A 57671-nucleotide genomic window follows, 5' to 3' on the forward strand; every position below is an offset into this window, starting at 1 on the left:
AACAACTCGCACAATTGGGCAAGTGCCGCTTCATGGAGCGCGAGGAATTTGCATATGGCACGCAGGCGTTGCAGGGCAAGAGAATCGTGATCATCGGCTGCGGCGCACAAGGCCTCAACCAGGGCCTGAACCTGCGCGACAGCGGTCTCGACGTGAGCTATGCACTGCGCGAGAGCGCGATCGCCGAAAGGCGCGCCTCGTGGAAGAATGCCACCGAAAACGGTTTTCGCGTCGGCACCTACGAAGAGCTGATTCCGTCAGCGGATCTGGTCAGCAACCTGACTCCCGACAAGCAGCACACCGCCGTGATCAAGGAAATCATGCCTCTGATGAAGCAGGGCGCGTGTCTGTCGTACTCGCACGGATTCAATATCGTCGAGGAAGGCACGCAGATCCGCCCCGACATCACGGTGATCATGATCGCGCCGAAGTGCCCTGGTACCGAGGTGCGCGAGGAGTACAAGCGCGGCTTCGGCGTGCCCACACTGATTGCAGTGCACCCGGAAAACGATCCACGCGGCGAAGGCCTCGAACTCGCCAAAGCCTACGCTGCCGGTACCGGCGGCCATCGCGCCGGCGTGCTCGAGTCTTCGTTCATCGCCGAGGTCAAGTCGGACCTGATGGGCGAGCAGACGATTCTCTGCGGCATGCTGCAGGCGGGTTCGATCCTGTGCTTCGATCGCATGGTGGAAAAGGGCATCCCGACAGACGAGGCGTGCAAGCTCGTGCAGTATGGATGGGAAACCGTCACCGAAGCGCTGAAGCACGGTGGCATCACGAACATGATGGATCGCCTCTCGAACCCGGCGAAGATCACGGCCTTCGAACTCGCCGAGGAACTGAAGACGATCCTGCGCCCACTGTTCTGCAAGCACATGGACGACATCATGAGCGGCGAGTTCTCGCACACCATGATGATCGACTGGGACAACGCCGATCGCCAACTGCTCGGCTGGCGCGAAGAAACCGCGCAGACGGCCTTCGAACGTGCAAGTGCGGATAGTGCCGTGACGATCAGCGAACAGCAGTACTTCGACCGCGGCATCCTGATGGTCGCGATGATCAAGGCCGGCGTGGAACTCGCATTCGAGACGATGGCTGCATCGGGAATCATCGAGGAGTCGGCGTACTACGAGTCGCTGCATGAGACGCCGCTGATCGCAAACCTGATCGCTCGCAAGAAGCTCTACGAGATGAACAAGGTGATCTCGGACACTGCGGAGTACGGCTGCTATCTGTTCGCACACGAGGCGGTGCCAATGCTCGCAGGCTTCATGCGCGAGACCGACACCGATGTGATCGGGCGTGGCCTCTCCGGGGACAACGGTGTGGACAACCAGGAACTGATCCGTGTCAACGCCGCGATCCGCAACCATCCGGTCGAGGTCGTCGGTCGCAAGTTGCGTGGCTACATGACCGCGATGAAGAAGATCGTGTAGATCCAATCGGACTGAAGTCCGACCTGCGGGTGCACACACTGCCCCGTAGGTCGGCGTGTTCATGCCGACGGGTACGCGCGCCGCAGATCTACCCCCCCCTCGTCGGGTTGAAACCCGACCTACGTACAGGTCGGCATGCATGCCGACGGGTACGCGCGCCGCAGATCTACCCCCCCTCTCGTCGGGTTGAAACCCGACCTACGTACACGTCGGCATGCATGCCGACAGGCACACGCGCCGCAGATCTACCCCCCCCGTCGGGTTCAAACCCGACCTACCCGTAGGTCGGCATTCATGCCGACAGGCACGCGCACGCTGCGGATCCGACTCCCGGTCGGGCCGAAACCCGACCTACAGTGACAGCACGCGATCGCCACGTGCGATTCCGGCCACCCCGCTGCGCACTACTTCCAGGATCATTGCGTCACCAACCGCACGGATGAACGCATCGAGCTTCTGTTGCGTTCCGGTCAGCAGCACCGTGTAGACCGCGCTACCAACATCGACGATCTGACCACGGAAAATATCGGTGCAGCGCTTGATCTCCTCGCGCTGGGCACCGGTGGCGCGCAGCTTGATCAGCATCAGTTCGCGCTCGATATGCGGCCCCTCGGTGAGATCGGTGAGCTTCACCACGTCGATCAGCTTGTTCAGCTGCTTCGTGACCTGCTCGATCACCCGATCGTCACCCTCCGTGGTCAGCGTGAGCCGCGACAGCGTGGGGTCTTCCGTAGGCGCCACGGTCAACGTCTCGATATTGAACCCGCGCTGCGAGAACAGCCCGATCACCCGCGACAGCGCGCCGACCTCGTTTTCCATCAACAATGAAATGATCCGGCGCATCTCAGGTTCTCTCCGTCTTGCTGAGCCACATGTCGCGCATCGATCCGGGCGCGATGTGCATCGGGTAAACGTGCTCGTGCGGATCGACGACGATGTCGAGAAACACCACACGATCCTTCATCGCGAAGGCCCGTTCCATTGCCGGGCGCAGGTCCTCCTTCGCCTCGATGCGCATGCCGACATGACCGTAGGCCTCCGCAAGCTTCACGAAATCCGGCAGCGAGTCCTTGTAGCTGCTGTGCGAGTGACGGCCCGCGTACTGCATGTCCTGCCACTGCTTGACCATGCCCAGATAGCCGTTGTTCATGTTGATGATCTTCACCGGCAACCCGTAGTGCGTGCAGGTCGACATCTCCTGGATGTTCATCTGGATACTGCCCTCGCCGGTCACACAGGCCACGTCGGCATCCGGATGCGCGATCTTGACGCCCATCGCGGCCGGGAGCCCGAAGCCCATCGTTCCGAGACCACCGGAGTTGATCCAGTGTCGCGGCTCGTCGAACAGGTAGTACTGTGCGGCAAACATCTGGTGCTGCCCCACGTCCGATGTCACGAAGGCCTTGCCGCCAGTCACGGCATGCAACGTGCGGATCACGTCTTGCGGCATGATCAGCGGACCGCTCGAGTCGTAGCGCGGCCGGCGGTAGATTCCCCACGCGTCGCGCCAGCGATCGATCTCGTTCCACCACGCATCGAGGGCTGCGCGATCGGGAAGCGTGGCGTCCTTGTCCTGCGCCTCTCCAATCTGGGCGAGTATCTCATCGAGCACCGCACCGACCGGCCCGGTGATCGGAATGTCGGCCGGCACCGTCTTCGAGATAGACGTCGGATCGATGTCGACGTGGATGATTTTCGCAGCCGGACAGAAACGCCCCGGCGTGTTCGTCACACGGTCGTCGAAACGCGCCCCGATCGCGATGATCACATCGGCATGATGCATCGCCATGTTGGCCTCGTAGGTGCCGTGCATGCCGAGCATCCCGAGGAAGCGACGATCGCTTCCCGGGTACGCACCAAGGCCCATCAGTGTGTTGGTCACCGGGTAATCGAGCAGATCCGCGAGCCGGCGCAACTGCGCCGATGCGTTGCCGAGGATCACGCCACCGCCGGCGTAGATCACCGGGCATCGCGCAGAGAGCAGCAACTGCACCGCCTTGCGAATCTGGCCAGAATGCCCTCGCGTGACGGGGTTGTACGAACGCAGCCGCACCCGCTCCGGGTAGACGTACTCGAACTTCTCTGCCGGGCTGGTCACGTCCTTCGGAATATCGATGACGACTGGACCGGGACGACCCGAGGTCGCGATATGGAAAGCCTTCTTGATCGTCTCCGGAATCCGGGCAGCATCACGAACCATGAAGCTGTGCTTCACGACCGGGCGCGACACGCCCAACATATCGGTTTCCTGGAACGCATCCTCACCGATCTTCTCGCGCGGAACCTGTCCCGAGATCACGACCATCGGGATCGAGTCCATGTATGCGGTCGCGATGCCGGTGATCGCATTCGTCGCACCTGGCCCCGAAGTCACCAACACCACCCCGGGACGGCCGGTGCTGCGCGCATAGCCGTCGGCGGCGTGCGCTGCAGCCTGTTCGTGGCGCACCAGCACGTGCGTGAGATTTCCGTCGTGCTTGAACAGCGCGTCGTAGATATGAAGAACGGCGCCCCCCGGATAGCCGAAGACGTACTCGACGCCTTCGTCCTCGAGCGCCTGGATGACCATTTCACCACCAGACAACATTTTCACGCGATACACCTCCGTGACCTGGACCAGTCTGGCGCGTTGCCACGCATGAAGCGCGAACGCGCACGCTCACGGCACGTCATGCGGTGCCGTCATCAGCCGGGAGTCCAAAATCGGAGCCCGGGACCGTCAGCATGCATCGATGCCTTGGACCCCGGAGCAGAGCGGTAGGTAATGCGCCTGTGCCTGGATGCCGGGGGCGGAAGCGCGCTGTTATCGCGTCTCCTGGCCAGGACGTTCACCGGTAAGTCAACGTCTGGCCCCGGGGGTTGAGGTCATTCTTTCCGCTTGCGCACCAACACGTCAACCACAATTTTGCTCCTGTGCCCGAACACGGCAGGCGTGCGTACCTGTCAGTTGCCGTATAGCGGCTATAATCCGTCCAGTTCCTGGCACTTCGCGGAAGATCGTCCATGCGTCGACAACACCGGATCCGGACCACCCTGCTGGCCGCGCTGATCACGTTCGCCTCGATGGTTGCTGACGCGGCCGAGCGCGTGTACAAGTGGACCGACTCCGAAGGAGTGGTGCATTTCGGTCAACAGCCCCCTACCGAAGCGGATGCGGAAGCCATCAAGGTCCAGAAGGGCTTCTCGACCGTAGACCCCGAAGCCACTGCAGAGCCTACCGACGAGGAGAAGAAAGCGGCAGCGAACGCCGAGACCTGCCGGGTCGCCACCGAAAATTTCAAGATGCTGTCCGGCGATGACGAGGTAAGGCGCGCGGACGACTATGGCGAAACGCACGTTCTCACACCGGAAGAAAAGGCCAGCGAGCGTGCGCGCGCAGAAGCCGCAATGAAGCGGTTCTGCCCGTAGGCCGGCATCCTGCCGACGGGCGTAGGTCGGCATTCATGCCGACAGGCCTGGCACCACACCAATCCCCGTCGGGTTGAAACCCGACCCACGTGCAGGTCGGCATTCGTGCCGACGGGGTGGGTACCGCATCAATTCCCTAACCCCCTGCGAACACCAACGCCTCGCCGTCCGCATCCACCACGATCGTATCGCCCGCCAAGAACTCGCCGGCAAGGATCTTCTGCGCCAGCGGGTTCTCTATGCGCTGCTGGATCGCACGCTTCAGCGGCCGGGCACCGAACACAGGGTCGAAGCCCGCACGCGCCAGCACATCGACGGCCGCAGCGCTGACTTCCAGCCCCAACTCGCGCTCGGCAAGGCGCCGGCGCAGCAGATCGAGCTGAATCCCCGCGATGCCGTGGATCTGTTCCGCCCCCAGCGGATGGAACACCACCGTGTCGTCGATGCGGTTGATGAACTCGGGCCGGAAATAACGCCCGACGAGCTCCATCACTGCCGCCTTCATGCGCGGGTAATCGTCCTCGGTCGCCATTTCCTGGATCACCTCCGATCCGAGGTTCGACGTCATCACGATCACGGTGTTGCGAAAATCCACCGTGCGCCCCTGGCCGTCGGTCAGACGTCCATCATCGAGCACCTGCAGCAACACGTTGAACACATCCGGGTGTGCCTTCTCGACCTCGTCGAGCAACAGCAACGAATACGGACGCCGGCGTACCGCTTCGGTCAGGTAGCCGCCTTCCTCGTAGCCGACGTAACCCGGCGGAGCTCCGATGAGGCGCGCCACCGAATGCTTCTCCATGAACTCGGACATGTCGATCCGCACCATCGCATCCTGGCTGTCGAACAGGAACTCGGCGAGCGCCTTGCACAGTTCGGTCTTGCCGACACCGGTCGGCCCCAGGAACAGGAAGGAACCGTTCGGGCGTGCGGCGTCCGCAAGTCCCGCGCGCGAGCGGCGCACCGCGTCGGACACCACCCGGATCGCCTCGTCCTGCCCGATCACGCGCCGGTGCAGCGCCCCCTCCATGTGCAGCAGCTTCTCGCGCTCGCCTTCGAGCATCTTCGATACCGGAATCCCGGTCCATTTCGAGACGACCTCCGCGATCTCCTCCTCGCCGACCTTGTTGCGCAGCAACTGCATCCTGCCGCCCGCTTCCAGATCGGCTGCTGCAGCCAGGCGCTTCTCCAGGGCCGGAATGATCCCGTACTGCAACTCCGACATGCGCGCCAGATCGCCTGCACGCCGCGCCGCCTCCATGTCCACGCGCGCCTGCTCGAGTTCGCTCTTGATCTGCTGCGAACCGTGAACCGTGGCCTTCTCGGCCTTCCAGATCTCCTCGAGCTGTGCGTAGTCGGCTTCGAGTTCGGCGATCTCGGCCTCGATCTTCTCGAGCCGTTGCCGCGCCGACTGATCCTCGTCCTTGCGCACCGCCTCGCGTTCGATCTTGAGCTGGATCAGCCGTCGATCGAGCCGATCGAGCTGCTCCGGCTTCGAGTCGATCTCCATGCGGATACGACTTGCGGCCTCGTCGACGAGGTCGATCGCCTTGTCCGGCAGTTGCCGGTCCGTGATGTAGCGTTGCGACAGCCTGGTCGCCGCGATGATCGCCGAATCGCTGATCGTGACCCCGTGGTGCACCTCATAACGCTCGCGCAGCCCGCGCAGGATCGCGATCGTATCTTCCTCGTTCGGTTCGTCGACCAGCACCTTCTGGAACCGGCGCTCGAGCGCCGCATCCTTTTCCACGTACTCACGGTACTCGTTCAGCGTGGTAGCCCCCACGCAGTGCAGCTCACCACGCGCAAGCGCAGGCTTCAGCATGTTGCCCGCATCCAGCGCTCCCTCGGCCTTGCCGGCACCGACCATCGTGTGCAGTTCGTCGATGAACAGGATCACACGCCCTTCCTCGCGGGAGATCTCCTTCAGCACCGCCTTCAGGCGCTCTTCGAAATCGCCGCGATACTTGGCACCGGCCAGCAACGCACCCAGATCGAGCGCGAGCAGACGCCGGTTCTTCAGTCCTTCCGGCACCTCGCCGTTCACGATGCGCTGCGCGAGGCCCTCGGCGATCGCGGTCTTGCCCACTCCGGGCTCGCCGATCAGCACCGGATTGTTCTTGGTGCGCCGCTGCAGCACCTGGATGGTGCGACGGATCTCGTCGTCGCGTCCGATCACCGGATCGAGCTTGCCTTGCGCGGCACGCTCGGTCATGTCGATGGTGTATTTCTCGAGTGCCTGGCGCGTACCCTCGGCCTCCGGGTCGTCGACCGACTCGCCACCGCGTACCAGGTCGATCGACTGCTCGAGCGTCTTGCGTTCCAGCCCCGACTGCTTCAGTGCCTCGCCGACCCCGCTGCGATCCTCGAGTGCGGCCAGCAGCACCAGTTCGCTGGAAATGAACCGGTCCTTGCGCTGCTGTGCCAGCTTGTCGCCGAGGTTCAGCAGTCGCGTCAGTTCATTCGAGACGTGTACATCGCCACCCGTGCCTTCGACGCAGGGCAGGCGTTCGAGCAACTCGCCGATGCGCTTGCGCAGTCCCCTGATATCCACGCCGCACTGCAGCAGCAACGGGCGCACGGTCCCGCCCTGCTGCTCGAGCAGCACCTCGATCAGGTGCGCCGGCATGATGAAGTTGTGATCGCGCCCGAGCGCGAGCGACTGCGCATCCGCCAGGGCGGCCTGCAACTGGTTGGTCAGTCGATCCATTCGCATGAAATGTCACCTGTGGCTTGCGAGCCGGACGGCCCCCGTTGCACATCTATCTGGGGGCAGGACCACACAATTCAAGCGCAGGGCTTCAGCGTGCGATCCAGATCAGGCTCGCCATGCGGCCGCAAACGCCGTCACGGCGATAGGAAAAGAACGACTCCGGCTCACTGTACGTGCACCAGCCACCACCGTGAACCTGTGGCACGCCAAGCCGTACAAACTCTGCACGCGCCAGCGCGTACAGGTCGGCGTTATAACGCAGGGCACCGTCGTGCAACGGCACGAAGGCAGCACGCACGACCATATCGTCGCAGCGCGCAAGGAACGCCGCGCGCACCTCGGCACCGACCTCGAAGGCCAGCGGGCCGATCGCCGGTCCCAGCCACGCCAGCAATTCGTCGCAAGGCGCTGAAAAGCGCCGTACTGCAGCCTCGAGGACGCCTGCCGCAAGCCCGCGCCAACCGCAGTGCACCGCCGCCACTTCGGTGCCTGCACGATCGGTCAGCAATACCGGCAGGCAGTCAGCCGTGAGAACGGTACAGACCACGCGCGGCGTCGCCGTCCAGGACGCATCGGCAGTCTGCAGGGTTCCATCGTTGCGCGCCTCGACCACCGTACAACCATGCACCTGGTCGAGCCACTGCGGCGCGCAGGGCAGCGCCAGCGCCGCAGCAAGCAGTGTGCGGTTGCGCGCCACCGCCTGCGGGTCATCACCCACGTGCGCGCCCAGATTGAACGAAGTCCACGGCCCCGTGCTCCAGCCACCGCGACGTGTGCTGACGCCGGCGTGTACGCCCGCAGGTGCAGGCCAGTCGGCGGCGATGAATCCGGGGGGGTCAGCCATCACCGTGCTCGCGCAGATCGGCGTCCAGCGCCTCGATCAGGGTGCGCAGATCGGCCGGCAACGGTGCCTCGAAGCGCATCGCCTCACCGCTCACCGGGTGCACGAAGTCCAGTCGGAACGCGTGCAGAGCCTGGCGTCGCAAACCCTGCAGACAATCGATCAGCGCCGACGAAGCACCGCGCGGCAGTCGTGCCCGGCCACCATAGACGGGGTCGCCGACAATCGGGAAACCGGCTGCCGCCATGTGCACACGGATCTGGTGGGTACGACCGGTTTCGAGCAGCACTGCGAGCAACGTGTGGGCACGGTAGCGCGCCAGCACGCGGTAATGCGTCACGGCACGCCGACCGCCGGAGTTCAGCACCGCCATGCGCTGACGATCGCGCGGATGGCGACCTATGGGCCGGTCGATGGTCGCACCGCTGACAAGCACCCCATTGACTATCGCGCGGTACTCGCGCCGGACCTCCCGCGCCTGGATCGCCGCGCTGAGTGCAGTCTGCGCAGCCAGCGTCTTCGCCACCACCAGCACCCCGCTGGTATCGCGATCGAGCCGATGCACGATGCCCGCGCGCGGCAGATCGGCGAGCGACGGGCAATGCACCAGCAACCCGTTCAGCAGGGTGTCGTCGGCGTGCCCGGCTGCGGGATGCACGACCAGCCCGACCGGCTTGTCGAGCACCAGGATCGACTCGTCCTCGTAGAGGATCGCCAACGCCATCGGCGTGGCGCTCCAGGTCGATTCGCTGCTCGTTTCGGCGTCCAGCCCCAGCGTGTCACCGGCGAGCACCGCGCTGCGTACGGACCTGGTCTCGCCGTTGACACGCAACCGACCCTCGCGGATCCACTGCTGCAGGCGTGTGCGCGAAAATTCCGGCAACAGCGTGGCTGCCGCCTGGTCGAGACGCACACCTGCTGCACTCGCAGGCACGATAGCAGTGCGTGAGATGTGTTCCATGGTCACCCGGACAACGATGCCGGCCCCTGCCGGCCAGGCGCGAGTCTAACAACCTGCACCGATGCTGTCCGCCCATACCCCATTGCTGCCTTGCGCTGCCCTTCCGTCGGCATGAATGCCGACCTACGTGGGTCGGGCTTCAGCCCGACAGTGCGTGGCGGCAATTCCGTCGGCATGAATGCCAACCCACGTGGGTCGGGCTCCAGCCCGACAGTGCATGGCCGCAATTCCGTCGGCATGAATGCCAACCCACGTGGGTCGGGCTTCAGCCCGACAGTGCATGGCGGCAATTCCGTCGGCATGAATGCCGACCTGCGTAGGTCGGGCTTCAGCCCGACTGCGCTGCTTTGGCCGTCTGGCGGTCGGTGTGCTTAAATGGGCGCCCGCAACACCCCCTCCCGCGAGTCGAATACCCGATGCGATTGATTCAGTCCCTGCTCATCGTGATGCTGCTTGCCGCCGTGGCAGGATGCTCCTGGTTCAAGAGTGATGACGAAGTGCCCCCGGACCAGGGCGAACGCCAGCTCTACGAGGCCGCGCGCAAGAACCTCGACGCCAACAATTACGACCTTGCAATCAAGAACCTGCAGCTTCTCGAAGCGCGCTATCCCTTCGGCCCCTACGCCGAACAGGCACAGCTCGAACTGATCTACGCGCACTTCCGCAACTACGACCACGAAGAAGCCGTGGCAGCGGCAGACCGCTTCGTCCGCCTGCATCCGCAGCACCCGAACGTCGACTATGCGTACTACATGAAAGGCCTGTCGTCGTTCACCGAAGGCCAGGGCTTGCTCGAGCGCTTCCTGCCCACCGACATGACGCAGCGCGACCCCGGACCGGCACGGCAGTCCTTCGCGGATTTCTCGCAACTGCTGTCGCGTTTCCCGAATTCCGAGTACGCGGCGGATGCGCGCGTGCGCATGGTGCATCTGCGCAATCTGCTGGCCCGCTACGAAATCAACGTCGCGAACTACTACTTCAAACGCAAGGCTTACGTCGCCGCACTCAACCGTGGGCGCTACGTGGTGGAGAACTTCCAGGAAACGCCGGCGGTCCCGGACGGGCTCGCCGTGATGGCCCAGGCGTACCTGCTGCTGGAGATGCCGGAAGAGGCGGAGACGGCGATTGCCGCACTGCGCACGAACTACCCGCAGCATCCCTCGCTGGACAAGTCGGGCAATTTCATTGTCCAGCTTTATCCGGATCAGGCCGAGCGTTCGTGGTCGAACCGGCTGAGTTTCGGGCTGATCGATCGCGCCACGCCCCCGCGTTTCGACAACCGCGATCTGTTCCCGTAGGTCGGCATTCATGCCGACACGTGATGGCTGCACCCGTCGGATTGAAATCCGACCTACACGTGGGTCGGCATTCATGCCGACGGGAATGTCGGGTTGAAACCCGACCCACATCGCGCAACGTTCAATGCCGTAGGTCGGCATTCATGCCGACGGGAATGTCGGGTTGAAACCCGACCTACGCGGATCAATCGCCGGGCTGCCAGCCTGACGTGATCGGATAACGCCGGTCACGGCCGAAGGCCTTGCACGTGATGCGCGCCCCGATCGGCGCCTGACGGCGCTTGTACTCGTTCATGTCGACCATGCGCACCACGCGGTACACGGTATCGGGGTCGAAGCCTTCGTCGATGATCGCGTTCGCGCTCATCTCGCGCTCCACATAACGTTCCAGAATCCGATCGAGCAGTGCATACGACGGCAGCGAATCCTCGTCCTTCTGGCCAGGCGCCAGCTCGGCCGACGGTGGACGGTCGATGACGCGCTGCGGAATGGCTGCCGAAATGCTGTTTCGATGGCGCGCCAGCTCGAACACCAGCGTCTTCGATACATCCTTCAGCACGTCGAAGCCGCCTGCCATGTCGCCGTACAGCGTGGAATAGCCCACCGCCAGTTCGCTCTTGTTGCCGGTCGTCAGCACGAGGCTGCCCTTCGTGTTCGAGATCGCCATCAGCAGCACGCCGCGACAGCGCGCCTGGATGTTCTGCGCAGTCACGTCGGTCGCACTGCCAGTGGTTTCCCCGTCCAGCACAGCCATGCACGCATCGACCATCGCCGCGATCGGCAGCACACGAAAGCGCACACCCAGCGTTGCGGCCTGGGCAGTCGCATCCTCGATGCTCATCCCGGAGGTGTAGTGGAACGGCATCATCACGGCCTCCACGCGCTCGGGGCCGAGTGCATCGACTGCGATCGCGAGCACGAGCGCCGAATCGATGCCGCCCGACAAGCCCAGCACCACGCCCTTGAAGCGGTTCCCGTCCACGTAGTCGCGCACGGCGGTCACCAGTGCGGCATAAACAGCCGCGTGGCGTTCGAGCAGAGGCTCCACACGGCCGGGCGCAAACTCCGCACGCCCGGCGGCATCACGCAGCACACGTACCGGAGACAGTCCCGCCTCGAAGCTCGGTGCCAGCACCGCCAGCGTGCCGTCCGCTCCGATCGCCATCGACGCACCGGCGAACACCAGCTCGTCGTGTCCACCGACCTGGTTCACGCAGATCACGCCCAAACCAGCGGCCGCGGCCCGGCGCTCGACGATCGCACGATGCCCAAGGTACTTCTCGAACTGAAACGGTGCCGCACTGATGTTCAGCACCAGTTCTGCGCCCGCCTGCCGCGCCAGTTCCATGGGCCTGTCGAACAACGCGTCCTCGCCGACCGACAGCACGACGCGAAAGCCCTCGATCGCCACCACGCACGGCGTTTCACCTGCGCTGAAATAACGCCTCTCATCGAAGATCGGATCGTGCGAGAGCTCGATCTTCGCGTACTCGGCAACGATCTTGCCCCCATGCAGCAGGCCAGCGACGTTGCGCAGACCGTTCGCACCATCGCGCGGATAGCCAAGCATCACCCACAGTTGCGGTGGCAGCTCACGGCACAAGCGATCCAGCGCCCGTTCGATGCGCAATGCCATGCCGGGGCGAAGCAGCAAATCTTCGGGCGGGCAGCCCGTGAGCACCAGCTCGGGAAAAAGCAGCAGCTGCACGGCGTGAGCCTGCAACGCAAGACGACTCTGCTCGATCACCGCCGTGACGTTGCCGTCGATATCGCCGACCTGCGCGTTCATCTGCACCATCACCACGTCGAGTCGATCCATGGCGAGCACACTCCTGCTTCAAGGACGCAAATTGTCCTGCAATCCGACCATGGCCGGCAAAGCCATCCGGCGCTGCGTCGATTCGATGCCGTTGCGATGGCGTCGAAGCGTCCCGGAACACAGCAGCGGGCTAGAATGGACCATGGTCTGCGAACCCCAGTGTGAGGATCACCGCGCATGTTGCTGTTTCGACTGTTGCTGCTGTTCGCGATGGCATTCATCGCCTGGCGCATCTACCGCCTGCTGACGATGCCGCGCGTGCCTGGCAAGGAGCGCACACAGCGCCTGCGCGGCGCCGAAGACATGGTCGAATGCACCCGATGCGCATTGCGCGTGCCGCGCTCGCAGGCCATCGCTACCGGCGATCGCTGGTACTGCTGCGAAGACCACTGGCGCGAAGGCGAACGCAGCCGTGGAAGCAGCGACGCGTGAACACACGCTCGTCCGCCGCTGTCGACGCCGGCGACCCTCTGTTCAGGATCTACGCGTGGTACCGCTTTGCGCTGTCGATCCTGTTGCTCGCGGGCTACTTCGCGTTTCGCATCGGACACTCCGATGTGCCCTTCCTGCCGTTGCTCTACCTCGGCACCGCCGTTCCCTACGCAGCCCTGAACCTGCTGACGCTGATCGCGGTGATTGCGCGCCCCCGTCATCCGCGCACCCGTCACATCTTCCTGATCCTGGTGATCGACATCGTCGCGCTGGTACTGATCACACACGCGAGTGGCGGCATGGACAGCGGCTTCGCGATCCTGCTGATGGTCACCGTCGCGGCTGCCGCGATCTTCGTTTCCCGACAGATCGCGACCCTGGTGGCTGCGGTCGCCAGTCTTGCGGTGCTCGCCGACACGCTGGCACTGATCGTCGCACACGGCGGAGGCAGCAACTCGCTGCTGCCGGCAGGATTGCTGGGGATATTGTTGTTCGCGAGCTCGCTGCTGATGCAGCGTCTGGTGACGCGTCTGCGTCACAGCCAGGAGCTCGCGGACGAAAAAGGCCGGGAAGTTGCCGAACTCGAGCATCTCAACCGCCTGATCGTGCAACGCATGCGCACCGGACTGCTGTTCCTGGACGCCGACGACCGCATGCGCATCGCCAACGAGGCCGCACTGCAACTGCTCGGCATTGCGGAGCACGACATCAGCGCCGATGGCGTAGTGCGTCGTCTGCGGCTACCGCCGCTTGCACGCGAGGCGCTGGAGCGCTGGCGCGAGGACCCACAGCACACCAACGCTCCGCTGCGCCTGCGCGAGAACGGGCCACTGGTGCTGCTGTCGTTCACCTCACTGCAGGGACCAGGCGGCACCGGTACGCTCGCGTTCGTCGAGGACTTCTCTCAGATCTCGCAGCAGGCGCAGCAGCTCAAGCTCGCATCGCTCGGACGCCTCACCGCAAGCATCGCTCACGAGATACGCAACCCGCTGGGATCGATCAGCCACGCCGCACAACTGCTGCGCGAATCGCCGCAGTTGCCGTCCGAGGATGCGCGCCTGGTCGAGATCGTGCTTGGCAACGCGGAGCGCACCAACAAGGTGATCGAAAGCGTGCTTTCGCTCTCGCGCGGGCAGCAGCCGTGCCCGGAGCTGATCGTGCTGAACGCATGGCTGCGACACTTCATCCACGAGTTTCTCCAGCACGACGCCAATGCTTCGATTCGCTTCGAACCCGCCGCGCCTGTCAGTGGCAGCGAGGTACGTGTGGACCCGACGCATCTTCGCCAGGTCATGACGAATCTATGCGAAAACGGGCTGCGTTACAGCGAACGCGCGACCGGCAAGGCCACACTGCATATCGGGCTGCAGACCGACCCGCACAGCGGGCTGGTACGCGTCGACGTGATCGACCAGGGGAGTGGCGTTGCACCCGGGATGATTGCCAACATCTTCGAGCCGTTCTTCACCACCGAGCATGGCGGCACCGGCCTTGGCCTATACCTCGCGCGTGAACTTTGCGAAGCTAACCAGATACGGCTGGAATACCTGAACACGGCAGATACCGGAAGCTGCTTCCGGCTGAACTTCGGCCACCCGCAACGGCGCAGCGTCACGCAGATCGAGGCGCCACAGGAATCCGGCAAGGGCAGCGGACAGGGAACATGAGCAGCGCAGCGATCCTGATCGTCGACGACGAACCCGATATCCGCGAACTGCTGGCGATGACGATACGTCGCATGGGCTTCGATGCGTTCTGCGCAGAAAGCCTCGACAGTGCACGACGCATGCTCGAGCGCAGACGCTTCGACTTCTGCCTCACCGACATGAAGCTGCCCGATGGCAGCGGGCTGCAGTTCATCGAACACGTGCAACAGCACCACGAAGGGCTACCGGTTGCCGTGATCACCGCTTTCGGCAGCATCGACCTCGCGATCGAATCGATGAAGGCAGGAGCATTCGATTTCCTGTCGAAACCCATCGACCTGGAACGGTTGCGCGTACTGGTGGGCAACGCGCTGCGCGTTGGCAGCGCGGGCACGGCACTCAAGCATCCGGCAGATGTGCAATTGCTGGGCGACACCGAACCGATGCAGTCGCTGCGCGCCCAGATCGCGCGGCTCGCGCGCAGCCAGGCACCGGTCTACATCACCGGCGAATCCGGCACCGGCAAGGAGATGGTGGCACGCCTGATCCACGCCAACGGACCACGCGCGAGTGCGCCGTTCGTGCCCGTGAACTGCGGCGCCATTCCCGGCGAGCTGATGGAGAGCGAGTTCTTCGGCCACCGCAAGGGCAGCTTCACCGGCGCGATCAACGACAAGCCGGGCCTGTTCCAGGCCGCACACGGCGGCACGCTGTTCCTCGACGAGGTGGCGGACCTGCCGCTGCCGATGCAGGTGAAGCTGCTGCGGGCGATCCAGGAAAAGGCCGTACGCGCGATCGGCGCAGAACAGGAGGTGCGTGTCGACGTGCGCATCCTCAGCGCAACCCACAAGAACCTCGCCGAGGAAATCAACCACGGACGCTTTCGTCGCGACTTGTTCTATCGCATCAACGTGATCGAGTTGCGGGTGCCGAGCCTGCGTGAGCGCCGCGCAGATATTCCGCCGCTCGCCGAAGCGTGCATTCACCGTCTCGCAAGCGAATACGGCCTGGCGGTACCGCGCCTGCAGCCCGACGCACTGCGCGCACTCGACGCGTACGCGTTTCCGGGCAACGTACGCGAGCTGGAAAACATCCTCGAGCGCGCGTTCACGCTGTGTGACGGACGCACGATCCACGCCGGCGATCTGTGCCTCGACACACCAGCGCAGGATATTTCGCGAACCCGGGAACCAGCACCTGCAGACATCGGCTTGCCCGACATTCCCCTGGAGGAATACCTGGAGAATCTGGAACGCCACATCATCGTGCGTGCGCTCGAACTCGAGCGCTGGAACCGCACCGCGGCAGCGAAGCGGCTGGGGATGTCGTTCCGCTCACTGCGCTACAGGCTGCAGAAGCTGGGTATCGATTGAGATATTTCGTCGGCATGAATGCCGACCTACATGTGGGTCGGGTTTCAACCCGACAGGTGCCGAGCCGATATCCCCGTCGGCATGAATGCCGACCTACACGTGGGTCGGGTTTCAACCCGACAGGTGCCGAGCCGACATTCCCGTCGGCATGAATGCCGACCTACACGTGGGTCGGGTTTCAACCCGACATTCCCGTCGGCATGAATGCCGACCTACGGATTATGACAGCCAGAGATCTGCTACAGACGCGCCACACCCACTGCGCTACCGTCGCATCACGGTGCACGAAGACGCATCGCTCCACGGACGGAGAACCACGGCATGAATACGCAGCGCCCAAGGACGGGCCTGTCTTCGCTGACGTATCGCGGCACCACACTCATCGAACTGATGACAGCACTTGCGGTGCTCGCGATCCTGATCGGTGTCGGCATGCCGAGCCTGACCAGCCTCGTTGCGTCGAACCGGGCCAGCGGCAGCATGATGCAGTTGCGTGCGCTGCTCGGCTTTGCACGGCAGAACGCAATCACCCTGCATCGGGAAGTCACGCTGTGCGGAACCTCGGACGGCAGTTCCTGCGCTCGTGACTGGCGCGGACATCCCACGCTGGTGTTCCTCGACAGCAACCTGAACCGCAAGGCCGACACCGGTGAGCGCATCCTGATGGTGTCGGAACTGACGCGCGCCGGAAGAATCCGCTGGAGCGCGTCGGGGACGCGCGCGTTCCTGCGCTACCGACCCGACGGCAGCGTGGCCGAGTACGGAAACTTCACCTACTGCCCGCCGAACAACGACGCGCGTCACGCGCGGCAGCTGATTCTCTCGATGAGCGGCAGGCCACGCGCCGCACTGGATACAAACGGCGACGGTATCGTCGAAGACGCCAACGACAAGCCGCTACGCTGTGATTGAGGCGCGGAATCAGACGTGGCAACCGATCGTCTTGCGGGCGTTCCTGCCCGCAAATCCCGCCGCGATCAACCCGACCGCCAGCAACGCCAATCCGCCTGGTTCCGGTACGGTGATGCTCAGCTTCACGTAGTCGAGCACCCAGCCGTCCCGGTCATTCACCAGGTCGAACATCAACTGATTACTGCCACCCGACTGCCGGATCAGGTCGGGACTGACCTCAAAGAGGTCCAGAAACGCGTAATTACCCTGCCCATTGTCGTTTCCGTTGCGGAGCTTGCCGAGCAATTGCCCATCGAGCAGCACCGATGCCTTGCCGTTCAGCCCCACGCCACCAGCAAAGACCTCCAGCGTGGCAGACTTGATGGGCAGCCATCCCAGATCGTAGGCAAGCGTGAAACCCCGATCACCATAAACCCAGGTGTCCGTACCGTCACCGTCACCCGTGCCGTTGTCACAGACCGTCGACCACTCGAACTTGGAACCGGAACCAAACGTGGCGCACTGGCCAAAACCATCCACATCACCAACCTGCGCGACGATCGTGGCGGCAGAAGCGACACCGGATCCAAGGGCAAGCAGTACGGCGCCCAGCAACTGTTTCATCTCATCGACTCCGAAACCAGAAAAATGCATGATCGAATTCGAATGTAATCATGCAATGTAAATGCCATATTTAATATTTATAAAAAACAACAAGTTAAATCACTCAGATCATTCGCCTGTAAATAACCCTGACACAATTTGCCAGTTCACGCAGACAACGAGACCAAAACCGTCAACCGATCAGAGCGGAAGCTGCTCGAAGCGCTGCTGCACTTCACGGTCACGGAAACGCTCGTGGTGACGATCGATGCACTCGTGCACTTCGATCACCGGTGACTCGACGCCGTTCGCAGGGCGTGCCTTGACTCGGGCAGCAACCTGACGCGCCGTGTCACGGCTGTCGGTCTCCACCAGAACGAAGGCCGGCAGCCCGCTCTTCACGGTCACATCGCAGGCATAGTCGGCAACGTCACCCCCCTGCGCCAGCCCAGAAACCACCATCGCGCCAAACAGCAGCGACAATTTATGCACCAAGACCCTGTTCATGGCGTGCTCTCCCTCAGTCCTACCAACATTCGTTGCCCAGGCTCCCCTCGGCGGTACGCACCCCGGTCGACGTAACCGAGAACTCGGTGCACTTCTCGTCCGCTGCCTGCGGCTTCGCCGCAACCGGGGTAGCCGTCAGCGTATAGGTACGGCAGCGAACTCCAGCCGCGACGCAGTCATCCGTTTCCGCTGCAATCGAGTAGTAGCCCTCCTCGGATGGCGCAGGGTCCGCACTGTATCCCAGGTCCGTCATGTCGTCCGTGTAGCCGTTGTGATCGAGTACGTACTGCTCCTGGCGATTGACGGCGTCCATCAGAGCGTTCTTCGCATCGCTGCGGCGCGACTTGCGCATCTGATCCTGGTACGAAGGGTAGGCAATCGTCGCCAGGATCCCCACGATCATCACGACGATCGCGATCTCGATCAGCGTGAATCCACGCGCCCGGTTGCGTCCCGCAGCGTTCAGCCCGGCACCTCGCATTCTCAGAACTCCTCGTTGTACCAGTAGGTGCCGAACGGTGCGCGCAGCTGAGCCCCGGTTTCAAGCGGATTCCCCGCGCCCTGCAAGCCACCACCGGACGGGAACAGCAGGCGGATCTTCTTGTCGCTGCCGAAGTGCGGCGACGGGGTATCCGGGATCAGCGTTCCCAGCTTCGCGAAACGATCCAGTTGGCTATCCGCGTTGAAGTCGATCACCGCACGCCCGTCCAGCAGACGCATCGCGTACAGGCGCCCCGTTCCCGGTGCCGGTACGCACAGGTTCTGCGTGTCGTCGCCGGGGGAGAAGGTCGTGAAGTAGACGGTGCCGGCTATGGTCAACGCGCGCGCCAGCGCCTTTTCGCCGTCCGCCGCCTCGAGGTCGATATACCAGCCGGCTGCCGCCTTCAAGCCCGCTTCGGCAGCCGATTTCTGGGCAGCGTCCCCGGTCTGGATCAGGTTGTCGCTGATATCGTACAGATCGGTGTCCTCGATCGGCAGCTTGCAGCGGAAATCCTGGCTGGTCGCGCATTCACTGGTCGTCGGCGCCCTGGTGGTATAGATACCGGTGTTGTAGTCACGGATCATGTAGAAACGATCGTCGTTGTCGGTCGCGTTCGGATTCTCCCGATCGCCGCTTCCCACCAGCACGGCGTCGAACACACCGTCGCGTTGCGACATCGTGCGCACCAGATCCACGGGATAGAAGAATCTTCTGTCGCCCGCGTGGTTGGCGGGACTGGTAGATCCTGCGGTGTTCAGCGCCGCCAGCCTGGTGAGGAACCACTTGTCCTGTGCCGAAGTCGGAAGCGAATTGCCCGGCAGGTCGAGGCGCCAGATATTGCCTCCCGTGTCAGTGGCGTAAATGCGGTCGGTCAGCCCGTCTCCGTTGCTGTCCAGCACCGTGAGCTGCGCCGGAATCGAATACTTGAGGGCTGCCGATTTCATGTTGGTGCCGGAATTGTTGGCAGGCGTCACGCTCCACACCAAGGCGCCGCTTGCGGCATCGACGATGAATATGCCGCGTCCTTCGCCGTCGTCACCGGCCGCAGCCGTCGTGCTGTCCTTGCCCACATCGTAGCCACCGCCGAAGACCAGCACCGGTTTTGGTTTGCCGTCGCCATCGACATGGCCCGGAACGTAGGTAATCACCGGTGTGGACCAGGTCTGGCCAAGCTCGCCGAAACCCGGCGCGTCCTTGTCTTTCTTCCACAGCAGCACCGGGCTGTCGGGGTCCGACAGATCGAGCGCGTAATACGCCTTGCCGCCACGCCGCAGGCCGAAGTACAGATAGAGCTTGTCACCGTCAGCCGAATCGATGGTGCCGTCGTTGTTGAGATCCTTGCTGTAGAACACGGCGGAACCGTCCACGCCCCAGACGACGTCTGCACCCTTTATGTCATCCTGCCTCTTCTTCAATACGGCGGCGAGCTCCTTCGGGAAAAACGCCCAGTTCTCCTTGCCGTCGGCGTTGTCGAACATGTGCAGGAACCCCGCGTTGGTGCCGACCACGATACGGATATCCGGGTCCGTCTTGGTATGGCTGCCGCGCGCCCCGTAGTTCAGCACCAGCGGTCGGCTGTGCAGCATATCGCCGAGAATCCACGCCCGCTTGCTGCTCGTGCTGCTGTCTTCCCAGCCACGCGCCCAGTCGAGCAGCGCATCGAGTTCGGTGCGACTGCCCACGTCGAACTCCGCGAGCAAGGCTGCCTCGTCCGCAAGTCCGAACTTCGCCGCCGTTACGTTGCTTGCCTGGAAGTTCTCAAGCGCTCCCGCCGTGCCGGTATTGATCCAGATATCGCGTGTATCCGGATCCCGGTTTGCCAGCACGCCTCCAACACCCCCCTTCTTCACGGTGGAACCGTCAGTCTCACTGCTCCAGTAGGTACGTGCGCCATCGGAAATCTTGCCGCTGCCGTCCATTGCATCGGCGTCGTTCGCATCCTTCAGTACGGCATTGCCGTTCGTGATATCGATACGCAGCTTCTTGATATTGCCCGGCCAATCGGTTCCTTCCTGCGGCTCGAACATCGCGAAGAACACTTCGTTGCGACTTTCGGTACGGGTGAAGGTATCGACTGCCACCGACGGCGCCGTGAACGAACCCGCCGTGGCCAAGATGGCGGTAATCGCTCCCTGGAAGGCAGCCGCCAGGTCTTCAGCCGAATTCGCCGTGTAGTAGAGCCCCCCTCCGCGACGGGCCGCATCACTCAGGAGCGCCTGATTGGTCTGGAACCCGATCGTATAGCTGATCGCGCGTTGCACACCGTTGCTGGAGTCCCCATCGAGATCGTGGGTATACATGTACTCGGTCAGCTCGGGCAGACAGTTTTTCTGATTTCCCTGATCGTCCGTAGCGTACGTGTTACATGTTTTCCCGGTCAGGTCTTCAACCAACTTATTCGCACTTCTGTCCCGGGTCGGCATACCGTCGGTCATCAGGATGACGTACGTGAACTGGCATGCTCCTGCCGGTGATTTGTAGGTCCCCTCCGGATCTTCAGCCGACTTGTCACGGTTTCCAGGTCCATTTCCTGCTGCCTTCGCAGCGTATGCAACGCTCTTTCCGGCCAGGTACAGGTACGCTTCGTAAGTCGATTCACAGAGCGGGGTCCACGTGGACGGAGTCAGACCGTTGATTTTTGCGAGCAGATCGCTTCGGTCCGTATCCCTTTCCGCGTCGGTCTGATCCTTGCCGTCGATGATTCGACGATAGATGTATCCACCGCCATCGGTATCGCCGGGATACCCCGTATTCGTGTTCGTGTTCGGGTTGAAGATCTCCAGCCCGAAGTCGATGCCGGGATTCGCGGACACCAGATCCGTGATCGCCCGTTGCGCGACTTCGAGCTTGCTCATGAAAACCTTGGAGTTCGTTCCGTAGTACCAGTTCATGTAATTGGCGGTATACACGCGGTACGGCTTCCAGCCACTTGCATCGACCGCGCTCGTCTTCGAGGCAACGTACGGTCCGGACGATCCAGTTGCCGGGTAGCCGGTGGTATGTCCCGGATTGCTCGTGTTGGAGCTGGTTATATCATCGAGACAGTCGAAATGCGGTGGAGTCCTGTCGCTGCCGCTGGTCGCCAAATCCATCCATTTTGATTTGCTCGTTGGGGACGCCGTCTTCCAGCGCGCCAACTTGCCGATATAGAACCCCTGATTCGCGAGCGGGCCAGACGATCCAGACGACGATGCGCAACGATTCTTTGATTTGCTGACCCAGTTACCCGTACTCTTTGCCGGAGGTCCTCCATCCAGACCCTCAGCCCAATAAAGGTTATTCGAATCGATACCACCGGCATTGCTGTACGTGACCGACGCGTCATAGGGTTTCTTTTCTTCCGTAAGCCCGCTCATACTGCCGGAGTTGTCGAAGACGATCAGCACCTTCGGTCGGCCGGCGTCATCGTTTGTCGCATCGAAAGTCGACCGGAAGATCTCGGTATCGTCCGCGAGCGACACATTGACCGCGCCGAGAACGAGGCTTGTCGCCAGCAGACACGCTGAAACCAGGCGTTGATGAAACGGCGTTCCGGCGTGACTCGGGGGATGATCGAGGTTCGAGGCCATAAAGGATTTCATGTCGGGATTTCCTCTGAATCTCAGAATTTCGATTCACCGATGACGGGTTTGACAATGCCTTGAGCCACGCGCGAACGCGCGCGATCGTTGCTGTGCTCGGCATCGACACGAAAGTGGTCACAGGCAATCAGGTCCGCACTGCTGGCGAGTTCCATCCGCGGGCACACGTTGGCACGAAGGTTCATCGTGATGGTCATGTCGAGCGTCCCGCCGTCAGCGTTCAGTTCGTCGAGCAGATCCGTATGGTCTTTCAGCGGTTCGATATTCGGCGAACTGACGATAGCGCTGTTGAACGGACTCGAACTGATGCCACCCAGGCTGACCACCGCCGCTACGCCGGCCTCTGCCTTCTGGAACGAATCGAAGGCATCCTGCATGTTCTTCGCCATGTGCAACCCCAGCGCACCGCTGGATGCCGCGTAGATGCTGATCAGCGTGACCACCGTCAGCAGGATCAGCGCCGTCGCCAGCGCCACACCGCGTTCGCGGGAATGCTGCGTACGCATCAAATGTTCCCTCGTATCAGCAGCTTGGGATTGCGAATCGACACCGCGGTATCCAGCACGGTGCGATGGAATTTCCCGCCCGGCGTCACGGTGGTTCCGGCAAGGTCGTAGCTGCGCTTATCGGTATAAGCGGGGTCCTGGTCGGTGCTGCGTACCAGCATGTGGACTTCCATCGCCATCACCCGGCCCCACTCGATCGCCGCGTCGTCGGCGCTGCGGTAGCGGTCGACCTCACCGTTGTCATCGCCGTCGGTCCCGACGCGAACGCGAAGGTTCTCGACTCCGTCGACGATATCCTCGGTCACCACGCCCATGCGGGTGCCGTTCCAGCGCAGCACCTTGCGACTGAGCCGCGGCACGTCTCCGGCACGCACGTAATAAACGAGAAAGCGGTACTCCCAGGTATTGCCGCCGGGTACGTCTCCACCAACCGATTTGGTCGGAGGCGTATCGGCACCGTCGAACAGCAGGCCCTGGATCGCGTTCGCCATCACATACGGCTGCTCGTCGTCGAGCGCGCCGCTGACCAGGTGCGGCCGCACCCCCTTGATCACGATCACGTCCGAACCCGGCACCGCATCGGTGATGCAACCCACCGCCTTGCCGGATGCGTCCACACGTGCAACGGAAATGTAGTCATCGACCTTGTAGGCTTCGGCGCGGCCGCTGCAGTCCCCGGTCACGGTACGATCCAGACCGTCAGCCAGACTGATGCCTGGCGGTGCCGCTTCGCCGTAGAAACCGGCATGGCGCAGGTCCATCTCCAGCGTCTGCAGTGCAAAACGCGCGTTCTCGATCATGCGCCCGGAGCGCTCCACCTCGGTATACGAGCGCTTGGTCGCAATGAATATCGACGCGGCACCGCCGATCAGGAAGATGCCGATCACCATCGCGACCAGCAACTCGACCATCGTGACGCCACGGGAATGCCTGTTACCGGGGATCTTCACGGGTTCAACTCCCCTTCATTGACGACATAGGAACTCGCGACCACCTGGCGACGCGTCGCCTGCGAGTCTGCGTCGTCGGGGCCACATACGAGGTTGGCGTCCTGCACGGCGTCGGTGGTTTCGGTCAACCCTTGCCAGGTAACGAATACGCGAATCTTGCCGGTGTTCGGCGTCGAGGCGCCCGCCTCCTCGAACACGATGCAGCCGTGCGGATCGATCAGTCCACCCGCCTTCTTGTTGTCGGGATCGACTGCAGCCGCGCCGTCCAGCCTCTGCTCCCACTGCCACAGATCCCAGGTCACGACTTTGTCTGCATCGCAGGCATTCGTCCGGCAATTGGTCGAAGGCGTACCTTTCTTGCCTCCGCCGAGCGCCGACGCTCCGAGCCCGGTGGCGTAGCTGGCGGCCTGCGAGGGATTGATCCGGATGCGCTCGATGATGCTGTCGGCCAGGTTGACCGCGAGGCTGCGCTGCCACGCCTGGTGCGTGGAACGCTTCGCGGTCGCCTGCAACGAGACGATCGCCAGCATGCCGACCGACAGCACCAGTACGGTGATCATCACCTCGATCATCGTGAAGCCGCGCCCACGCCGCATGGCGGCAGCATGACGCGGAATGGATATCCGTCTGTTCAGGAACATGAGACGTTGACTCCTCCCCCGCCGTTGACGATGCCATCGGACGGGGAATTGGTGTCGGTGGCAACACTGACCCGCCCCGTCGCCGTCACGATCACGGCCTTGGCGTGGTTCGCACCACGGCTGTCACAGAACACGAAATCACCGGCCGAGTTCGGCAAGACGAAACCCTGGCTGTTGTAGCGCACCTTCGAGGCGCCGACGAAACGCAGCGAGACCTCCACGGCCGGCTGCGTCCAGCGCAGCACCGTGTCACCCGCGTCGACCGTACCGTTGGCATCGACGTCGATGAAGGTGATCCACCCATCCGACCAGGTGCCATCGCATGCGCTCCCGTTCGCGCTGGAACAGACGATCACCATTTGCTGCTGCGTGATCGCCTCGGTGCGCGCGGCATTCAGACTGCCGGCAATACTGTTCGAAGCCGCCACGAGCCGGTTGTTCAGGATCAGGTCACGGAACGCCGGCCCCGCAACCGTGAGCAGGATTGCGGCGATGATCAGCGTCACCATCATTTCGATCAGCGTGAAGCCGGCAGCCGTGCGGCGGACCGCAGTACGCCGCGTTTGCGTGCACTGCCTGTGCCTGCACGTACTGTGCTGCGGGATACGCAGATTCATCGCATACACCCTTTGATGCCCCGGTCGGCATACAGAGATTCTCGATTCCAAGCCTAGCAAGGGATCGTCAAGCTGCAATGACTGTCGGACGAACGGCAGGATTTGGGGAATGGCCGGTGAATCCATCGTCGGCATGCATGCCGCCCCACGACAGGATGTAGGTCGGGTTTCAACCCGACATGTGAATGCCGCATGGGTCGGGTTTCAACCCGACGGGGCGTGGCGGCAACGCCGTGGCCATCGTCGGCATGAATGCCGACCTACGTAGGTCGGGTTTCAACCCGACGGGGATGTGGCGGGCAACGTCGTTGCCATCGTCGGCATGAATGCCGACCCACGCAGATCGGGTGTCAGTCCGTGTGGGTCGGGTTTCAACCCGACGGGGATGTGGCAGCAACGCCGTGGTCATCGTCGGCATGAATGCCGACCTACGGGCGCAGCTCGCGTGGCATCGAGAACGTGATCGTCTCGACCCGACCCGCCATCTCTTCGGGCGGACTTGCGCCGAGTTCCTGCAGACGATCGATCACGCGCCGCACCAGGGTCTCCGGTGCCGAGGCACCCGCCGTGACGCCGATCACGGACTTGTCTGCAAGCCACGCCGGGTCGATGTCGGCGGCGGAGTCGATCAGGTGCGCCTCGGCGCCCATGCGTCGCGCGAGTTCGGCCAGGCGGTTCGAGTTGGAGCTGTTCGGTGAACCGACGACCAGCACCAGATCACAGTCCGCAGCGAGCTCCTTCACCGCGTCCTGGCGGTTCTGGGTCGCGTAGCAGATGTCATCGCGTCGCGGCCCACGGATCTCCGGGAAGCGCGCACGCAGCGCGTCGATCACGGCGCGCGTGTCGTCGACCGACAGCGTGGTCTGCGTCACGTACGACAGCGCGGCGGGGTTGCGCACCGCGAGTGCAGCCACCTGCTCGGCACTTTCCACCAGGTAGATGGCGCCGCCGTTCGCGGTGTCGTACTGGCCCATCGTGCCCTCTACCTCGGGGTGCCCCGCGTGCCCGATCAGGATGCATTCGCGACCCTGGCGGCTGTAGCGCGTGACCTCCATATGCACCTTGGTGACCAACGGGCAGGTGGCGTCGAAGACCTTCAGGCCGCGCCCTGCCGCCTCGTGTCGCACCGCCTGCGAGACACCGTGCGCGCTGAAAATCACGATCGCGCCATCGGGCACTTCCTGCAGCTCGTCGACGAACACCGCACCACGCGAGCGCAGATCATCGACGACGAAGCGGTTGTGCACCACCTCGTGGCGCACGTAGATCGGGGCGCCGAACACTTCGAGCGCACGGTTCACGATTTCGATCGCACGATCCACTCCGGCGCAGAAACCACGCGGATTAGCCAGCCGGATGCGCATCGCGACCCTCCCGGTCCAGGAACAGTATCTCGATCACCATCATGATCGCCCCGAGCGTGATCGCCGAATCGGCAACGTTGAACGCCGGGAAATAGCTGCTCTTCCAGTGAAAGAAGATGAAATCGACCACGTGCCCCAGCAGCACGCGGTCGATCAGGTTGCCGAGTGCGCCACCGAGGATCAGCGCAAGGCTCGCCGCCAGCCAGCGCTTGCCCGCCGGCAGGCGCTGCAGCCAGAACGCGATCCAGGCGCTGGCACCGACCGCGATCGCCGCGAAGAACCAGCGCTGCCAGCCGCCGGCGTCGCTCAGGAAGCTGAACGCGGCGCCACGGTTGTGCAGCAGCGTGAGGTCGAGCACGGGCAGCAGCGTCACGAGTTCGCCGTATTCCAGGTGCGCGCTCGCAAGGTACTTGGTGATGTGGTCGAGCACGATCACGGCGAGCGAGAGCAGGTACCACCAGCGCGGATTCATGTGCTTGGCCTTGTGGGCAGGGCTGCGCCTCGGATGCGGGGGCCCTGTCGGGCTGAAGCCCGACCTACGCCTTGTCGGGCTGAAGCCCGACCTACGTCATGTCGGGGTGAGGCCGGACGTACGGTGCGGCGGGGTGACGCCGGGCGTACGGCGTGGCGGGGTGACGCCGGACATGCACGACTGCTTTCAGGCATAGCGGCGTGTCTCGCCGGGGCCGTCGACGTTCTCCACGCAACGCGCGCAGAGCTCCGGGTGCCCGGCATGCGTACCCACATCGGGGCGATGGTGCCAGCAGCGCACGCACTTCGGCGCCGCCGACGGCTCCACGCGCAGCCTCAGCCCCGCAATCGCCGTTTCCACCGCATCGGCCGGGGCGTCGCCGCTCGACACGACACGCGCCTGCGAGGTGATGAACACGAAGCGCAACTCCTCACCCAGGCGTTCGAGCTGGCGTGCCAGCGCCGGATCGCACCACACGGTCACTTCTGCGCTCAGCCCGCTGCCGACCACGCCTTCGTTGCGACGGCGTTCCAGCTCGCGGTTGACCTCGTCCTTCACCTGCATCAGCAACTGCCAGAAATCGCGCCCGAGCTCCGCCTCGGCAGGCAGCTCGACGAGCGCGTCGTACCACCGCACCGTGAACACCGACGCCGTGCGATCTCCCGGCATGCAGCGCCAGATCTCGTCGGCCGTGAAGCTCAGGATCGGTGCGATCCAGCGCACCAGCGCCTCCAGCACATGGTACAGCGCCGTCTGCGCCGAACGGCGCGCACGGCTGTCGGTCTGCGTGGTGTACTGGCGATCCTTGATCACGTCGAGATAGAAGCCGCCGAGGTCGTTCACGCAGAAGTTGTGCAGCTTCTGGTAGATCAGGTGGAACTGATACGTGTCGTAGGCCGCGATGATCTCGCGCTGCAGCCGCGCCGAGCGATCCACCATCCAGCGATCGAGTGCGAGCAGCCCGTCGGCAGCGAGCAAATGCGAAGCCGGATCGAAACCGGCCAGGTTCGAGAGCAGAAAGCGCGCGGTGTTGCGGATGCGCCGGTAGGAATCGGCGGTACGTTTGAAGATCTCGTCGGAGACGGTCATCTCGGCGCGGTAATCGGTCGCTGCAACCCACAGACGCAGGATGTCGGCACCGAGCGTCTTCATCACCTGCTGCGGTGCGATCACGTTGCCGCGCGACTTCGACATCTTGTGCCCGGTCGCATCGACCGTGAAGCCGTGCGTGAGCACCGCCTTGTACGGCGCGCAACCGTGGATGCCGGCGGAAGTGAGCAGCGAGGACTGGAACCAGCCGCGGTGCTGATCCGAACCCTCGAGGTAGAGATCGGCAGGGAACGCGAGCTCGGGGCGGCGCGTCAGCACGCAGGCGTGCGTGACGCCGGAGTCGAACCACACGTCGAGGGTGTCGGTGATCTTCTCGTACTGCGCAGCTTCGTCACCGAGCAGCTCGGCGGGATCGGCCGCAAACCACGCGTCGATACCGCCCTGCTCGATGCGCAGCGCCACTTCCTCGATCAAATCGGCCGTGCGCGGATGCAGCACACCGCTCTGCCGGTGCACGAACAGTGCGATCGGCACGCCCCAGGTGCGCTGGCGCGAGATGCACCAGTCGGGGCGGCTCTCCAGCATGCCCTCCATGCGCGCCCTGCCCCACGCGGGTACGAATTCCACGCCGGTGATCGCATCGCGCGCGGTCACGAGCAGCGCGTTGGCGTCCATGCCGATGAACCACTGCGGCGTCGCGCGGAAGATCACCGGGGACTTGTGGCGCCAGCAGTGCGGGTAACTGTGCTGGTACGGCACGTCATGCAGCAGCGCGCCGCGCTCACGCAGCAATTCGACGATCGTCGCGTTGGCCTTGAACACGTACTGGCCGGCCACGAACGGCGTGCCCTCGACGAACACACCCTGACCGTCGACCGGGTTCAGCGCTTCGATGCCGTAACCCTGGCAGACCAGGAAGTCGTCCATACCATGCGCGGGTGCCGTGTGCACGGCGCCGGTTCCCGCTTCGGTGGTCACGTGCAGCCCGAGGATCACCGGCACCTGGCGCTCGAGGAACGGGTGCTGCAGCAACTGGTGTTCGAGCGCACCGCCGGCACACTCACCGAAGCATTCGAAGGCATCGATGCCGCAGCGCGCGAGCACCTGGCGCGCCAGCGCCTCGGCCAGCACCAGGTATTCACCATTCGCCCCATCGCCCGTACGCACCAGCACATACGGCAGCGCCGGGTGCAGCGCAACCGCGAGGTTGGCCGGCAGCGTCCACGGCGTGGTGGTCCAGATCGGGATCGAAACGCGCGCACCGGCGTCGAGCTCGACGCCGAACGCACGCCCGACGCCGACCGGGTCGAGCGCGCGAAAACGCACATCGACCGCTGGCGACGTCTTCTCCTGGTACTCGACCTCGGCCTCCGCGAGCGCCGATCCGCAGTCCATGCACCAGTGCACGGGCTTCACGCCCTTCAGCAGGTGGCCGTTGGCGACGATGCGCCCCAGCGCGCGCACGATGTCGGCCTCGAATGCGAAATCCATCGTGAGATAAGGGCGGTCCCATTCACCGAGCACGCCGAGACGGATGAAGTCCTCGCGCTGGCGCTGCACCTGGCTGCGGGCGTAGTCGCGGCAATGGGTGCGGAACTCGTGGTGGCTGATCTTCACGCCGGCCTTGCCGACCTTCTTCTCGACGTTCAGCTCGATCGGCAGGCCGTGGCAATCCCAGCCCGGAACGTAGGGGGCGTCGAAGCCATCCAGCGTGCGCGCCTTGACGATGATGTCCTTCAGGATCTTGTTCACCGCGTGCCCGATGTGGATCTCGCCGTTCGCGTACGGCGGTCCGTCGTGCAGGATGAACTTCGGCCGACCCGCGCGCGCTGCACGAATCTGCCCGTAGACGTCCTCGGCCTGCCAGCGTGCGAGCGTCTCCGGTTCCCGCGTCGCGAGGTTCGCCTTCATCGCGAATTCGGTCTGCGGAAGGTTCAGTGTGTGCTTGTAATCGCTCATGGTTTCCGTTGCTTCCGTTAGGGGCTGCACGCAGCGAAATACGCGCGCGCCACCCCGATGTCGTCCGCGATGTTGTCGCGCAGCTCGTCCAGCGAGCCGAACTTGCGCTCCTCGCGCACCAGACGTCGAAAGATCACCTCGATCGTGCGTCCGTACAGGTTGCCGCTGAAATCGAGCAGGTGGGTCTCGAGATTCGCCCTGATACCGTCGCTGACCGTGGGTCGAGTGCCCACATTGGCCACGGCGGGCAGCAGTCGCCCGTCCATCCGGACCTCGACCACGTAGACCCCCGACAGCGGTGAGCGCAGGCGCCGCAACTCGATATTGGCGGTGGGCACACCGATGCTGCGTCCGATCTGCTGCCCGTAGACCACCTTGCCGAGCATGCTGTACGGGCGCCCCAGCATGCGTTCGGCGCTGGCGAAATCGCCCGCTGCAAGCACCGCACGCAGGCGTGTGCTGCTGATCCGCTCGCCCTGCACCGCGACGGTACCGGTCGCCTCGACCTCGAAGCCGGCGTGCTCGCCCTCGCGGCGCAGCAGTTCGACATTGCCTTCGCGAGCGTGCCCGAAGCGCAGATCGTCACCGACCACCACGTGGCGCGCGCCAAGCCCGTGCACCAGCACGGTGTCGATGAACTCGTGTGCGGACAGCGTACTGAAGTCCCGGTCGAAGCGGATTCGCAGCAGGCGATGCACACCGAGCCCGGCGAGCACCCCGAACTTCTCGCGGAAGCTCATCAGGCGCGGCGGCGCCTGCAGCGGCGCAAAATACTCGCGTGGCAGCGGCTCGAACACGATCACGGTCGCGGGCAGCCCCCGCGTGCGCGAGCGTACCAGCAGATCGGCGATCACGGCCTGGTGACCCCGGTGTACGCCGTCGAAGGCACCGATCGTCACTACACTGCCACGATGGCGGTCGCGCAGGTTGTGCAACCCCCTGATCAGTTCCAATGCGCCGCTCCCGCCCCGGGCTGGTGAATCGAGCGCGCGATTATAGCGCGGCATCCCGCCGCGCACGGCGCCTCTTCCTCAGTCGTGCTCGCGTCCCGCGCGGCTGATCTCGATCAACGCATTCAGTGCATCGGTCACGGTGAAGATGCCGAGGAACTCACCGTCGTCCTCGTTCACGATCACGCTGCCGATCTTGCGGTCCGACATCGTGAACGCCACCCGATCGAGGGGCATCGAAGCCGGTACCATCACCGGGTCGGTGGCCATGATGTCTGCCGCGCGCACCTGGAAGCGATGTTCGGTACCCAGGCCCTGCGCCACGCGCACGTCGCGGTCACTGACCACACCCACCACCTTGCCGTCGCGCACGACCGGCAGATGGCGTACGCCACAGTCATGCATCATCTGGCGCAACTCGTCGATCGACTGTTCCTCCGTCGCCGTAACCGGGTTGGGCGTCGTGAACTCATCGACCGGCAGGTTCCATTTCATCTCGTGATCTCTCCATGGCTGTACCTGCCTTGATCCGGCCGGCATGGGGTTTCAATTCACGACGATTATCGGTGCCCAACCGCGCCACTACAAGGCAAGCGCCCCAGAACGCCTGTCGGGTTGAAACCCGACCCACGTAGGTCGGCATTCATGCCGACTGTTGATGCACCCACCTGTCGGGTTGAAACCCGACCCACGTAGGTCGGCATTCATGCCGACAGGGTTGCCGCCACGACCGTCGGGTTGAAACCCGACCTACGTGGGTCGGCATTCATGCCGACGGGGTTGCCGCCACGGCCGTCGGGCTGAAGCCCGACCTACGTGGGTCGGCATTCATGCCGACGGAATTGCCACCACGACCGTCGGGTTGAAACCCGACCTACGTAGGTCGGCATTCATGCCGACAGGGTTGCCGCCACGACCGTCGGGTTGAAACCCGACCTACGTGGGTCGGCATTCATGCCGACGGAGTTGCTGCCACGGCCGTCGGGTTGAAACCCGACCTACGTGGGTCGGCATTCATGCCGACGGGGTTGCCGCCACGGCCGTCGGGCTGAAGCCCGACCTACGTGGGTCGGCATTCATGCCGACGGAATTGCCACCATACCCGTCGGGCTGAAGCCCGACCTACGTGGGTCGGCATTCATGCCGACGGGGTTGCCGCCACGACCGTCGGGCTGAAACCCGACCTGCGTAGGTCGGCATTCGTGCCGACGGGGTTGCCGCCACGGCCGTCGGGCTGAAGCCCGGCCTACGGTCTTTGCAGCAACGAACGGATCCGCCCGCGTTCGGCCGGAAAAAGCAGCGCCAACGCAGCGAAGTAAACCACTACCCCGGCCGTACAGGCCGCGGTGAGGCGCAGCACACGCACTGGCCAGCCAAAGGCTGCAAGCTGCGACAGCCACGGAAATGTCGCGACCAGAAGCGCACCCATCAGCGTTACCGCCACCAGCATCTTCGCCATATCGCGTCGCAAGCCAGGCTCGGGACGATACACCTCGCGCCGCAGCAGCCCGAGCAACAACAGCCCGGCGTTCAGATACGCCGCAAGCGTGGTCGCCAGCGACAGTCCCACGTGCCCTACCTGCCACAGATGGTGCAACGGAATCACCAACAGCAGGTTCAACCCCATGTTCGCCACCATCGCCTTGATGCCGATGATGACCGGAGTGCGTGTGTCCTGACGCGAGTAATACGCGGTTGCCAGCACCTTGATCAGCATGAATGCAGGCAAACCCAGCGCCATCGCTGCAAGGCTCAGCGAAGCCATCGAAACATCGCGCTGGCTCATCGCGCCGTAGCCGAACAACGTATCCAGGATCGGCGCAGCAAGCAGCACCAGCGCAAGCGTGGCGGGAAGCGCGATCAGCAGGATCATCTTGATCGCCCAGTCGAGAGTGTGGCGGAACTCCTCGGGCGAGCGTGTCGAATACTCGCGCGACAGACCCGGCAGGATCACCGTTGCGATCGCGATGCCGAACACCCCGAGCGGAAGCTCCGTCAGGCGCTCGGCGTAGTACAGCCACGACACGCTGCCGGTAGGCAGGAACGAGGCCAACACGGTATCGATGAGCAGGTTGATCTGGCTCACCGACACGCCGAACAGCGCCGGCAGCATCAGCTTCAGGATACGGCGCACGCCCGGATGACCGACCTCCAGACGCGGGCGCGGCAGCATCTGCAGCCGGGCAAGAAACGGCAACTGGAACAGCAACTGGATCAGGCCGGCCATGAACACCGCCCAGGCAAGCGCAAACACCGGCTCCGCAAACCAGCGTGAAGCAACCAGCGCACCGGCTATCAGCGTCAGATTCAGGAACACCGGCGTCAACGCCGGCACCGCGAAGCGCGAATAGCTGTTCAGTACCGCACCGGCAAAGCCGGTCATCGAGATGAAGAACAGGTACGGGAACGTGATACGGATCATGCCCGCCGTGAGCGCCATCTTCTCGGGCATCTGCGTGAAGCCCGGCGCGAACACCAACGTCACTACCGGAGCGCCCACCACCGCGAGCGCAATCACCGCCAGCAACGCTGCACCCAGCACACCGGATACGGCGTCGACCAGCCCCTTCACCTCCGCGACCGTGCGGGTGGCACGGTATTCCGACAGCACCGGCACGAAGGCCTGCGAGAACGCACCCTCGGCGAACAGCCGGCGCAGGAACTGCGGGATGCGGAACGCGATGAAGAAGGCATCGGCATTGGCAGCGGCGCCGAACATCGACGCGATCACCACGTCGCGCACCAGCCCGGCGACGCGCGAGATCATCGTCATCGCGCCGACCACGAGACTCGAGCGAAACAGTCGTCGTCCGGTGTTGGCACGCACGGCGGATTCATTCACTGCGAAGCCCTCGCCCACAGCGCTCGCGGAACAGGGGCCAGTAATGCCCGCCACGGCTCTCGTACAGCGTGACCGCCCGCGCCTCGCCGTCGAGCTCGAGCGCAAGGTCCGCAGGTTGCGTATCAGCCGGTCGGCCCTTCCAGCGCGCGAGGCTGAGGTGAGGACGGTAGGCACGGTGCTCGATCGCGAACCCCGCCTGCGCCAGCGTGAAGGCCAGCGGCGCATGCCAGCGCAGCAAAGGCTGCGGATCGTCAGGCAGAGCAGCCAGCACCCGCGGCTTGTGCGCATCCGGGAACGCACGCGCCGCCACCAACCGGTAACGCAGCGGCACCAACGTCGGCGTGACCGCCGCGACGCATTCGCGAATGCGCACGACCTCGTCGACGCGCACCTGCCCGAGGAACACCAGCGTCAGGTGGTAATCCTCGGGCGCGATCCAGCGCAGCGCAGGCGATGGAAAATGGGCCGCCAGCGCCGCGTGCAGCGCCACCAGCCGTGCCCGCAGCGCTGCGCCGGGATCGATCGCGAGAAAGCAGCGGATCAGGCCCACGCGCGGCGAATTCCGTCACGCTCGAGGTGCAGCCACTGCAGCGCGATCAGCGTGTGCGCGTTGTCGAAACGCCCGTCGCGCTGCATTTCCACGAGTTTCGCGTACGGAATCACGTGCAGGCGGATGTCCTCGTGCTCATTTGCCATGCCGTGCAGCTCGCGCACACCATCCAGATTCACGCGGGCGCAGAACAGGTGGAAGTACTCGTCGGTACCACCGGGGCTGGAGTAATACCCCGCGACCGGCAGCAGTTCACGCACGATGCTGCCGGATTCCTCGGCCGTCTCGCGCACGGCGACCTCGGCCGGCGTCTCACCCGGTTCGACGAGGCCCGCAACCAGTTCGAGCAGCCACGGGCTGCCGGCGCGAAATGCCGCGCCTATGCGAAACTGCTCGACCATCCCGACCGCGTCGAGCACGGGATCGTAAAGCAGTACTCCCACCGCCTCGCCGCGGCAGTGCAGCTCGCGGCTGACGACTTCCGACCACCCACCGGCGAAACGACGAAAACGCAGGCGGAACCGTTTCAGCTTCCAGAAGCCGCTCCAGACCGTCTTCTCGCCGACGAATTCGACGTCGTCGTGACCGAAGGGTCGCATAGGTCTCACTCCGCGAAACGCTTGCCGGTATACCAGCTCACCGGCGATTCATGGCGACGCACCAGGTGAACCACGTCGAGCACCAGCGCGAACAGCGCCATGCGCACCAGCACGCCGTTGTCGGTCTGGCGGAAGATCGCAAGGTTCGGGTTCTCGTTCAGATCGGGGTCGAGCTCGTTCGCTTCCGCACGCGAGTCGCGCGGCAGTGGATGCATGATGACCGTGTTCGGTTCGCAGAACTGCGTGTAGATCGCCTGGTTCAGCCGGTAGCGCCCGCGGAACAGGTTGGCTTCCTCACGACTCGTGAAGCGCTCCTCCTGGATCCGCGTCGAGTAGGCGATGTCGACGTGAGCGATCGACTGCTCCATCGCATCGGATTCGACCACGGTGTGACCGCGCGTGCGCAGGAACTCGACGATCTCGCCCGGCATGCGCAGCTCTGCCGGAGCGATGCACGTCAGGTGCACGCGTTCGAAGCACGCCAGCAGCTTCGACAGCGAATGCACGGTGCGGCCGAACCGCAGGTCGCCGATCATCGCGATGCGCAGGCCGTCGACGCTGCCGCCGCGATCGCGCATTTCCTTGCGGATCGTGTAGAGGTCGAGCAGCGCCTGCGTGGGATGTTCGTTCGCACCGTCACCGCCGTTGACCACCGGCACGCGGCTCGCTGCCGCGAACTCGGCGACCGAGCCTGCCACCGGATGGCGCATCGCGATGATGTCGCTGTAGCCGCTGATGACGCGCGCGGTGTCGTACAGCGATTCGCCCTTGGAGATGGCCGAACTCTCGAAGCCGGTGGTCTCGCGCACGTCGCCGCCGAGCAGGTTGAAGGCACAGCCGAAGCTCACCCGTGTGCGCGTGCTCGGCTCGAAGAACATGTTGCCGAGAATCGCGCCTTCGAGCACCCGCGTGATGCGGTGGCGGTGCGCGTACGGCGCCATCGAGTCGGCGACGTCGAACACGCGTTCGATGTCGGCGCGCTCGAACCGTTCCACCGACAGAATGTGCGAACCCGCGAAATCCATCTGCGCCTGTCTCCCCGTGTGTGTCCGAATCCGTACCTGTCGGGCTGAAGCCCGACCTACGTGGGTCGGCATTCATGCCGACGGAATTACCGCCACGCCCTGTCGGGTTGAAACCCGACCCACGTGGGTCGGCATTCATGCCGACGGAATTACCGCCACGCCCTGTCGGGCTGAAGCCCGACCCACGTGGGTCGGCATTCATGCCGACATATCACGCGCCGACGCATCCGTCGGGCTGAAGCCCGACCCACATCGTTCATCGCCCCACGCTGCAACGGCATCGAGCACCGCCTGCGCGCGCGCATCGCCGTCACGCTCCACACGCAAGACTTCGATACGCTCTCGCAACGCAGCACAATCGAGCCCACCACGCAGCGGCTTGCGCTGCACCCGCTCCTCGCAGTGCTCCCGCCAGCGCGCGCTCTCATTCGCACTCAGCGACGATCGAAAATTGCGTGCACGATAACGGAACAGCAACTCCTGCAAACGCTCGTCCTCGAACGGAAAACTCTGGCGTGCGAGTTCTGCGCCGTCGAGCAAGCGCACACGATCGGCCAGACGGCGATCACGATCGCAAAAAAATCTGTCGTAGAGTGCGAGCTCAGGATCGACCAGCGGGCGCTCCGCCGCCTCACGGTAGATCGCAGCGAGCTTCTCGCGCAACCCGCGTATCGCACAGACGCGCTGCCGGTTCGATTCACACCTTGCCAGGTCGATGCCATGACGCGCGGCAAGTTCGGGCGTCAGCATCGCGGCGGGAGCGACCATCGGACTGCGGTTCAGGTGCAACTCCTTCAGCGGCACACGCGCCGTATCGGCGGGCAGCGCCGCAGCAGGCGTATACAGCAGCTCGCGCAGACGTTCGCCGTCGAAACGCTCGAGCGGTGATGGATCGAGCGCGAGGTTGCAGACGATCACCTTGTTCGGCTGCCCGGGGTGCTCTGCCAGCGGCAGCACCAGCGCCATGTTGCCATTCTCGGCCGCAAAGCGCGCCGAGACGTGCAGCAGCGGCTTGGCGCCGGAGTAATCGAACTGCGCGCGCACCCAGTTCTTGTCACGCGCGCGCAGCGCATAACCGAACAGCTTCGGTTGGCGCGCACGCAGCAGACGCGCCAGCGCCAGCGTCGCACGCACGTCGGCGAGTGCATCGTGCGCATCTGCATGTTCGATGCCGTTGGCACGCGACAGATCCCCGAGCCGGAAACTCGGCCGCCCATCGGGATGATCCGGCCACTCGATCCCGTCGGGGCGCAGCGCACGCGCCATGCGCAGCACGTCGATCAGATCCCAGCGCGAATTGCCGTTGCGCCACTCGCGCTCGTAGGGATCGAAGAAGTTGCGATACAGCGTGTGGCGTGTGAATTCATCGTCGAAGCGGATGCTGTTGTAGCCCACTGCACAGGTTGCAGGCTGCACCAGCTCGGCATGGATGCGGGCGATGAACTCGCGCTCGGCAAGGCCACGCTCGTGCGCCAGTTGCGGCGTGATGCCGGTAATCAGGCAGGCATCCGGGTGGGGCAGGTAGTCTTCCGGCGGGCGACAATAAAGCAGCAGTGGCTCGCCGATTTCACGCAGTTCGGCATCGGTACGCAGACCGGCGAATTGCGCCGGGCGGTCACTCGCCGGGTTGGCACCGAAGGTTTCGTAGTCGTGCCAGTAGAAGCTCGGCTCGGGCGCCATCCATTCCCCTTGTGCGTCGCGCCGGGTGTCGGGTTGAAACCCGACCTACGTTCGCCGCGTGCGACCGCGTGGGTCGGCATTCATGCCGACGTATCCGTCGGGTTGAAACCCGACCTACATTCGCATCGTTCGATCGCGTGGGTCGGCATTCATGCCGACGTATCCGTCGGGTTGAAACCCGACCTACGTTCGCCGCGTGCGACCGCGTGGGTCGGCATTCATGCCGACGGGATTACCGCCATACCTGTCGGGCTGAAGCCCGACCTACGTTCGCCGCGTTCGACCGCGTGGGTCGGCATTCATGCCGACGTATCCGTCGGGCTGAAGCCCGACCTACACCACTTCGATACGCTCGGCGGCAATGCGCGACTGCCACATCTTCGGGCCGGTGGTGTGCACCGACTCGCCGCGCGTATCGACGGCCACCGTCACCGGCATGTCCTTCACCTCGAACTCGTAGATCGCCTCCATGCCGAGCTCCGGGAACGCCACCACCTTCGCTGCGGTGATAGCCTTCGACACCAGATACGCTGCGCCGCCCACCGCCATCAGGTACACGGCCTGGTTGTCGCGGATCGCCTCGATCGCGGTCGGGCCGCGCTCGGACTTGCCGATCATGCCGATCAGCCCGGTCTTCTCGAGCATCGTGCGGGTGAACTTGTCCATCCGCGTCGCGGTGGTCGGACCCGCAGGCCCCACCACCTCGTCACGCACCGGGTCCACCGGACCCACGTAATAGATGAAGCGATTCGCCAGGTCGACCGGCAGCTTTTCACCAGCGGCGATCATGTCGGTCATCTTCTTGTGCGCCGCGTCGCGCCCGGTCAGCATCCGGCCGGACAGCAGCAGCGTCTCGCCGGTCTTCCACTGCGCCAGATCCTCGCGCGTGACGGTATCGAGGTTCACGCGCCGCGCATCGGCCGCCTCCCAGGTGATGTCCGGCCAGGCGTCGAGCGCGGGCGGCTCCTGCAGCGCCGGCCCACTGCCGTCGAGCACGAAGTGCGCATGGCGCGTGGCAGCGCAGTTCGGGATCATCGCCACCGGCAGGCTCGCCGCATGCGTGGGGTAGTCCCTGATCTTCACGTCGAGCACGGTGCTGAGGCCGCCGAGACCCTGCGCACCGATACCGAGTTCGTTCACCTTGCGGAACAGTTCGATGCGCATCTCCTCGGTGCGACTCGACGGCCCGCGTGCGATCAGGTCGTAGATGTCGACCGGATCGAGCAGGGCTTCCTTCGCCAGCAGCGTTGCCTTTTCGGCCGTGCCGCCGATGCCGATACCGAGCATGCCGGGCGGGCACCAGCCTGCACCCATGGTCGGCACGGTCTTCAACACCCAGTCGACGATCGAATCGGAAGGATTCAGCATCGCGAGCTTCGACTTGTTCTCGCTGCCGCCGCCCTTGGCTGCGACATGAACGTCGACCGTGTTGCCGGGTACGATGCGGTAGTGGATCACCGCCGGTGTATTGTCCCTGGTATTGCGGCGCGCACCGGCCGGGTCGGCCAGAATCGAGGCACGCAGCACGTTGTCGGGGTCCAGATACGCGCGGCGCACGCCCTCGTTGATCATGTCGTCGAGGCTCATCGTCGCGCCGTCCCAGCGCACGTCCATCCCGACCGTGACGAACACGGTGACGATGCCGGTGTCCTGGCAGATCGGACGATGCCCCTGTGCACACATGCGCGAGTTGATCAGGATCTGCGCGATCGCGTCCTTCGCACCCGGATTCCGTTCGCGCTGATACGCCTTGTGCATCGCCTGGATGAAGTCCACCGGGTGGTAGTACGAAATGAACTGCAGCGCATCGGCCACGCTGGCGATCAGGTCATCCTGGCGGATCAGGGTCATGCAGCGTCTCCTCGTGCGCAGGCCGGCATTCATGCCGACCGATCGTATGTACCGTTCCCGTCGGGCTGAAGCCCGACCTACGTGGCATTCACCCGTCGGGCTGAAGCCCGACCTACGTGGCATTCGCCTGTCGGGTTGAAGCCCGACCCACATGGCATTCACCCGTCGGGTTGAAACCCGACCTACGTGGCATTCGCCTGTCGGGATGAAGCCCGACCTACGTGGCGTTCACCTGTCGGGCTGAAGCCCGACCTACGTGGCATTCGCCTGTCGGGTTGAAACCCGACCTACGTGGCGTTCACCTGTCGGGTTGAAACCCGACCTACGTGGCGTTCACCTGTCGGGTTGAAACCCGACCTACGTCGTTTCGTGGGTCGGCATTCATGCCGACATCTTCTGCATTCAGGGTTGCAACGCCGACGGGGGATTCTCCAATCGCGTCAGGCGCTGGTTGACCTGGCGACGGAATTCCACGTTCGACTGCACCCACTGCTCGCCTTCCTTGAGCCTCGATTCCTGCGCGCTCTGCGTGCTGGTGAGCGTGTTCATGGTGCTGTTGAGACGACCAATCGCGCTCTGCAGGCTCCCCTGCTGCTCCTTCAGTGTCTTCAACTGCGCGGCGATCTCCTCGCCGGACGCGACACGCTGCTGCAGCTTCGTCTGCGCCGCTGCAATCTCGCCAAGCTGCTTGTGATCGGCATCGGCCGTGGCACTGGTCTTCTTCAGTGCGGCTTCGAGCTCATCGATGCGTGCACCGTTCTTGCGCCAGGCCGAGGCCCACAGCTTGTCGACCTCACCAGCGACTTCCTTCAGCTTGACCTGCATCGCGGCGCTCGACTGGTTCACGCTGTCGTCGGTGCTCGACAAACGCCCCTCGAGATCGGCAATACGCAGGTTCGACTGCGCAAGCGTCCGCTCGAGCGCCTGCGTGTGGTTGAACAGTACCGCAGCACCGGCCACGGCGGCGATCGCGCACAACAGTGCTGCGATCGCCAACGCCCGCCAGGCACCGGGAACGCCGGCGACGGTCTCGGCCGGCGCTGAGGATTCCTGCTTCCGTTGCTCGTGCACCTCGGCCTGCGGCTGGCGTCGGTACGGTGCGATCTCGTCGCGTTCCGGGACGATACTCGGAAGATCCGTCAAGTGGAGGTCATCGGGACTAGGCATCGCCGGGAGCGCTGTACGCGTGTCGATCGTAGGTCGGCGGATTATATCCAGCCGGGCGCAGATACAGACCTTCTTTTGTTGCCGAACTAGTACGGAATCAGGCCAGGCGCACGATCGTCCACAGCAGCAACGCAAATCCCGCCGTGCAGCCTGCGAGTCCGCGGACCGTGAGCATCGGTGGCCATATCCGACCCAGGATCGTGTTCGCCTCGACCACGCCAATGATGACGACGATTACCTCCAGCGCCATCTGCCCGGCATCGCGCAACGCCACCCCCGGCAAGTGTGCCGCGGAGGTCATGAACAGCAGCATTGCCAGCGAGAAGACGACGTTGGTGCGCGAGGCGAGCTGTGCGCGCGGGCCGGCGACTGCCGCATCGCCGACCGCCAGGCCACAGGCGATGCGGTGCTTGGGCCAGATCACGAACCAGACGTTCAGGAACATCAGGGTGCCGAGCAGCGCACCGACCGCGATATCCAGACTCAGGCCGCCGCTTGCCTCACCGGAGGTGAACATCAGCAGCACCCCGCTCAGGAACGTGAACAGCGCGGCCATCCGCGACCACGACAGGGAAAGCGGGACGAGTTTCTTGATCATGTCGACCCGGGCATCCGGGACGGCTTCCCGGAAATACTCGGACTGGATGAGGTTGAAGTAGTACGTCAGCCCGATCCACACGATACCGGCAAGCAGGTGCCCTGCACGCAACAGGAATTGCCACCATGGTTGCGAGATATCCGGCATGCGTTCGATCTCCGCGGGACAGGCCCTGTCGCGTGACGCCGGGGCATCTTAACGCAGCTTGTCGAACCGGTCTTCGTCCAGAACGAAACGCCCAACAAAAAACCCCGGCCGAAGCCGGGGTTTCCTGTCTCGTGGAAGAGCGCAGGGCTTACATCATGCCCATGTCGCCCATGCCACCCATGCCGCCCGGCATGCCGCCCGGAGCCGGCTTGTCTTCCGGCTTCTCGGCGATCATCACCTCGGTGGTGATCATCAGCGAGGCGACCGAAACGGCTGCCTGCAGCGCGGTACGCGTGACCTTGGTGGGATCCAGGATGCCCAGCTTGATCATGTCGCCGAAGTCATGGTTCGCCGCGTTGTAGCCGTAGTTGCCCTTGTGCTCCTTGACCTTGGCCAGGATCACCGAGGACTCCTCACCGGCGTTGGCGACGATCGCACGCAGCGGGGTTTCCATTGCCCGCAACGCGACCGCGATACCGTGGTTCTGGTCTTCGTTCTCGCCCGTCAGGCCCGCGATCGCCTGCACGCAACGCACCAGCGCCACGCCGCCACCGGCAACCACACCTTCCTCTACAGCAGCACGAGTCGAATGCAGCGCGTCCTCGACGCGTGCCTTCTTCTCCTTCATCTCGACTTCGGTACCCGCGCCGACCTTGATCACCGCAACACCGCCGGAGAGCTTGGCAACACGCTCCTGCAGCTTCTCGCGGTCATAGTCGGAGGAGGTTTCCTCGATCTGCACACGGATCTGCTTCACGCGCGCCTCGATGTCCTTGGCATCACCGGCACCGTCGATGATCGTGGTGTTGTCCTTGTCCATGGTCACGCGCTTGGCGGAGCCGAGGTGTTCGAGCGTGGTGTTCTCGAGTTCCAGACCCACTTCCTCGCTGACCACGGTGCCACCGGAGAGGATCGCGATGTCCTGCAGCATGGCCTTGCGACGGTCGCCGAAGCCCGGCGCCTTGCACGCAGCCACCTTGATAATGCCGCGCATGTTGTTGACGACCAGCGTCGCCAGCGCCTCGCCTTCGACGTCCTCGGCAACCACGACCAGCGGCTTGCCCGACTTCGCCACCTGCTCGAGCAGCGGCAACATGTCGCGGATGTTCGAGATCTTCTTGTCGACCAGCAGGATGAACGGGCTGTCGAGTTCGACCGTCATCTTTTCCTGGTTGTTGATGAAGTACGGCGACAGGTAACCGCGATCGAACTGCATGCCCTCGACGATGTCGAGTTCGTTGTCCAGACCCGAGCCTTCCTCGACCGTGATCACGCCTTCCTTGCCGACCTTCTCCATCGCCTCGGCGATGATGGTGCCGATGCTCTGGTCGCCGTTGGCGGAAATCGTGCCGACCTGCGCGATCGACTTGCTGTCCGCGCACGGTGTCGACAGCTTCTCGAGCTCGGCAACTGCAGCGGCAGCCGCCTTGTCGATGCCACGCTTCACGTCCATCGGGTTCATGCCGGCCGCTACTGCCTTCAGACCCTCGTTCACGATCGCCTGTGCCAGCACGGTGGCGGTGGTGGTACCGTCGCCTGCGGTATCGGAAGCCTTGGAGGCCACTTCCTTCACCATCTGCGCGCCCATGTTCTCGAACTTGTCCTTCAGCTCGATTTCCTTCGCGACCGACACGCCGTCCTTGGTGACGGTGGGTGCGCCGAAGGACTTGTCGAGAATGACGTTGCGCCCGCGCGGGCCGAGCGTGGTCTTCACCGCATCGGCGAGCAGGTTCACGCCCTTCATCATCTTCTGGCGAGCGGCGTCGCCAAACAGTACGTCTTTAGCAGCCATGTTTCTTCCCTTCTCTGGTTACAGCAGATTGTCTTGTGCAAATGACCGGATCGCGGCGCGGCACGTGGCCGCCGCAGCTCACTCGATCACGCCGTAGAGTTCGCTCTCGTTCAGGATCACGACTTCATCACCGTCGATCTTCACGGTGTTGCCCGAATACTGGCCGAACAGCACCCGGTCGCCGACCTTGACCGACATCGGACGCACGTCACCGTTGTCGAGCACCTTGCCAGTGCCCACGGCGAGCACTTCGCCCTGGGTCGGCTTTTCCTTCGCGGAACCGGGCAGTACGATCCCGCCAGCGGATACGGCTTCCTCTTCCCTGCGCTTCACAACGACGCGGTCGTACAGCGGACGAATTTTCATCGCTTCTCTCCCAATCAATGGTCTGTGGTTGCAAACACCCGAAATCCAGGCTCGAAGCAAGTCATTCGGCCCTGGCCGGCTGGCACTCTGCTTCGGGGAGTGCCAATCATATGCAGGAAACGCCCGACGTCAAGCTTGGACTGATCGGCGTCGAACGCTTCGCGCCGCCTCTTTGTGGGGGCAAATCCGCGCAGTTCAAGAGCTCGGGTCGGCATTCGCGCGTTCTGGCGTTACCATGGTGCGATTGCGACCCGTACCACCTTCCGACTCAGGAGACTCGACATGGACATCAAGGGCAAGACGATCGTGGTGACCGGCAGCGGACAGGGGCTCGGCCGGGCGATGGCCGTCTACCTTGCGCGCAGCGGTGCCACCCTCGCGCTGATCGACCTCAACGAGCAGAAGCTCGCCGAGACGGCACAGCAGTGCCGCGAGGCGGGCGGTGCTGCGCACACCTATCTCGCGAACGTGGCGCGCGAGGAAGAGGTGATCGCGACCTTCGATCGCATCGTCGCCGATACCGGTGCCGTGCACGGGCTGATCAACAACGCCGGCATCCTGCGCGACGGCCTGCTGCTGAAGGTCAAGGACGGCAAGATCGAGAAGCGGATGTCGCTGGCCGAATGGCAGGCCGTGATCGACGTGAACCTGACCGGCGTGTTCCTGTGCGGTCGCGAAGCCGCCACGCGGATGATCGAGAACGGCAACCCGGGCGTGATCATCAATATCTCGAGCGTCTCGCGCGCCGGCAACATGGGCCAGACGAACTATTCCGCGGCGAAGGCCGGCGTCGCCACGATGGCGGTGACCTGGGCCAAGGAACTCGCGCGCCACGGCATCCGCACGGCTGCGATCGCACCCGGCTTCGTTGCCACCGACATGGTCGCGAGCATGAAGCCGGAAGCGCTCGAAAAGATGACTGCAGGCATCCCGCTGCGCCGCATGGGCACGCCCGAAGAGATCGCGCACACCGCACGCTTCATCTTCGAGAACGACTACGTGACCGGCCGCGTGTTCGAGATCGACGGCGGCATCCGCCTGTAGCACGCAGGGCGGGTTTCAACCCGACATCCCCGTCGGCATGAATGCCGACCCACGGGCACGACCCAACCTCGTAGGTCGGGTTTCAACCCGACATCCCCGTCGGCATGCATACCGACCCACGGGTGCAATCCCAACCCACGTAGGTCGGGTTTCAACCCGACATCTCCGTCGGCATGCATACCGACCCACGGGTGCAATCCCAACCCGCGTAGGTCGGGTTTCAACCCGACATCCCTGTCGGCATGAAGGCCGACCTACAGCCATGCACAATCCCAATGCGGATAGTCCCCGATCCGGTCCACCAGGCCGGATCGCAGCGGATTTGCCACGATGTACCGCGCCACCGCCATGCGATCGTCTTCTGCACGCAACGCACGATCATGGAAGTTCGGCTGCCAGAGTGTACCGACGCGACCGAGCCGTCGATTGATCAAGCGCGCGGAACTGCCCTTGACCGAATGCAAGAGTGCTGCAAGTCGCGTCCCTGACCCCAGCCGCAGCAACGCGTGAACATGATCCGGCATGATGACCCACGCGAGCCAATCGGCCATGCCATCGGCCTCGGCGTGTCGCAATACGCTTACCAGCAAACGCGCGCAGTCGAAATCGTCGAAGACCCGGATGCGATCCATGGTGACGGCAGTGACGAGGTATTCCTGTCCCGGGGCCGAGTAGCGTCCCTTGCGCAGATCGGTGTAGACCACGAGGGCACATCCTTGTGCTGCCGGCATTGCACGTCATCCGTCGGGCCGTCGGGCTGAAGCCCGACCTACGTGGACCGGCATTGCACGTCATCCGTCGGGCCGTCGGGCTGAAGCCCGACCTACGTGGGTCGGGTTTCAATCCGACATCCCCGTCGGCATGAATGCCGACCTACGGCACGATCCCCGTCGGCATGAATGCCGACCCACGGTACGATCCCCGTCGGCATGAATGCCGATCTGCGTGGGTCGGGTTTCAACCCGACACAACCACGCCCCACGAAACAGGACATCGCAAACATAGCGACGATGCGCGCCAGGTCGCCATGCGATATGTCGCGATCGGGCGGAACCGCGGCAACCCATCGCCATGGATGGTGGAATCCCCGTCGGCATGAATGCCGACCTACGGTACGATCTCGTCGGCATGAATGCCGACCCACGGGCGCGACCCCAACCCGCGTAGGTCGGGTTTCAACCCGACATCCCCGTCGGCATGAATGCCGACCCACGGTACGATCCCGTCGGCATGAATGCCGACCTGCGTGGGTCACGTCTTTCGCAGCAGACGCATGGAGAGCGCTATCGCGGGAATCCCGAGCAGGCCGGCGTAGAGGAAAAAGGCCATGTAGCCCCAGGCGTCGACGACCAAGCCGGAAAAGCCGCCGAGCACCTTGGCCGGCAGCGTCATGAGCGAACTGAACAGCGCGTACTGGGTCGCGGTGTACGCGCTGTTGGTGAGGCTCGACAGGTACGCGATGAACACCGCCGCCGCTATTCCACCGCTCAGGTTATCGGCGCTGACCACCACGGCGAGCAGCATGAGCTGCGGCTCGAGCACGGCGAGCGCGGCAAACAACAGGTTCGTCAGCGCCACCAGCACCGCGCCGAGCAACAGCGGGCGCGTGATCCCGAAGCGCGCGACCAGCACCCCACCCAGCGCGGCGCCCGCGATGGTCATCAGGAAACCGAACACCTTGGTGATGTCTGCGATGTCGGTCTTGCTGAAGCCGAGATCGAGGTAGAACGGGTTCGCCATCACGCCCATCGTGATGTCGCTCAGCTTGTAGACGCTGATCAGCAACAGGATCATCAGCGCTTCACGACCGTTGCGCGTGAAGAAATCGACGAACGGCGCGACGACCGCATCGGACAGGAACGCCAGCAACCGCGCCAGCGATCCGCGGTGTGCGTCCACACCAAGCGCGTGCTCCACACGTGATTCGATCGCCGCCGACGCCGCAGCCACCGGATGCTCCGGTTCGCCGAGACACAAGGTGGTCAGCACACCGGCGCCCATCAGCGCCGCCATCACGAGATAGGCGAGCGACCACGACGCCCCTTCGGCGATATAGAACGCGCCAGCACCCGCAACCAGCAGCGCCACCCGGTAACCGAACACGTAGGCGGCTGCCATCGCGCCCTGGAATTCGGCGTCCATCGCCTCGATGCGGTACGCGTCGATGGTGATGTCCTGCGTCGCCGAACCGAAGGCCACCAGCAGCGCGAGCGCGGCCACCAGCGCAAGGTCGGCAACCGGGTCGGCGAGTGCCATGCCCGCCAGTCCGGCCGCCACCGTGAGTTGCGCCACCAGCATCCAGCCGCGACGCTTGCCGAGCAGGCGCGTGAGCAGCGGCAGCGCCACGCGATCGACCACCGGCGCCCACAGCACCTTCACCGAATACACGACGCCGATCCAGCTGAAGAAACCGATCAGGCTGCGCTCCACACCCACGTCGCGCTGCCAGCCCGACAGCGTCGGGCCGATCAGCAGGAACGGCAGGCCGGCACTGCAGCCGAGCCAGATCATCGCGAACACGCGCGGGCGTGTGTAGACCAGCAGCGCCTCGCGCCAACCGCGTGCGCTGCCGGCACGCTGTCCGGCAGAGCCCTCAGTCACGGAAGTTTTCGTACTGCAGCGGCACTCCGATATCGCTCGTCCGCAGCAGCGCGATCACCTGCTGCAGGTCGTCACGCTTCTTGCCGGTCACCCGCAGTTGCTCGCCCTGGATCGCTGTCTGCACCTTGAGCTTCGAGTCCTTCACCAGCTTCACCAGCTTGCGACTCATCTCGGCATCCAGTCCGTGCTGCAGCGTGACCTCCTGCTTCACGGTCTTGCCGGATTTCTGCACCTCGCCTTCCGTGATCGCTCGCGGGTCGATCTGGCACTTCGTGATCGCACCGCGCAACACGTCCATCATCTGCTGCAACTGGAACTCCGCTTCCGCGTGCAGCATCACGGTGCGCTCCTTGCGCTCGAAGCCGCAATCGACTCCCTTGAAGTCGAAACGGTTCGTGATCACGCGCTCTGCCTGGTCAACCGCGTTGGTCAGGGCATGCAGGTCCACCTCGGACACCACATCGAAAGATGGCATCGATTCCTCCTCGTGCGCAGGCCCGCATCACAGCCGCAAGCCTCCGGTACACCAATCGTGGATAATGACGCGATGGCGATCACGGCACCCGAACCCCTGACCACACACTGGCACGTGCTCGGCACCGGCGCGATCGCGTGCCTGTGGGCGGCGAATCTTGCCACCAGCGGCGCCAGTGCAACGCTGATCGCGCGTGATCGTTCGCGACTGGCAGGGTATCACGGCATCACCGTAGAGACAGCCGCCGGTGGCGAGCACGTGCCGGTGACGCTGGAGGCCGCCGACAGCAGCACACCAATCGACCGCCTGCTGGTCTGCACGAAGGCCGGCGACGTGATCACGGCACTCGCTGCCATCGTGCGGCGGCTGGCAGGAAACGCAGCGATCGTGCTGCTGCAGAACGGCATGGGTTTTCACGAGGAAGCCGGTTTGCTGCTCGGCAACCGGCGGCTCTACTGCGGACTCAGCACCGAAGGTGCCTGGTGCCCGGCGCCGTTTCACGTACGTCACGCCGGACGCGGCCTGACACTGCTCGGGCGCTACCCACGCGGCACGCTGGCCGATGCGATGGCGCTGGCGCACGAGCTGCCGCAGGCACGGCTCGAGATTCGCCCGATCGCCGATACCGAACAGGAACTGTGGCGCAAGCTTGCGATGAACTGCGCGATCAACGCACTGACCGCCGTGCACGACCGCCCGAACGGCGCGCTGGTGACGCCCGGCCCGATCGCTGGCGAATTCACGGCGTTGTGCGCTGAAATCGTCACGATCCTCGAGGCACTCGGTCACAGCGAGCTCGCGGCGGAACTGCCCGAGCTGGCCACCCGCGTCGCGCGCCAGACGGCGGAGAACCGCTCGTCGATGCTGCAGGACGTGCGAGCCGGACGACGTACCGAAATCGACTTCATCAACGGTTTCCTGTGCGCGCGGGCACGCGAAGCCGGCGTGCCCTGCCCCCTGAACGCAGCACTTTGCGCCCGTATCCACGAGTTCGCTCCGACGTGAGGCGCCTGCTCGGGGCCGTGCTGCTCTGCCTGCCACTCACGGCGTGGACTGCACCACAGCGCGTGGTGTCGCTGAACCTGTGCACCGACCAGTTGCTGCTGATGCTGCTGCCACGCGAGCGGATTGTGATGCTGAGCCAGCTCGCCACCGATCGCTCGCTGTCGTGGATGGCAGCACAGGCCGACGGTATCGAGCACTTCGACGGTTCGGTGGAATCGATCGTACGGCTTGCACCGGATCTGATCCTCTCCGGCACGCTGGCGTCGCGCGAAAGCACCGCCGCACTGCAACGACTCGGTTTCCCCGTGCGCACGATCGCCATGCCGGAAAGTATCGCCGAGTCGCTGGCGTTCATCGAACAGGTGGCGACGCTGGTCGGCGAAGCCGACGCGGGCCGCGCCTTGATCACCGAAACCAAGCGTCGCCTCGATGCCGTGCGCAGCGCCGCACACGCACGGACGCCGGGCCTTGCGCTGGTCTACCTGCCGAACGGGCTGAGTCCCGGGGCCGGAACGCTGCGCGACGAACTGCTCAGGCTCGCCGGCTGGCGCAACCTGACGCGCGAACTCGGTGTCGAGGATTACGGTTCGATCACGCTCGAGGACCTGGTCCTGCACCATCCGCAACGGGTGATCTTCGACGCATCCGATCTGCAACACACCTCGATGGCACAGCAGATGCTGCGCCATCCGGCGCTGCGCAATCACATCACGACACGCATGATGCCCACATCGGCCTGGATCTGCGGCGGACCGCAGATCGCCGACGCGGCGGAGCTGCTTGGATCTGGCCGGTGAGCAGAACCAACGCATCGTCGGCATGAATGCCGACCTGCGACACAAACCCTGTCGGCATGAATGCCGACCTACGACACAGACCCGTCGGCATGAATGCCGACCTACGGCACAAACCCTGTCGGCATGAATGCCGACCTACGGCATGACCCTGTCGGCATGAATGCCGACCTACGGGCGTGGTGCCAATCCACGTAGGTCGGGTTTCAACCCGACGGGTGCGGCATCAATCGTCGGCATGAATGCCGACCTACGTGGGTCGGGTTTCAACCCGACAGGTATGGGCATCAATCGTCGGCATGAATGCCGACCTACAAATGCCGACCTACACGTTGACAGCCCGATGCACCGGCACTATGGTGCCGCCCCTGTCGCGGACGGTGTCCTGCGGCGCCAGGGCGAAAGCCCACGGCGAGGCAGGATGAAACGGGAAGTCTGGTGAAAATCCAGCGCTGCCCCCGCAACGGTAAGTGAGAACAGGACCGGCAAGCAGCCACTGTCACAGACGCAGCACGCGTCGGATGGGAAGGCGCCGGAGCCCGGATCGCAGCATCCACTCACGAGCCCGGAGACCGGCCTTCTGCGCTTCACTGCGATCGAGCGGCGGGCTCGGCAGGTGATGCGTGCCCAGCCGCTCGCCTCATCTCACCCCATCCCCTCCTCCCGAATCGCGTCACGCACGACACCGGGACCGGGGAGGGACCATGAACGTCAACCATCGCATCATCACGCTCGCGCTGCTCGGCACCACCGCCGCATTCAACGCCGACGCCACGAACGGCATCGAACAGATCGTCGTCACCGGACTGCGTGCCGAGCAGGCCGTGCTCGATACGCCGGCAGCCATCAGCGTGATCACGCGCGAAGACATCGAACGCAGCGGCGCACTGACCATCGCCGACGTACTGCGTGGCCGTGCCGGGTTGCAGATCCGCGACACCATCGGCGACGGCGTTCGCGGCATCGTCGTCAGCATGCGCGGCTTCGGTGAGAACGCCGCCAACAATACGCTGGTGCTGGTCGACGGACGCCGGCTCAACAATCCATCGCTGGCAGCACCCGACCTCGGCAGCATTGCGCTCGCCGACATCGAGCGCATCGAAGTCCTGCAGGGCGGCGCCGGCGTGCTGTTCGGTGACCAGGCGGTCGGTGGCGTGCTGAACGTGATCACGCGCCGTCCCGCACAACCGACACTCGAAGTACAGGCCGGCGGCGGCTCGAACGACAACCGCCGCCTGGCGCTGAACGCGAGTCAGCGTTTCGGCAATGGCATCGGGGCACGCTTCAGCGCCGAACACCGCCAGGCCGACAACTACCGCGACAACAACGCATCCGACTACCGCCACGCGAACCTGGTGCTCGACTACGAATGGAGCGACGGCAAGGTCTTCGCAGAAGTGCAGCGCATCGACGACGACCTGGAACTGCCTGGCGCACTGCCGGTGGCGCTCGCGCACCAGAACCGTCGCCAGAGCCTGAACGGCAACGACTTCGCCGACCTCCAGACGACCACCGCGCGCCTCGGCGGCAGCTACGCGCTCACTCCCGCGTGGACGCTTGAAATGGACCTGACCCGCCGCGACAGCGACGGGCGCGGTTACCAATCGGCACCGAACCGCAGCGACACGCGCCTGAACAGCGTGAACCCGCGCCTGATCGGGCGTTTTGCCCGTGCCGGTGGCACCGCGACGCTCACGCTCGGCGCGGACGCCACCGATGCCGAATATGTACTCGATATTCCCGCCTTTTTCTTCCGCACCGATATCCGGCAGGAACAACGCGATGCGTACGCGCTGTTGCTTTATCCGCTCAGCAGCACGGTGCAGGCGTCCATCGGTGCGCGCCGCTCGCGCATCGAGGACCGCAATCACGTGAGCAGCATGACGCACGACGACGGCGAGACGATCACGACCGCATCGATCGCGTGGCAGTTCCACCCCGACATGCGCATGCTGCTGCGCCGCGACGAAGTGCTGCGCTACGCGAACGTCGACGAGAACGGCTTCACGCTGCCGTCGGTGAGCTTCCTTGCGCCACAGACCGGCGTGTCGTGGGAGGGCGGCATCGAGTGGTTCGGTGCGCGCGCCGGTGGCCGCGCGATGCTGTTCGAGCTGGAACTCGACGACGAACTGCTGTACGACCCCGCCGCACTCGGCCCCGGTGCCATGTGGGGCATGCTGGGCGCCAACATCAACCTCGACTCCTCACGCCGGCGCGGCGTGCTGCTCGAGTGGCGCTGGCAGCCGCTGGAACGGCTGAGCCTTGGCGGCAGCTACACCTGGACCGATGCGGAACTGACCGCAGGTCACGCCGACGGCAAGGACGTGCCGTACGTGGCGAAGCACGCCGGCGCGCTGAATGCGAACTGGGACTTCGGATACGGCTTCAGCCTGTTCGCCGAATACGCGTACACCGGTTCGCGCTACGCGCTCGGTGACGATCTGAATGCGTTCAATCGTGTGGATGCCGAGGGGCTGCTGAATGCGGCGCTGCGCTGGACATCGGGGCCGTGGAACGCGACGCTGCGCGGGAACAATCTCGGCAACCGGAAGTACGACACGCTGACCAGCGAATGGTACGACGCTGCGCTGGCCACTGCGGTACACGCGCGCAGCGTCTACCCGGCAGCGAGACGAACGGTGTACCTTACGGTCGGGTATCGGTTTTGAGGGTCGGTGTCGGCATGAATGCCGACCCACGGACAGGATGCCGATCGACGTGGGTCGGGTTTCAACCCGACGGGGGCAGGCGTCAACTGTCGGCATGAATGCCGACCTACGGGGAGAAAACCATGGGGCATCGGCTGTCGAAAATCTACACGCGCACCGGTGACGACGGCACGACCGGGCTGACCGGCGGTGATCGGGTGCGCAAGGACTGCCCGCGCATGCAGGCAATCGGCGCGGTCGACGAGACCAACTCGCTGATCGGTCTGCTGGTCGCGGAACTCGCGAGCGACGACCCGCTGATACCCATGCTCACCGCGATCCAGCACGATCTGTTCGACCTCGGCGGCGAACTCTCGATGCCCGGCACCGCACTGGTGCACGGCGAACGCGTGGACTGGCTGGAACAGCGCACCGACGAGCTGAACGCCGATCTGCCACCGCTGAAGAACTTCATCCTGCCCGGTGGTTCGCGCGCCGCGGCCACCTGTCACCTGGCGCGCACCGTATGCCGGCGTGCCGAACGCGAGATCGTCACGCTCGCCGGCACCGAAACGGTCAACCACGCCGGACAGCGTTTCCTGAACAGGCTGTCGGACCTGCTGTTCGTCACCGCGCGCGTGGTCGCGCGACGCAACGGCGGTCAGGAAGTGCTATGGCAGCAGCGGAAATAGCCACGCGGCGCCCCTGACGCCGCTCGAATCGCCGAAGCGTGCGCGCAGCAGCGGCGTGCGCACCGCATCGGAAAACACGTAGCGCGTCCAGCGCAGCGGGATCTCGGCATACAGGCGCTCGATATTGCTCAACCCGCCGCCGCACACGATCGCGTGCGGGTCGAGCAGGTTGATCACCTGCGCCAGCGCGAAAGCGAGTTGCTCGATGTACAGATCGAGCGCTGCGCGCGCTGTGGAGTCACCGCTTTCAGCCAGCGCCACCACGTGGGCTGCGCTGCCCGCATCACCGCCAGACGTTGCCAGCTCGCGGTAACTGCGCAACAACCCCGGCCCCGACAGCCAGGTCTCGATGCAGTCGCTGCGCCCGCAATAGCACGCGCGCGTTGCCGCGAGTCTGCCGCGTGGCCCGGCAAAGCGATTGTGACCCCATTCACCGGCGATCGCATTCGGCCCCGCAAGCAGGCGCCCATCGACGCAGACGCCACCGCCGACCCCGGTGCCGAGAATCACGCCGAACACGCTTGCGGCGGCGGCAGCGGCCCCGTCGGTCGCTTCCGACAGCGTGAAGCAGTCGGCGTCGTTCGCGATCCGCACCTCACGGCGCAGCCGCACCGCCAGATCCTGCGCAAGCTGCGTGCCGTTCAGCCAGGTGGAGTTGCAGTTACGCATGCGCCCATCGAGCGGCGACGGCGAGCCGGGCGTGCCAACTCCCACCGTGCCCTTGCAGCCGAGTTCCGTCTCGATCCGCTCCACCACCATGGCGATGGCATCGAGCGTACCGGGGTAGTCGTCACGCGCAGACGCGACGCGCTCACGCCACAACACGGCACCGGCGCGATCGAGCGCAATACCCTCGATCTTGCTGCCGCCGAGGTCGATGCCGATGCGGATCACGGCAGCACCCGCCGCCTCAGAAGATCATCGCCAGCAGGCCCATGATCACCAGCCACACGACCAGCGCGCGGTTGCCGAGCGTCAGCACCGACTGCAGCTCGCAAGTCCCGCGCACGATCAGCTCGTCGCTGCGCTGCGCTGCCGCCGGAGCCTGGATCCCGAGCGCGGCGTTGCCGCAAAGATCGAGCGCATCCGCGGTACCGATGCGGGAGCCGACCACCACGCGCTGCCACGCGTAGAGCCCCTTGTCGAAGTCCCCCACCAGCGCGAATACCAGCCCGCAGATACGCACCGGCAGCCACTCCAGCCAGCGCAGCGGCACGGAATCGGCACCTGTCGCGCCCTCGACGCGCGCGGCCTCACTCGCCAGCACGGCGCTGCGGTAGGCGATCGCGCCCGCAGGGCCCAGAAAGAAAAACCAGAACAGCGCAGCGAACAGACGCTCGAAGCCACGATAGTAAAGTCGTCGGCGCGCCAATTCGTGCAGTGCAACCGGATCGGCAACGCTGCCGTCGTCGCTGAGACTCATGGCTGGATCGGTCGCGAGCTGACGGTACGCGGCATGGAAGTCGCCGCGGTTCCAGCGCTGCAGGTACGCGGCAAGTTCCTGCGCGAGGTTGCCACGCCCGCACGAGTAGATCAGCACCAGCACGAAAAACACCAGATCGAGCGCACCGTAGAAGCGTCCGTGCACCGCGACTTGCAACAGCAGTGCGCCAAGCGCCGGCAGCAGGATCAGCGCCAGATGACGCCTGTTCCCCGACAGCTTTCCTGCCAGCAGGCCGCGCAGTGTAAAAAACCAGCCGTCCTGCTGCAGCGGTGCACCGGTACCGCGCAGACGCATGACCGCCACCGCGATCAGAATCGCCAGAAACTCCACAACCCTGCTCCCCCTGGATGCGCCGGAACCGTCTCAGCGGCCTGTCAGCGCAGCACGAAACCCTGCCCAGTCGAATGCCGGCCCCGGATCGGTCTTGCGCCCGGGTGCTATGTCGGCATGGCCAACGATACGCTGCACCGTGATCGCCGGATAGTGGCGCATCAGCTCGCGCGTCACCCGCAGCAACCGCCGGAGCTGCACCTGTGGATACGGGCGTTCGTCGGTGCCTTCGAGTTCGATGCCGATGCTGAAGTCATTGCAGCCGCTGCGCCCATCGAAACACGATTCCCCCGCGTGCCAGGCGCGGCGCCCGAACGGCACGAACTGCGTCACGCGACCGCGGCGGTCGATCAGCAGATGCGCCGAGACGCGCAGCCCGCGCAGACGCTCGAAATACGGATGCAGCGAACAGTCGAGCGTATTCAGGAACAATCGCTCGACGAAACCACCCCCGAAGCGCCCCGGTGGCAGGCTGATGTTGTGGATCACGAGCAGACTCACCTCGCCCTCGGGGCGCTCGTTCACGTTATCCGATTCCAGCCGGCGCGCCTTGCGCAGCCACCCCTCGGCATCGATCATCGTTTCCTCGTAAACCATCCGTTCGGCGCGCGATTATCGACCAATCGCCCGCGGTTCGTGTGCGCTGCATAATGCGATTCCCCGCTGCAGGCTCAGGCAGGAATCCATCGTGAACATGCGTGACAAGGTAGTCGTCGTTTCCGGAACAGGACCGGGACTGGGTCACGATCTGGCAAGAAGCTTCGCGCGGGCCGGCGCCCGGCTGGTGCTGCTCGCGCGCAGCACCGAGCGCGTCCACGAACTGCGGCAGGAACTCGCCGCCGCCGGCACGACCTGCATCGCCGTGCCGACCGATATCACCCGCGCAAGCGATTGCGATCGGGTGCGAACCGAGGCGCTGCAGGCCTTTGGCCACATCGATGTGCTGATCAACAACGCCTTCCAGCTCGGGCCACTCGCACCGCTGGCCTCGGCTGCACTGGACGAGGAATGGCGGGCAGCGCTCGACACCAACCTGATCGGCACGCTGCAACTCACGCAGGCACTGGTGCCGGCGCTGGCCGCAAGCCGTGGCAACGTCGTGATGATCAACACCGCGGCGATGCGCGATATCCGGCCCGGCTTTGGCAGCTACGCGATCTCGAAGGGCGCGCTGCAGACCGCAACCCGCTACCTCGCGCAGGAACTCGGCCCGCAGGGTGTGCGGGTCAACTCGCTGGTACCCAGCTACATCGACGGCCCGCCGCTACGCGATGCCTTTGCCGCCATGGCACAGGCGCGCGGGGTCAGCACGGACACGGTGATCGAGGAGGCATGCGCCGCGCTGCCGCTGCGCTTCATCCCCACCGGCGAAGACGTTGCACGCGCCGCACTGTTCCTGGCGAGTGACGATGCGCGCGCGATCACCGGCGCATCGCTCGACGTGAATGCCGGGAGGTATATTCCACTCTGAGCGCTGTCGGCATGAATGCCGACCTACGACGCTCCCTGTCGGCATGAATGCCGACCTACGACGCTCCCTGTCGGCATGAATGCCGACCTACGACGCCCCCTGTCGGCATGAATGCCGACCTACGATGCTCCCTGTCGGCATGAATGCCGACCTACATCAAAATGCCGGCCCATGTAGGTCGGGTTTCAACCCATGTAGGTCGGGTTTCAACCCGACGGGTGCAGGCATCAACCGTCGGCATGAATGCCGACCTACGACGCCCTGTCGGCATGAATGCCGACCCACATCAGAATGCCGACCTACGGGCGCCGCGCGGAGGGCTGTGCATTCGGGCCGGCGACGACGACTGCATCGCCCGCCTGCAATGCAGCGGCGAGGTCTGCGTGCTTCCAGTCACCCACCTTGCTACCGTCGCTGTTCACGAACACGAACTCGCCGGTTTTCGGGTATTTCGTCAGCAGCCGCGCACGCCGCGCGGCCACACCCGGCAGGCGAAACTCGATCCAGGTATCCGGGGCCAGCTTGTCCGCCTGCTGCAGGTATTCGGCGCTCGGCTCGGCGCGAGCGCGCACCGTACTCGCCACTACCCCGGTGCTGCCCAGCGCCTGCTCGAGCGTACGCATCTCGGCCGCTGCAGAATCCTCGTCGAGACCGAGGGTGCGCAGCACTCCGAGCACACCGGGTGCGACTGCCGAGATATCCGCACCGGGGCGCCTGGTCGCGACCGCGAGCAGCGCGCTGGTCGTGCGAATCGCATCTGCCCACAGCGGGCTGTCTGCGCCGTATTGCAGGCTGATCACGAACAGTGCGTCGCTCCACGCACCACGCAGGAAATCGCCCACCACACGCGGCACCGTCGCATCGCCAAGCAGCGAGCTGATCTCGCGCACGACGCTCACCCGCACTGCATCACGCTCGGTGCTCCCCAGCTCGGCAATCGCCGCATGCTGCTCCAGCAGCCGCTGGCGCGCCTGGATCGAGCGCATCGCACCGCGAAACTCGGCAAGACTCGCCGTGAACACCGCCACGTCGCTGCCGTAGCCGGTCACGATGCGCCCGACCGCATGCTGCAGCGCGCGAAAAAAGCCATCGCTCGCGAGTTCACCCAGGGGAACCCAACCGATGACGGCCTCCGTGAGCTCGCCCAGGAACACACGCACCGGGTGCGTGGACGTAGTCAGCACGTCCGTATCGTGCAGCGAAGCGCGCAACAGCGGAATCTGCAACATGCGCAGCAGGCGACGCGCGGGGGACACGATGCGCTGGTCGCGCAGCACACGTTCGAACAGCAGGCGCACCAGATTGACCGCTTCGATCAGATCCACCGGGACTGCCATCGGCTTCTGGTAACCGCGCTCCGCAAGCGAGGCGTTCAGCAGCTCGTAGATCTCGAAAGGCAGGATTCCTGCCTTCGGGTTCAGCCCCGCCAGTGACTTGCTGCCGTCGACCGGAGCTCGCTGCAGGCCGAGCAGCAGCTCATCGAGCAGATCCTGCGGAAACGCCATCGCCTTGCCGGGCGGCGCGAGCAGCGGCGTGTTCGACGTGTCCCATGTGATCTCCGGCATGTTGCGCAGCGGCGCATCGAGAAATTCCTCCTCGACGCGCGTGGCAATCGGCAACTCCGTAATCGACAACGCGTCTGCCACGGCAGGTGCCGGCTCCTCCACCACCTCGATCGCGTCCGGCTGCGGCTCAACCGCGATCCCTTTCAGGCACTCGGTATAGAACGGCGGCAGCTCATCGAGCACGAAACGGGAAAAGAGCTTCATGCATGCCGCACGGGCATCGGGACGGACCTCGGCCGCATCCACCGCCGCAAAGAAGTGTTGCGCGAGTGCGGGAGGCGCCACGGGCAGCGCCTCCGGGTCCAGGTTGCGCTGGCCAGTCTGCTGCATGACCTGGCGAACCATCGCAACCAGCGCATCACGATGATTCATCAGTGCCCGCTTCGCCAGGGTTTCAACCGCCAGACTCTCCTGGAGGTGATCGTCGTGCACCAGGCCGAGCCCCTTGGGCTCGAGCGCAAGCTCGAACGGTAACCCGGACTT

At 64.4% G+C, this 57671-nt stretch carries 49 protein-coding genes and 1 riboswitch (2 of these 50 cut by a window edge); of the genes, 13 read left to right on the top strand and 36 right to left on the bottom strand.

Features of this window, described 5'->3' with window-relative positions:
- Nucleotides 1–1439, top strand: partial view of a ketol-acid reductoisomerase gene (gene ilvC, locus H7A12_13570; protein MCP5321831.1) — the 3' portion only. The gene continues 37 nt to the left of window position 1, outside the view; only the last 1439 of its 1476 coding nucleotides appear in the window; its start codon lies beyond the left edge, outside the window; the stop codon is at nucleotides 1437–1439.
- Between the two features lie 351 nt (nucleotides 1440–1790).
- Here the strand turns inward: ilvC and ilvN are convergent, their stop codons facing one another.
- Nucleotides 1791–2282 (bottom strand): acetolactate synthase small subunit, encoded by a 492-nt coding sequence (gene ilvN / locus H7A12_13575; GenBank protein ID MCP5321832.1) that lies wholly within the window; start codon nucleotides 2280–2282, stop codon nucleotides 1791–1793.
- Nucleotide 2283: 1 nt separating this feature from the next.
- The gene (locus H7A12_13580; GenBank protein MCP5321833.1) at nucleotides 2284–4032 is read right to left on the bottom strand and encodes an acetolactate synthase 3 large subunit; all 1749 of its coding nucleotides are present in this window, start codon (nucleotides 4030–4032) and stop codon (nucleotides 2284–2286) included.
- 410 nt (nucleotides 4033–4442) lie between these two features.
- Here H7A12_13580 and H7A12_13585 point away from each other — a divergent pair, with 410 nt between their 5' ends.
- Nucleotides 4443–4847, top strand: coding sequence for a DUF4124 domain-containing protein (locus tag H7A12_13585; GenBank protein ID MCP5321834.1), 405 nt, complete (start codon nucleotides 4443–4445; stop codon nucleotides 4845–4847).
- 136 nt (nucleotides 4848–4983) lie between these two features.
- Here H7A12_13585 and clpB read toward each other — a convergent pair whose 3' ends face one another.
- From clpB to rluD, 3 genes are all read right to left on the bottom strand, one after another.
- The gene (clpB, locus tag H7A12_13590; GenBank protein MCP5321835.1) at nucleotides 4984–7557 is read right to left on the bottom strand and encodes an ATP-dependent chaperone ClpB; all 2574 of its coding nucleotides are present in this window, start codon (nucleotides 7555–7557) and stop codon (nucleotides 4984–4986) included.
- Between the two features lie 91 nt (nucleotides 7558–7648).
- Nucleotides 7649–8404 (bottom strand): peptidoglycan editing factor PgeF, encoded by a 756-nt coding sequence (gene pgeF / locus H7A12_13595; protein MCP5321836.1) that lies wholly within the window; start codon nucleotides 8402–8404, stop codon nucleotides 7649–7651.
- Entirely contained in the window at nucleotides 8397–9362 is a 966-nt protein-coding gene (rluD, locus tag H7A12_13600) for a 23S rRNA pseudouridine(1911/1915/1917) synthase RluD (protein MCP5321837.1), read from the bottom strand. Before rluD ends, pgeF begins: the two co-directional genes overlap by 8 nt.
- A gap of 416 nt (nucleotides 9363–9778) precedes the next feature.
- Here rluD and H7A12_13605 point away from each other — a divergent pair, with 416 nt between their 5' ends.
- On the top strand, nucleotides 9779–10660 hold the full coding sequence (locus H7A12_13605; protein ID MCP5321838.1) for an outer membrane protein assembly factor BamD: 882 nt from the start codon (nucleotides 9779–9781) through the stop codon (nucleotides 10658–10660).
- A gap of 184 nt (nucleotides 10661–10844) precedes the next feature.
- Here the strand turns inward: H7A12_13605 and H7A12_13610 are convergent, their stop codons facing one another.
- On the bottom strand, nucleotides 10845–12479 hold the full coding sequence (locus H7A12_13610; GenBank protein MCP5321839.1) for an NAD+ synthase: 1635 nt from the start codon (nucleotides 12477–12479) through the stop codon (nucleotides 10845–10847).
- Between the two features lie 177 nt (nucleotides 12480–12656).
- On the opposite strand from H7A12_13610, the gene H7A12_13615 reads away from it, so the two are divergent.
- The 4 genes from H7A12_13615 to H7A12_13630 all read left to right on the top strand — a co-directional run bounded on the left by H7A12_13615 (nucleotide 12657) and on the right by H7A12_13630 (nucleotide 16842).
- Complete coding sequence (locus H7A12_13615; GenBank protein ID MCP5321840.1) at nucleotides 12657–12911, top strand: hypothetical protein; 255 nt, start codon at nucleotides 12657–12659, stop codon at nucleotides 12909–12911.
- Entirely contained in the window at nucleotides 12908–14578 is a 1671-nt protein-coding gene (locus H7A12_13620) for a hypothetical protein (protein MCP5321841.1), read from the top strand. The genes H7A12_13615 and H7A12_13620 overlap by 4 nt, the downstream gene beginning before the upstream one ends.
- Nucleotides 14575–15930 (top strand): sigma-54-dependent Fis family transcriptional regulator, encoded by a 1356-nt coding sequence (locus H7A12_13625; GenBank protein ID MCP5321842.1) that lies wholly within the window; start codon nucleotides 14575–14577, stop codon nucleotides 15928–15930. Before H7A12_13620 ends, H7A12_13625 begins: the two co-directional genes overlap by 4 nt.
- Before the next feature lie 321 nt (nucleotides 15931–16251).
- Nucleotides 16252–16842, top strand: coding sequence for a GspH/FimT family pseudopilin (locus H7A12_13630; protein ID MCP5321843.1), 591 nt, complete (start codon nucleotides 16252–16254; stop codon nucleotides 16840–16842).
- Between the two features lie 9 nt (nucleotides 16843–16851).
- Here the strand turns inward: H7A12_13630 and H7A12_13635 are convergent, their stop codons facing one another.
- The 23 genes from H7A12_13635 to H7A12_13745 form a co-directional block, all read right to left on the bottom strand.
- Entirely contained in the window at nucleotides 16852–17445 is a 594-nt protein-coding gene (locus H7A12_13635; GenBank protein MCP5321844.1) for a PEP-CTERM sorting domain-containing protein, read from the bottom strand.
- Between the two features lie 180 nt (nucleotides 17446–17625).
- Nucleotides 17626–17931 carry a hypothetical protein gene (locus H7A12_13640; GenBank protein ID MCP5321845.1) on the bottom strand — a complete coding sequence of 102 codons (306 nt, stop codon included), beginning with the start codon at nucleotides 17929–17931 and terminating at the stop codon, nucleotides 17626–17628.
- 19 nt (nucleotides 17932–17950) lie between these two features.
- Nucleotides 17951–18412, bottom strand: coding sequence for a type IV pilin protein (locus tag H7A12_13645; GenBank protein MCP5321846.1), 462 nt, complete (start codon nucleotides 18410–18412; stop codon nucleotides 17951–17953).
- 2 nt (nucleotides 18413–18414) lie between these two features.
- Complete coding sequence (locus H7A12_13650; GenBank protein ID MCP5321847.1) at nucleotides 18415–21504, bottom strand: hypothetical protein; 3090 nt, start codon at nucleotides 21502–21504, stop codon at nucleotides 18415–18417.
- A gap of 509 nt (nucleotides 21505–22013) precedes the next feature.
- A complete protein-coding gene (locus H7A12_13655; GenBank protein MCP5321848.1) occupies nucleotides 22014–22499 on the bottom strand; it encodes a hypothetical protein in 486 nt (161 codons plus the stop codon).
- Entirely contained in the window at nucleotides 22499–23449 is a 951-nt protein-coding gene (locus H7A12_13660; protein ID MCP5321849.1) for a PilW family protein, read from the bottom strand. Before H7A12_13660 ends, H7A12_13655 begins: the two co-directional genes overlap by 1 nt.
- Nucleotides 23446–24090: a type IV pilus modification protein PilV gene (gene pilV / locus H7A12_13665; protein ID MCP5321850.1), complete on the bottom strand. Its 645-nt coding sequence runs from the start codon at nucleotides 24088–24090 to the stop codon at nucleotides 23446–23448. The genes H7A12_13660 and pilV overlap by 4 nt, the downstream gene beginning before the upstream one ends.
- Nucleotides 24081–24707 (bottom strand): GspH/FimT family pseudopilin, encoded by a 627-nt coding sequence (locus tag H7A12_13670; GenBank protein MCP5321851.1) that lies wholly within the window; start codon nucleotides 24705–24707, stop codon nucleotides 24081–24083. Before H7A12_13670 ends, pilV begins: the two co-directional genes overlap by 10 nt.
- Before the next feature lie 428 nt (nucleotides 24708–25135).
- Complete coding sequence (ispH, locus tag H7A12_13675) at nucleotides 25136–26071, bottom strand: 4-hydroxy-3-methylbut-2-enyl diphosphate reductase (protein MCP5321852.1); 936 nt, start codon at nucleotides 26069–26071, stop codon at nucleotides 25136–25138.
- The gene (locus H7A12_13680; protein MCP5321853.1) at nucleotides 26052–26543 is read right to left on the bottom strand and encodes a lipoprotein signal peptidase; all 492 of its coding nucleotides are present in this window, start codon (nucleotides 26541–26543) and stop codon (nucleotides 26052–26054) included. Before H7A12_13680 ends, ispH begins: the two co-directional genes overlap by 20 nt.
- A 186-nt stretch (nucleotides 26544–26729) precedes the next feature.
- Nucleotides 26730–29552, bottom strand: coding sequence for an isoleucine--tRNA ligase (ileS, locus tag H7A12_13685; protein MCP5321854.1), 2823 nt, complete (start codon nucleotides 29550–29552; stop codon nucleotides 26730–26732).
- A gap of 17 nt (nucleotides 29553–29569) precedes the next feature.
- Nucleotides 29570–30505, bottom strand: a complete 936-nt coding sequence (ribF, locus tag H7A12_13690) for a bifunctional riboflavin kinase/FAD synthetase (GenBank protein MCP5321855.1) — start codon at nucleotides 30503–30505, stop codon at nucleotides 29570–29572.
- Nucleotides 30506–30583: 78 nt separating this feature from the next.
- Nucleotides 30584–30997: a CBS domain-containing protein gene (locus H7A12_13695; GenBank protein ID MCP5321856.1), complete on the bottom strand. Its 414-nt coding sequence runs from the start codon at nucleotides 30995–30997 to the stop codon at nucleotides 30584–30586.
- Between the two features lie 751 nt (nucleotides 30998–31748).
- Complete coding sequence (gene murJ / locus H7A12_13700; GenBank protein ID MCP5321857.1) at nucleotides 31749–33344, bottom strand: murein biosynthesis integral membrane protein MurJ; 1596 nt, start codon at nucleotides 33342–33344, stop codon at nucleotides 31749–31751.
- On the bottom strand, nucleotides 33337–33894 hold the full coding sequence (gene thpR / locus H7A12_13705) for an RNA 2',3'-cyclic phosphodiesterase (GenBank protein MCP5321858.1): 558 nt from the start codon (nucleotides 33892–33894) through the stop codon (nucleotides 33337–33339). The genes murJ and thpR overlap by 8 nt, the downstream gene beginning before the upstream one ends.
- Nucleotides 33885–34493, bottom strand: a complete 609-nt coding sequence (locus H7A12_13710) for an NUDIX domain-containing protein (GenBank protein ID MCP5321859.1) — start codon at nucleotides 34491–34493, stop codon at nucleotides 33885–33887. Before H7A12_13710 ends, thpR begins: the two co-directional genes overlap by 10 nt.
- A 5-nt stretch (nucleotides 34494–34498) precedes the next feature.
- Nucleotides 34499–35518 (bottom strand): aspartate carbamoyltransferase, encoded by a 1020-nt coding sequence (locus H7A12_13715; GenBank protein MCP5321860.1) that lies wholly within the window; start codon nucleotides 35516–35518, stop codon nucleotides 34499–34501.
- Between the two features lie 198 nt (nucleotides 35519–35716).
- A complete protein-coding gene (sbcB, locus tag H7A12_13720; protein MCP5321861.1) occupies nucleotides 35717–37198 on the bottom strand; it encodes an exodeoxyribonuclease I in 1482 nt (493 codons plus the stop codon).
- Nucleotides 37199–37531: 333 nt separating this feature from the next.
- A complete protein-coding gene (locus H7A12_13725; protein ID MCP5321862.1) occupies nucleotides 37532–39049 on the bottom strand; it encodes a fumarate hydratase in 1518 nt (505 codons plus the stop codon).
- Between the two features lie 402 nt (nucleotides 39050–39451).
- The gene (locus tag H7A12_13730; protein ID MCP5321863.1) at nucleotides 39452–40192 is read right to left on the bottom strand and encodes a hypothetical protein; all 741 of its coding nucleotides are present in this window, start codon (nucleotides 40190–40192) and stop codon (nucleotides 39452–39454) included.
- A gap of 121 nt (nucleotides 40193–40313) precedes the next feature.
- Entirely contained in the window at nucleotides 40314–40961 is a 648-nt protein-coding gene (locus H7A12_13735; GenBank protein ID MCP5321864.1) for an antitermination protein NusG, read from the bottom strand.
- A 148-nt stretch (nucleotides 40962–41109) separates the two neighbouring features.
- The gene (gene groL / locus H7A12_13740) at nucleotides 41110–42753 is read right to left on the bottom strand and encodes a chaperonin GroEL (GenBank protein ID MCP5321865.1); all 1644 of its coding nucleotides are present in this window, start codon (nucleotides 42751–42753) and stop codon (nucleotides 41110–41112) included.
- A gap of 78 nt (nucleotides 42754–42831) precedes the next feature.
- Nucleotides 42832–43119, bottom strand: a complete 288-nt coding sequence (locus H7A12_13745) for a co-chaperone GroES (GenBank protein ID MCP5321866.1) — start codon at nucleotides 43117–43119, stop codon at nucleotides 42832–42834.
- 282 nt (nucleotides 43120–43401) lie between these two features.
- On the opposite strand from H7A12_13745, the gene H7A12_13750 reads away from it, so the two are divergent.
- A complete protein-coding gene (locus H7A12_13750) occupies nucleotides 43402–44163 on the top strand; it encodes an SDR family oxidoreductase (GenBank protein ID MCP5321867.1) in 762 nt (253 codons plus the stop codon).
- Between the two features lie 254 nt (nucleotides 44164–44417).
- Here the strand turns inward: H7A12_13750 and H7A12_13755 are convergent, their stop codons facing one another.
- The 3 genes from H7A12_13755 to H7A12_13765 form a co-directional block, all read right to left on the bottom strand.
- The gene (locus H7A12_13755) at nucleotides 44418–44894 is read right to left on the bottom strand and encodes a transposase (protein ID MCP5321868.1); all 477 of its coding nucleotides are present in this window, start codon (nucleotides 44892–44894) and stop codon (nucleotides 44418–44420) included.
- Nucleotides 44895–45414: 520 nt separating this feature from the next.
- Entirely contained in the window at nucleotides 45415–46674 is a 1260-nt protein-coding gene (locus H7A12_13760) for an MFS transporter (GenBank protein MCP5321869.1), read from the bottom strand.
- Between the two features lie 82 nt (nucleotides 46675–46756).
- Nucleotides 46757–47239, bottom strand: coding sequence for a YajQ family cyclic di-GMP-binding protein (locus H7A12_13765; protein MCP5321870.1), 483 nt, complete (start codon nucleotides 47237–47239; stop codon nucleotides 46757–46759).
- Nucleotides 47240–47311: 72 nt separating this feature from the next.
- Here H7A12_13765 and H7A12_13770 point away from each other — a divergent pair, with 72 nt between their 5' ends.
- From H7A12_13770 to H7A12_13785, 4 genes are all read left to right on the top strand, one after another.
- The gene (locus H7A12_13770; GenBank protein MCP5321871.1) at nucleotides 47312–48244 is read left to right on the top strand and encodes a 2-dehydropantoate 2-reductase; all 933 of its coding nucleotides are present in this window, start codon (nucleotides 47312–47314) and stop codon (nucleotides 48242–48244) included.
- Complete coding sequence (locus tag H7A12_13775; protein MCP5321872.1) at nucleotides 48241–49041, top strand: ABC transporter substrate-binding protein; 801 nt, start codon at nucleotides 48241–48243, stop codon at nucleotides 49039–49041. Before H7A12_13770 ends, H7A12_13775 begins: the two co-directional genes overlap by 4 nt.
- A 358-nt stretch (nucleotides 49042–49399) precedes the next feature.
- A riboswitch (cobalamin riboswitch) is annotated at nucleotides 49400–49634 on the top strand.
- Nucleotides 49635–49742: 108 nt separating this feature from the next.
- On the top strand, nucleotides 49743–51707 hold the full coding sequence (locus tag H7A12_13780; protein MCP5321873.1) for a TonB-dependent receptor: 1965 nt from the start codon (nucleotides 49743–49745) through the stop codon (nucleotides 51705–51707).
- Between the two features lie 122 nt (nucleotides 51708–51829).
- Nucleotides 51830–52378 (top strand): cob(I)yrinic acid a,c-diamide adenosyltransferase, encoded by a 549-nt coding sequence (locus H7A12_13785; GenBank protein ID MCP5321874.1) that lies wholly within the window; start codon nucleotides 51830–51832, stop codon nucleotides 52376–52378.
- Here H7A12_13785 and H7A12_13790 read toward each other — a convergent pair.
- From H7A12_13790 to ampD, 3 genes are read right to left on the bottom strand one after another with little or no spacing between them, the layout of a single operon-like run.
- The gene (locus H7A12_13790) at nucleotides 52358–53269 is read right to left on the bottom strand and encodes an ROK family protein (GenBank protein MCP5321875.1); all 912 of its coding nucleotides are present in this window, start codon (nucleotides 53267–53269) and stop codon (nucleotides 52358–52360) included. The two genes, H7A12_13785 and H7A12_13790, sit on opposite strands and share 21 nt — an antisense overlap.
- A gap of 19 nt (nucleotides 53270–53288) precedes the next feature.
- A complete protein-coding gene (ampE, locus tag H7A12_13795) occupies nucleotides 53289–54152 on the bottom strand; it encodes a regulatory signaling modulator protein AmpE (protein ID MCP5321876.1) in 864 nt (287 codons plus the stop codon).
- Nucleotides 54153–54185: 33 nt separating this feature from the next.
- Nucleotides 54186–54749 (bottom strand): 1,6-anhydro-N-acetylmuramyl-L-alanine amidase AmpD, encoded by a 564-nt coding sequence (gene ampD, locus H7A12_13800; protein ID MCP5321877.1) that lies wholly within the window; start codon nucleotides 54747–54749, stop codon nucleotides 54186–54188.
- A gap of 91 nt (nucleotides 54750–54840) precedes the next feature.
- On the opposite strand from ampD, the gene H7A12_13805 reads away from it, so the two are divergent.
- The gene (locus tag H7A12_13805) at nucleotides 54841–55623 is read left to right on the top strand and encodes an SDR family oxidoreductase (GenBank protein MCP5321878.1); all 783 of its coding nucleotides are present in this window, start codon (nucleotides 54841–54843) and stop codon (nucleotides 55621–55623) included.
- Between the two features lie 299 nt (nucleotides 55624–55922).
- Here H7A12_13805 and H7A12_13810 read toward each other — a convergent pair whose 3' ends face one another.
- On the bottom strand, nucleotides 55923–57671 hold the 3' portion of the coding sequence (locus tag H7A12_13810) for a DUF1631 family protein (GenBank protein MCP5321879.1). Its footprint extends 273 nt past the window's final position; only the last 1749 of its 2022 coding nucleotides appear in the window; the start codon falls outside the window, past its right edge; its stop codon occupies nucleotides 55923–55925.

The sequence above is a fragment of the Pseudomonadales bacterium genome (genome assembly GCA_024234165.1).
In the GTDB taxonomy this organism is placed as follows: Bacteria; Pseudomonadota; Gammaproteobacteria; order Pseudomonadales; family UBA5518; genus UBA5518.

What these genes read in the sequence shown, in the direction of transcription:
- ilvN (MCP5321832.1), bottom strand. Translation starts at nt 2,282, where the DNA reads ATGCGCCGGATCATTTCATTGTTGATGGAAAACGAGGTCGGCGCGCTG.
- H7A12_13585 (MCP5321834.1), top strand. Translation starts at nt 4,443, where the DNA reads ATGCGTCGACAACACCGGATCCGGACCACCCTGCTGGCCGCGCTGATC.
- clpB (MCP5321835.1), bottom strand. Translation starts at nt 7,557, where the DNA reads ATGGATCGACTGACCAACCAGTTGCAGGCCGCCCTGGCGGATGCGCAG.
- pgeF (MCP5321836.1), bottom strand. Translation starts at nt 8,404, where the DNA reads ATGGCTGACCCCCCCGGATTCATCGCCGCCGACTGGCCTGCACCTGCG.
- rluD (MCP5321837.1), bottom strand. Translation starts at nt 9,362, where the DNA reads ATGGAACACATCTCACGCACTGCTATCGTGCCTGCGAGTGCAGCAGGT.
- H7A12_13605 (MCP5321838.1), top strand. Translation starts at nt 9,779, where the DNA reads ATGCGATTGATTCAGTCCCTGCTCATCGTGATGCTGCTTGCCGCCGTG.
- H7A12_13610 (MCP5321839.1), bottom strand. Translation starts at nt 12,479, where the DNA reads ATGGATCGACTCGACGTGGTGATGGTGCAGATGAACGCGCAGGTCGGC.
- H7A12_13615 (MCP5321840.1), top strand. Translation starts at nt 12,657, where the DNA reads ATGTTGCTGTTTCGACTGTTGCTGCTGTTCGCGATGGCATTCATCGCC.
- H7A12_13625 (MCP5321842.1), top strand. Translation starts at nt 14,575, where the DNA reads ATGAGCAGCGCAGCGATCCTGATCGTCGACGACGAACCCGATATCCGC.
- H7A12_13630 (MCP5321843.1), top strand. Translation starts at nt 16,252, where the DNA reads ATGAATACGCAGCGCCCAAGGACGGGCCTGTCTTCGCTGACGTATCGC.
- H7A12_13635 (MCP5321844.1), bottom strand. Translation starts at nt 17,445, where the DNA reads ATGAAACAGTTGCTGGGCGCCGTACTGCTTGCCCTTGGATCCGGTGTC.
- H7A12_13640 (MCP5321845.1), bottom strand. Translation starts at nt 17,931, where the DNA reads ATGAACAGGGTCTTGGTGCATAAATTGTCGCTGCTGTTTGGCGCGATG.
- H7A12_13645 (MCP5321846.1), bottom strand. Translation starts at nt 18,412, where the DNA reads ATGCGAGGTGCCGGGCTGAACGCTGCGGGACGCAACCGGGCGCGTGGA.
- H7A12_13650 (MCP5321847.1), bottom strand. Translation starts at nt 21,504, where the DNA reads ATGGATTTGGCGACCAGCGGCAGCGACAGGACTCCACCGCATTTCGAC.
- H7A12_13655 (MCP5321848.1), bottom strand. Translation starts at nt 22,499, where the DNA reads ATGCGTACGCAGCATTCCCGCGAACGCGGTGTGGCGCTGGCGACGGCG.
- pilV (MCP5321850.1), bottom strand. Translation starts at nt 24,090, where the DNA reads ATGTTCCTGAACAGACGGATATCCATTCCGCGTCATGCTGCCGCCATG.
- H7A12_13670 (MCP5321851.1), bottom strand. Translation starts at nt 24,707, where the DNA reads ATGAATCTGCGTATCCCGCAGCACAGTACGTGCAGGCACAGGCAGTGC.
- ispH (MCP5321852.1), bottom strand. Translation starts at nt 26,071, where the DNA reads ATGCGCATCCGGCTGGCTAATCCGCGTGGTTTCTGCGCCGGAGTGGAT.
- H7A12_13680 (MCP5321853.1), bottom strand. Translation starts at nt 26,543, where the DNA reads ATGAATCCGCGCTGGTGGTACCTGCTCTCGCTCGCCGTGATCGTGCTC.
- ileS (MCP5321854.1), bottom strand. Translation starts at nt 29,552, where the DNA reads ATGAGCGATTACAAGCACACACTGAACCTTCCGCAGACCGAATTCGCG.
- H7A12_13695 (MCP5321856.1), bottom strand. Translation starts at nt 30,997, where the DNA reads ATGAAATGGAACCTGCCGGTCGATGAGTTCACGACGCCCAACCCGGTT.
- H7A12_13710 (MCP5321859.1), bottom strand. Translation starts at nt 34,493, where the DNA reads ATGCGACCCTTCGGTCACGACGACGTCGAATTCGTCGGCGAGAAGACG.
- H7A12_13715 (MCP5321860.1), bottom strand. Translation starts at nt 35,518, where the DNA reads ATGGATTTCGCGGGTTCGCACATTCTGTCGGTGGAACGGTTCGAGCGC.
- sbcB (MCP5321861.1), bottom strand. Translation starts at nt 37,198, where the DNA reads ATGGCGCCCGAGCCGAGCTTCTACTGGCACGACTACGAAACCTTCGGT.
- H7A12_13725 (MCP5321862.1), bottom strand. Translation starts at nt 39,049, where the DNA reads ATGACCCTGATCCGCCAGGATGACCTGATCGCCAGCGTGGCCGATGCG.
- H7A12_13735 (MCP5321864.1), bottom strand. Translation starts at nt 40,961, where the DNA reads ATGCCGGATATCTCGCAACCATGGTGGCAATTCCTGTTGCGTGCAGGG.
- groL (MCP5321865.1), bottom strand. Translation starts at nt 42,753, where the DNA reads ATGGCTGCTAAAGACGTACTGTTTGGCGACGCCGCTCGCCAGAAGATG.
- H7A12_13745 (MCP5321866.1), bottom strand. Translation starts at nt 43,119, where the DNA reads ATGAAAATTCGTCCGCTGTACGACCGCGTCGTTGTGAAGCGCAGGGAA.
- H7A12_13750 (MCP5321867.1), top strand. Translation starts at nt 43,402, where the DNA reads ATGGACATCAAGGGCAAGACGATCGTGGTGACCGGCAGCGGACAGGGG.
- H7A12_13755 (MCP5321868.1), bottom strand. Translation starts at nt 44,894, where the DNA reads ATGCCGGCAGCACAAGGATGTGCCCTCGTGGTCTACACCGATCTGCGC.
- H7A12_13760 (MCP5321869.1), bottom strand. Translation starts at nt 46,674, where the DNA reads ATGATCTGGCTCGGCTGCAGTGCCGGCCTGCCGTTCCTGCTGATCGGC.
- H7A12_13765 (MCP5321870.1), bottom strand. Translation starts at nt 47,239, where the DNA reads ATGCCATCTTTCGATGTGGTGTCCGAGGTGGACCTGCATGCCCTGACC.
- H7A12_13770 (MCP5321871.1), top strand. Translation starts at nt 47,312, where the DNA reads ATGGCGATCACGGCACCCGAACCCCTGACCACACACTGGCACGTGCTC.
- H7A12_13780 (MCP5321873.1), top strand. Translation starts at nt 49,743, where the DNA reads ATGAACGTCAACCATCGCATCATCACGCTCGCGCTGCTCGGCACCACC.
- H7A12_13785 (MCP5321874.1), top strand. Translation starts at nt 51,830, where the DNA reads ATGGGGCATCGGCTGTCGAAAATCTACACGCGCACCGGTGACGACGGC.
- ampD (MCP5321877.1), bottom strand. Translation starts at nt 54,749, where the DNA reads ATGGTTTACGAGGAAACGATGATCGATGCCGAGGGGTGGCTGCGCAAG.